This is a genomic window from Salinimicrobium marinum (assembly GCF_014651535.1).
In the GTDB taxonomy this organism is placed as follows: domain Bacteria; phylum Bacteroidota; class Bacteroidia; order Flavobacteriales; family Flavobacteriaceae; genus Salinimicrobium; species Salinimicrobium marinum.
Genome location: NZ_BMXB01000002.1, coordinates 1 through 57,671, shown reverse-complemented (window position 1 = coordinate 57,671; position 57,671 = coordinate 1). Strand labels below are relative to the sequence as shown.

Annotated in this window: 41 protein-coding genes (1 of these 41 running past the window's edge); 15 read left to right on the top strand and 26 right to left on the bottom strand. The window is 39.7% G+C overall.

Annotated features, from left to right (window positions below):
* The 4 genes in view from IE056_RS04270 to IE056_RS04255 are tightly spaced (at most 60 nt apart) and all read left to right on the top strand, a layout consistent with a single transcriptional unit that may run on beyond the window.
* Positions 1–2,458, top strand: the 3' portion of a protein-coding gene (locus tag IE056_RS04270; RefSeq protein ID WP_189603452.1) for a SusC/RagA family TonB-linked outer membrane protein. 470 nt of this gene lie to the left of the window's left edge; only the last 2,458 of its 2,928 coding nucleotides appear in the window; its start codon lies off the left edge, out of view; its stop codon occupies positions 2,456–2,458.
* Between the two features lie 27 nt (positions 2,459–2,485).
* Positions 2,486–4,075 carry a RagB/SusD family nutrient uptake outer membrane protein gene (locus IE056_RS04265; protein WP_189603451.1) on the top strand — a complete coding sequence of 530 codons (1,590 nt, stop codon included), beginning with the start codon at positions 2,486–2,488 and terminating at the stop codon, positions 4,073–4,075.
* Between the two features lie 17 nt (positions 4,076–4,092).
* Positions 4,093–5,238 (top strand): SusE domain-containing protein, encoded by a 1,146-nt coding sequence (locus IE056_RS04260; RefSeq protein WP_189603450.1) that lies wholly within the window; start codon positions 4,093–4,095, stop codon positions 5,236–5,238.
* Positions 5,239–5,298: 60 nt separating this feature from the next.
* Positions 5,299–6,747, top strand: coding sequence for an alpha-amylase (locus IE056_RS04255; protein ID WP_189603449.1), 1,449 nt, complete (start codon positions 5,299–5,301; stop codon positions 6,745–6,747).
* A gap of 199 nt (positions 6,748–6,946) precedes the next feature.
* Here the strand turns inward: IE056_RS04255 and IE056_RS04250 are convergent, their stop codons facing one another.
* From IE056_RS04250 to IE056_RS04230, 5 genes are all read right to left on the bottom strand, one after another.
* Entirely contained in the window at positions 6,947–9,547 is a 2,601-nt protein-coding gene (locus IE056_RS04250; protein ID WP_189603448.1) for a cellulase family glycosylhydrolase, read from the bottom strand.
* 3 nt (positions 9,548–9,550) lie between these two features.
* On the bottom strand, positions 9,551–11,935 hold the full coding sequence (locus tag IE056_RS04245) for a glycoside hydrolase family 2 TIM barrel-domain containing protein (RefSeq protein WP_189603447.1): 2,385 nt from the start codon (positions 11,933–11,935) through the stop codon (positions 9,551–9,553).
* A gap of 11 nt (positions 11,936–11,946) precedes the next feature.
* The gene (locus tag IE056_RS04240) at positions 11,947–12,840 is read right to left on the bottom strand and encodes a hydroxypyruvate isomerase family protein (RefSeq protein WP_189603446.1); all 894 of its coding nucleotides are present in this window, start codon (positions 12,838–12,840) and stop codon (positions 11,947–11,949) included.
* 17 nt (positions 12,841–12,857) lie between these two features.
* Positions 12,858–14,033, bottom strand: coding sequence for a glycoside hydrolase family 53 protein (locus IE056_RS04235; protein ID WP_189603445.1), 1,176 nt, complete (start codon positions 14,031–14,033; stop codon positions 12,858–12,860).
* Positions 14,034–14,141: 108 nt separating this feature from the next.
* Positions 14,142–14,846 (bottom strand): NUDIX hydrolase, encoded by a 705-nt coding sequence (locus IE056_RS04230; RefSeq protein ID WP_189603444.1) that lies wholly within the window; start codon positions 14,844–14,846, stop codon positions 14,142–14,144.
* A 115-nt stretch (positions 14,847–14,961) separates the two neighbouring features.
* On the opposite strand from IE056_RS04230, the gene galK reads away from it, so the two are divergent.
* From galK to IE056_RS04215, 3 genes are read left to right on the top strand one after another with little or no spacing between them, the layout of a single operon-like run.
* Positions 14,962–16,125: a galactokinase gene (gene galK, locus IE056_RS04225; RefSeq protein WP_229793651.1), complete on the top strand. Its 1,164-nt coding sequence runs from the start codon at positions 14,962–14,964 to the stop codon at positions 16,123–16,125.
* Positions 16,126–16,179: 54 nt separating this feature from the next.
* The gene (locus tag IE056_RS04220; RefSeq protein ID WP_189603443.1) at positions 16,180–17,220 is read left to right on the top strand and encodes a UDP-glucose--hexose-1-phosphate uridylyltransferase; all 1,041 of its coding nucleotides are present in this window, start codon (positions 16,180–16,182) and stop codon (positions 17,218–17,220) included.
* Positions 17,221–17,231: 11 nt separating this feature from the next.
* A complete protein-coding gene (locus tag IE056_RS04215; RefSeq protein WP_189603442.1) occupies positions 17,232–18,257 on the top strand; it encodes a LacI family DNA-binding transcriptional regulator in 1,026 nt (341 codons plus the stop codon).
* Positions 18,258–18,390: 133 nt separating this feature from the next.
* Here IE056_RS04215 and IE056_RS04210 read toward each other — a convergent pair whose 3' ends face one another.
* The 7 genes from IE056_RS04210 to IE056_RS04180 all read right to left on the bottom strand — a co-directional run bounded on the left by IE056_RS04210 (position 18,391) and on the right by IE056_RS04180 (position 29,496).
* On the bottom strand, positions 18,391–20,067 hold the full coding sequence (locus tag IE056_RS04210) for a sodium/sugar symporter (RefSeq protein ID WP_189603441.1): 1,677 nt from the start codon (positions 20,065–20,067) through the stop codon (positions 18,391–18,393).
* Between the two features lie 195 nt (positions 20,068–20,262).
* Positions 20,263–22,092, bottom strand: coding sequence for a DUF885 domain-containing protein (locus IE056_RS04205; RefSeq protein ID WP_189603440.1), 1,830 nt, complete (start codon positions 22,090–22,092; stop codon positions 20,263–20,265).
* A 130-nt stretch (positions 22,093–22,222) separates the two neighbouring features.
* Complete coding sequence (locus tag IE056_RS04200; protein ID WP_189603439.1) at positions 22,223–24,070, bottom strand: CocE/NonD family hydrolase; 1,848 nt, start codon at positions 24,068–24,070, stop codon at positions 22,223–22,225.
* A 72-nt stretch (positions 24,071–24,142) separates the two neighbouring features.
* Positions 24,143–26,158: a protein-disulfide reductase DsbD family protein gene (locus IE056_RS04195; protein ID WP_189603438.1), complete on the bottom strand. Its 2,016-nt coding sequence runs from the start codon at positions 26,156–26,158 to the stop codon at positions 24,143–24,145.
* Positions 26,155–27,468, bottom strand: a complete 1,314-nt coding sequence (gene tilS, locus IE056_RS04190) for a tRNA lysidine(34) synthetase TilS (protein ID WP_189603437.1) — start codon at positions 27,466–27,468, stop codon at positions 26,155–26,157. Before tilS ends, IE056_RS04195 begins: the two co-directional genes overlap by 4 nt.
* 66 nt (positions 27,469–27,534) lie before the next feature.
* A complete protein-coding gene (locus tag IE056_RS04185) occupies positions 27,535–28,956 on the bottom strand; it encodes an anthranilate synthase component I family protein (protein WP_189603436.1) in 1,422 nt (473 codons plus the stop codon).
* The gene (locus tag IE056_RS04180) at positions 28,957–29,496 is read right to left on the bottom strand and encodes an NADPH-dependent FMN reductase (protein ID WP_189603435.1); all 540 of its coding nucleotides are present in this window, start codon (positions 29,494–29,496) and stop codon (positions 28,957–28,959) included. It lies immediately after the preceding gene.
* A 125-nt stretch (positions 29,497–29,621) separates the two neighbouring features.
* Between IE056_RS04180 and IE056_RS04175 the strand changes: the two genes are divergently transcribed.
* From IE056_RS04175 to IE056_RS04160, 4 genes are all read left to right on the top strand, one after another.
* Entirely contained in the window at positions 29,622–30,971 is a 1,350-nt protein-coding gene (locus tag IE056_RS04175) for a DEAD/DEAH box helicase (RefSeq protein ID WP_189603434.1), read from the top strand.
* A gap of 455 nt (positions 30,972–31,426) precedes the next feature.
* Positions 31,427–33,760, top strand: a complete 2,334-nt coding sequence (locus tag IE056_RS04170) for an ATP-binding protein (protein WP_189603433.1) — start codon at positions 31,427–31,429, stop codon at positions 33,758–33,760.
* Between the two features lie 119 nt (positions 33,761–33,879).
* Complete coding sequence (locus IE056_RS04165) at positions 33,880–35,424, top strand: GH3 auxin-responsive promoter family protein (RefSeq protein WP_189603432.1); 1,545 nt, start codon at positions 33,880–33,882, stop codon at positions 35,422–35,424.
* Positions 35,425–35,539: 115 nt separating this feature from the next.
* Complete coding sequence (locus tag IE056_RS04160) at positions 35,540–35,797, top strand: hypothetical protein (protein ID WP_189603431.1); 258 nt, start codon at positions 35,540–35,542, stop codon at positions 35,795–35,797.
* Between the two features lie 2 nt (positions 35,798–35,799).
* Here the strand turns inward: IE056_RS04160 and IE056_RS04155 are convergent, their stop codons facing one another.
* A complete protein-coding gene (locus IE056_RS04155) occupies positions 35,800–36,366 on the bottom strand; it encodes a TlpA family protein disulfide reductase (protein ID WP_189603430.1) in 567 nt (188 codons plus the stop codon).
* A gap of 132 nt (positions 36,367–36,498) precedes the next feature.
* On the opposite strand from IE056_RS04155, the gene IE056_RS04150 reads away from it, so the two are divergent.
* Positions 36,499–38,715, top strand: a complete 2,217-nt coding sequence (locus tag IE056_RS04150) for a M3 family metallopeptidase (RefSeq protein WP_229793650.1) — start codon at positions 36,499–36,501, stop codon at positions 38,713–38,715.
* A 39-nt stretch (positions 38,716–38,754) separates the two neighbouring features.
* Here the strand turns inward: IE056_RS04150 and IE056_RS04145 are convergent, their stop codons facing one another.
* The 4 genes from IE056_RS04145 to IE056_RS04130 all read right to left on the bottom strand — a co-directional run bounded on the left by IE056_RS04145 (position 38,755) and on the right by IE056_RS04130 (position 41,826).
* A complete protein-coding gene (locus IE056_RS04145) occupies positions 38,755–40,194 on the bottom strand; it encodes a phytoene desaturase family protein (protein WP_189603429.1) in 1,440 nt (479 codons plus the stop codon).
* Positions 40,194–41,066, bottom strand: coding sequence for an NAD(P)H-binding protein (locus IE056_RS04140; protein WP_189603428.1), 873 nt, complete (start codon positions 41,064–41,066; stop codon positions 40,194–40,196). Before IE056_RS04140 ends, IE056_RS04145 begins: the two co-directional genes overlap by 1 nt.
* A gap of 153 nt (positions 41,067–41,219) precedes the next feature.
* Entirely contained in the window at positions 41,220–41,438 is a 219-nt protein-coding gene (locus IE056_RS04135; RefSeq protein ID WP_189603427.1) for a hypothetical protein, read from the bottom strand.
* Between the two features lie 244 nt (positions 41,439–41,682).
* Positions 41,683–41,826: a hypothetical protein gene (locus tag IE056_RS04130; protein WP_189603426.1), complete on the bottom strand. Its 144-nt coding sequence runs from the start codon at positions 41,824–41,826 to the stop codon at positions 41,683–41,685.
* Between the two features lie 282 nt (positions 41,827–42,108).
* On the opposite strand from IE056_RS04130, the gene IE056_RS04125 reads away from it, so the two are divergent.
* Together IE056_RS04125 and IE056_RS04120 are read left to right on the top strand one after the other, a co-directional pair.
* The gene (locus tag IE056_RS04125; RefSeq protein WP_189603425.1) at positions 42,109–43,473 is read left to right on the top strand and encodes an MATE family efflux transporter; all 1,365 of its coding nucleotides are present in this window, start codon (positions 42,109–42,111) and stop codon (positions 43,471–43,473) included.
* A 176-nt stretch (positions 43,474–43,649) separates the two neighbouring features.
* Positions 43,650–43,937: a hypothetical protein gene (locus tag IE056_RS04120; protein ID WP_189603424.1), complete on the top strand. Its 288-nt coding sequence runs from the start codon at positions 43,650–43,652 to the stop codon at positions 43,935–43,937.
* A gap of 91 nt (positions 43,938–44,028) precedes the next feature.
* Here the strand turns inward: IE056_RS04120 and IE056_RS04115 are convergent, their stop codons facing one another.
* The 5 genes from IE056_RS04115 to IE056_RS04095 all read right to left on the bottom strand — a co-directional run bounded on the left by IE056_RS04115 (position 44,029) and on the right by IE056_RS04095 (position 51,027).
* On the bottom strand, positions 44,029–45,432 hold the full coding sequence (locus tag IE056_RS04115; protein WP_189603423.1) for a TolC family protein: 1,404 nt from the start codon (positions 45,430–45,432) through the stop codon (positions 44,029–44,031).
* A 2-nt stretch (positions 45,433–45,434) separates the two neighbouring features.
* On the bottom strand, positions 45,435–46,787 hold the full coding sequence (locus IE056_RS04110) for an HlyD family secretion protein (protein WP_189603422.1): 1,353 nt from the start codon (positions 46,785–46,787) through the stop codon (positions 45,435–45,437).
* Between the two features lie 2 nt (positions 46,788–46,789).
* Positions 46,790–48,454: a peptidase domain-containing ABC transporter gene (locus IE056_RS04105; protein WP_189603421.1), complete on the bottom strand. Its 1,665-nt coding sequence runs from the start codon at positions 48,452–48,454 to the stop codon at positions 46,790–46,792.
* The gene (locus IE056_RS04100; protein ID WP_189603420.1) at positions 48,447–49,133 is read right to left on the bottom strand and encodes a TetR/AcrR family transcriptional regulator; all 687 of its coding nucleotides are present in this window, start codon (positions 49,131–49,133) and stop codon (positions 48,447–48,449) included. The genes IE056_RS04105 and IE056_RS04100 overlap by 8 nt, the downstream gene beginning before the upstream one ends.
* Positions 49,134–49,398: 265 nt before the next feature.
* On the bottom strand, positions 49,399–51,027 hold the full coding sequence (locus IE056_RS04095; RefSeq protein WP_189603419.1) for a hypothetical protein: 1,629 nt from the start codon (positions 51,025–51,027) through the stop codon (positions 49,399–49,401).
* A gap of 244 nt (positions 51,028–51,271) precedes the next feature.
* Between IE056_RS04095 and IE056_RS04090 the strand changes: the two genes are divergently transcribed.
* Positions 51,272–51,892, top strand: coding sequence for a pseudouridine synthase (locus IE056_RS04090; protein WP_229793649.1), 621 nt, complete (start codon positions 51,272–51,274; stop codon positions 51,890–51,892).
* Positions 51,893–52,059: 167 nt separating this feature from the next.
* Here IE056_RS04090 and wrbA read toward each other — a convergent pair whose 3' ends face one another.
* The 4 genes from wrbA to IE056_RS04070 all read right to left on the bottom strand — a co-directional run bounded on the left by wrbA (position 52,060) and on the right by IE056_RS04070 (position 57,561).
* Positions 52,060–52,671: an NAD(P)H:quinone oxidoreductase gene (gene wrbA, locus IE056_RS04085; protein WP_189603418.1), complete on the bottom strand. Its 612-nt coding sequence runs from the start codon at positions 52,669–52,671 to the stop codon at positions 52,060–52,062.
* Positions 52,672–52,933: 262 nt separating this feature from the next.
* A complete protein-coding gene (gene capB, locus IE056_RS04080; RefSeq protein ID WP_189603417.1) occupies positions 52,934–54,193 on the bottom strand; it encodes a cysteate-C-fatty acyltransferase in 1,260 nt (419 codons plus the stop codon).
* Positions 54,194–54,365: 172 nt separating this feature from the next.
* Positions 54,366–55,406 carry a cysteate synthase gene (gene capA, locus IE056_RS04075; protein WP_189603416.1) on the bottom strand — a complete coding sequence of 347 codons (1,041 nt, stop codon included), beginning with the start codon at positions 55,404–55,406 and terminating at the stop codon, positions 54,366–54,368.
* A gap of 85 nt (positions 55,407–55,491) precedes the next feature.
* The gene (locus IE056_RS04070; protein ID WP_189603415.1) at positions 55,492–57,561 is read right to left on the bottom strand and encodes a S9 family peptidase; all 2,070 of its coding nucleotides are present in this window, start codon (positions 57,559–57,561) and stop codon (positions 55,492–55,494) included.
* Positions 57,562–57,671: the final 110 nt, after the last annotated feature.

Here is a 57,671-nt window from a genome sequence, read left to right as displayed (position 1 = left end):
GCCAGGAGGTGGTGGAGAAATCAGGATACGGGGCGGCTCGTCCTTATCTGCCAACAACTCTCCTCTTATTGTGGTAGATGGAATCCCTCTCGACCAGGGAGGTGTACAGGGTGTTAGAAACCAGTTGAACGCGATAAACCCGAATGAAATTAAGGATTTCGTGGTGTTGAAAGATGCATCGGCTACGGCAATCTATGGATCAAGAGCTTCTAACGGAGTTATTTTGATCACTACAAAAACCGGAACTAAAAGTACCCCGCTTAGTTTTGAATATGATCTACAGGCTTCTATTAGCCAGGTGACAGATCGTGTAGATGTACTAAATGCAGAACAATTCCGAGACCTTATAGAATCTGAACCTGGCACAGACCCGGCACTATTGGGAGATGCTAGCACAGACTGGCAGGATGAAATCTATCAAACTTCGGTAGGTGCTATTCACAACCTTACCGTTTCCCAGGGTTTTGAAAACTTTACATACCGTGTGAATTACAACAATACTTCACAAACAGGGGTATTGAGAACAGATACGTATGAGAGAAATGCTTTAAACCTTGCTTTAAATCAGGACCTTTTTGATGGAGATCTAAAACTTAGCCTTACGGCAAAAGGTAGTATTGACAGGAATAAATTCGCAAACCAGGATGCTATTGGAGCAGCGGTGAATTTTGATCCTACACAACCTGTTTATGATGAAAATAGCAGGTATGATGGCTTTTATGAGTGGAGTGATGCAAATGGAGTAGCCTTACAACAGGCCACCAGAAACCCGGTGGCTCTTTTAATGCAAAGGGACAACGGTGGAAGAACGCAGCGTATCATTTCTAATTTTAATGTTGACTACAGGATTCCTTTAATTGAGGGACTTAGGTTCAATATGAATGCAGGTATTGATTATGCAGATAATGAAGGTAGAAATTTTAGTCCTATTTCTTCTGCTACTGTGTTACAGAGCATACCTGCCGAAGAAAATTACTGGGGATACAACAGAAATACCCTGCTGGATTTCTTCTTTAATTACAAGCCTTACATAGAATCTTTAAGCACCGCAGTTGATTTGACTGTTGGACATTCCTATCAGGAATTCTACACTACAGATCAGCAGGAATTTACGGATCAGAATGTGGAAGGATTCTGGATCCTGAACAACAGGAACATTGACAGAAACGCACTGGAATCTTATTTTGCCCGTGCAAGCTTCGACATTGATGACAGGTTCCTTTTATCAGGAAGCATCAGGAGAGACGGATCTTCAAGATTTAGTGAAGACAACCGCTGGAGTATCTTTCCCGCTGTTGCTGTAGGTTGGAAATTAAACAATGAGAACTTTTTACGTGATTCAGAAGTAATTTCAGAATTAAAACTACGTGCAGGATATGGTGTGACCGGTAACCAGGAAATTGGAAGTAATTATGGCTATATTGGTCTTTACTCCCCAAGTATCCAGGGTGCAAGATATCAGATAGGAAATAATTTTTACAGAACTCTAAGGCCTGAAGAATATGACCGAAACCTTCGCTGGGAAGAACTGGAATCATACAACGCCGGACTTGATTTTGGATTATTCAACAACCTTGTATCTGGTACTGTAGATGCTTATTACCGTACAACCGACGGATTACTGGCTACTGTTCCCGTTCCTGCAGGGGCTAACCTTTCTGACCAGTTGTTGACCAATGTAGGGGAAACAATGAGTAGAGGACTTGAGGTATCGCTTAATGGAAATATCTTTAACAGAGAGAACTTCAGCTGGAATATGAATTACAACATTTCATTTCAGGAGCTGGAGATCACCAACCTTTCTCTAGGTGAAAATCCAAACTTCTTTATTCCACAGGGAGGAATAAGCGGTGGAGTTGGAAACACTATCCAGTTATGGAGAAAAGGACTTGATCCTACTACATTCTTTGTTTTCCGCCAGGTGTATGACAGCAACAATGAGCCTATAGAAGGAGCTTATGTTGATGTTAATGGTGACAATACGATCACAGAAGAAGACAGGGTACCGTATAAAAAGGCCTCTCCAGATTTCTTTATGGGCTTTACCAATACCCTGAATTATAAAAACCTGGACCTTAGTTTTACTTTTAGAGGAAGTTTTGGTGGCTACATGTACAACAATACGCAATCAAGTACGGGATTCAGGTCTGCCGGAACTGTAACTCCACAACCTTACTACTCTAACTTTAGCAGCAATGTGCTGGAGACAGATTTCCAGAACAACCAGTTCTTTTCAGACTACTATGTACAAAGTGCAGATTTCGTAAGACTGGATAATGTTAATATTGGATACCTGTTCCCGGGAGAAAAGGTTGATTTCAGGACCTCTCTTACTGCTCAAAACCTGTTTACAATAACAGATTATGAAGGCCTTGATCCGGAAATTTCAGGTGGTATAGATAATAATTTCTATCCACGGCCAAGAACTTTTGTCCTTGGGTTAAATATCATATTTTAATAAGATCAACAACTAAATAAAAGAGAAATGTACAATAGAATAAAACCATTCCTTATCATTTTCCTTAGCATGCCACTGTTCTGGTCATGCTCAGATGATCTGGACCTTACACCTGAAGACTACAGGGAAACTCCCGAAGATATCTTTCAGGATCCCGATGCTTATAAAGAGTTTCTTTCCAAATTATACGCAGGCCTGGCCGTAAGTGGACAGGAAGGTCCTGCGGGAGATCCAGACCTTATAGGTCTTGATGAAGGTTTCTCACAATACCTGCGCCTATACTGGATGCTTCAGGAATTACCAACAGAAGAAGCGGTCATTGGATGGAACGATGAAGGTTTGCCAAACCTGCATGCCCAAAACTGGACCTCCGGAAACCCTTTTATTAGGACCATGTACTCCAGGATCATGTACCAGGTAGCTTTGACCAATGAATTCCTACGTCAGTCGGGCGAGGAGAGTATCAGCGGTTTTTCAGAAGCTGAACAAGCAACAATCAGGGAATTCCGGGCCGAGGCTAGATTCCTGAGAGCTTTGAGTTACTATCACGCTCTTGATATGTATGGAAATCCGCCATTCGTATCTGAAGAAGATATTGTTGGAGCATTTCTTCCGGAGCAAATCCAGAGACAGGAACTTTTTAACTGGATCGAAAGTGAATTACTTGCAATTGAAAATGAAATGGTGCCTGCCAGAGGAAATGAATATGGCCGTGCCGACAGAGGAGCTGTATGGATGTTGCTTGCCAAGCTTTACCTGAATGCTGAAGTGTATACAGGAACAGAAAGATATTCTGATGTAGTCACTTATACAAACAATATCATCAACGCCAACTATTCTTTGGTAGATGACTATGAATATCTTTTCCTTGCTGATAACGATGAGAACGGAGCGCAGAATGAGATCATCTTCCCTATTAGATATCACGGAATTAACACTGCCACTTATGGAGGCTTGACCTATGTGATTCATGCTGCCGTTGGAGGAGATATGAATCCGGCGGAATTTGGTGTAAACTCTGGATGGGGAGGCTTAAGAACCACTCCGCAGTTTGTGAACCAGTTTCCAAACGGTGCAGAATCTGAAGATGAACGCGCTATGTTTCATACCGAAGGACAAAGTCTTGAGATCAACAATATTTCCTCTTTTTCAAATGGATATGCTGTCACCAAATACAAGAACGTAGATGTCGACGGTAACCAGGGATCTGATGCTACCGGAGAAATGGTAGATACTGATTTCCCTATGTTCAGACTGGGAGATGTTTACCTGATGTACGCTGAAGCTGTTGTACGTGGCGGTGGTGGGGATATGAGCCAGGCAGTTTCTTACGTAAATGAATTAAGAGAAAGAGCTTATGGAGGTTCCGGGAACAATATTTCTGCAAGTGATCTTACACCAGATTTTATTCTGAGTGAAAGAGCACGTGAATTATTTTGGGAAGCCCACAGAAGAACAGACCTTATAAGGTTCGGACAATTTTCTGACAGGGGAATCTGGGCCTGGAAAGGCGGAGTACCTCAGGGAACTACCACAGGAGCTTACAGAGACCTCTTCCCTATTCCATCTTCTGATATAGGTGTGAACACGAACTTAGAACAAAATCCAGGATACTAATATTAAAAAATTAAACAATGAAAAAAATTTCAAATTTATTATTGGCTTTTGTAGCTGTAATTGGCTTAAACGCTTGTAGTAGTGATGATGATATAGTCTTTGTCGCCCAACCCGACCCAGAAGGAATTAGCTTTGTAAATTCTTTTAACTCCCAATATATTCTTACCCCTGCAACGTCAGATAATACTGCTGAACGTTTTGTATGGAATGAAATAGATGTAGAGGTTCCTACCAATTTAACTTATGAACTTCAGGGATCTGCAGATTCCGGTTTTGAAAGCTTTGATGTTATGGGTGAAACCGGAAGCAACAATCTTGCAGTAAGCGTTGGTCAACTTCTGGAGTTGGCTGAAGATGCAGGAATGGACAATGATCCATCCACAGAGGATATGCCAAATTCAGGACAACTGTATTTCAGGATAGTTGCTTCGGCAGGAGATGCAGGAGAATTAGCTCATACATCGGAAGTTGAAGCTCTTACTATTGTTCTTCCGGAAGGAGAACAGGAAGAAGATCTTCGTGAACTTTACTTTGTAGGAAATGCCACACCAGACGACTGGAACAACAATGGCAATAATTACCCTCTTTACAGAGATGCTCAGAATCCTAATATGTATTACTACACTGGCTATTTCAATGCAGGAGAGTTTAAAATACTGGAAGAACTTGGTGCATGGCAGCCACAATACGGCACTAATGATGGTTCTACCGTAGCTGTAAACTCGGGTGGTGGTGAAGATCCTGGACCTTTCATTGTTGATGCATCAGGATATTATTCTTTCCAGATCAACCTGGAAGAAATGACATTTACTATGGAAGAATATGATGCCAGTGAAGCAACAACTTATGAAACTATTGGTTTCCTTGGTGATTCGACCATAGAAGGATATGAAACCGGTGATGATGGATGGGGAGCTGATGCTGACATGACCCAATCAGATTTTAATGCACATATCTGGTATGCCACTGATGTAAGCCTTACCGACGGAGAGCTTAAATTCCGGGCAGCTGATGCATGGGATGTAAGCTGGGGTATCGATTCTGGTGCACTTTCTGATAAAGCAAACCCTGGAGGACCAAACATTCCGGTTGCTACGGGAGTTTACAATATCTGGTTCAATGACCTTACGGGAAGATATATTCTTATCCCACACGCAGAATAAAAATTCTTAACCTCTTAAAAGGCTGCCGTAAAGCAGCCTTTTTTGATTAAACCTTTACCTATGAAAAAATTTAAATTTTACTATCCGTTCTTAGTTAGTATGCTGTTCCTTGCAGGAGCCTGTTCCACAGATGATGACGGAAATGTTACAGATCCCGATGATGATGGCGGCACGGTAGATCCACCCGTTGCAGCCCAGCCAATTGATCTTGAAGAATACAGCAATGGATCTGGAGTGATGATGCAGGCATTCTACTGGGATGTGGAACCTCGTCATGGCTGGTGGACTCTGCTGGACGAAAAAGTGGCTGCATGGGCAGATGCAGGAATTGACAGAATGTGGCTTCCTGTGGCTACGAAAGGCCAATCCGGAGGGTATTCTATGGGTTACGACGTTTCTGATTATTTTGATTTCGGAGAATACGACCAGCATGAAACCGTGCCTACCCGTTTTGGTGCACGCGAAGAACTGGAAGACCTGATTGCTACTGCACATGAAAACAATATCGAAGTAATAGCAGATATTGTCATTAACCACAACTCAGGTGGAGAGCTGCAATACAACCCTTACAGAGATTACGAAACCTACACGCTGTTTAATGAAGAACATGGAAATGCTTCGGGCATGTTCAACAGGAATTATGAAAACTTTTATCCTAACAGCACAAGTCCTTACGACGACGGCAGTCTTTTTTATGAAGAGACGAACCTGGACCATAACCAGGAATATGTACAAAACTGGCTCTGGAAAAATGAAAATTCGGTTGCTAAATATTATAGGAACGTCATGGGCTTTGACGGTTGGAGATTTGATTATGTACTTGGCTATGAACCATGGGTAGTTAAAGCATGGCTGGATGAAGTTGGCGGTTTTTCTGTGGCCGAACTTTGGGATGGAAATCCTGCTGTGCTGGAAAAATATGTTGAAGATACCGGAAGCGGAGTTTTTGATTTTGCAACTTTTTATAAACTGGAAGAAAGCCTTGACCGCTATGAAGATTTAAATGGCCTAAAAGCAGATATGCTCTGGAAAACTTACCCTGATAAAGCAATTACTTTTACTGCAAACCACGATACTGAAAAGGATGAGAACGAAGACAACCGGATCTCAGCAGAAAACAAGATGAAGGCTTATGCCTATATTCTAACACACCCAGGATATCCCACCATCTTCTATTCAGATTATGAGAATGAAGCTTTTCAGGAAGAGTTAAATCAACTTATTTTGATCCACAATACGATAGCTACCGGAGAAACTCAAATTCTTTTTGTAGATGACGATGAATACATCATGAAAAGAGCAGGTGAAGGAAATAACCCGGGGCTCATCCTTTACCTCAATACATCTGGTGGGATTAAAGCAAGGACAAATATTGCGACCGGCTGGAACTCGACTCCTGTGATGGATTATTCTGGAAATATCACTTACACCTCAACCACAAGTGAAAACGGAGCTGTGGAGTTAAGAGCTCCTGCCAATAGTTATGCGGTATATTCCATCATGGAATAAAGCACTCTGAAGCTAAAAAATAAGAGGCCCTTTAAAAAGCTTTGAAATCGTCATTCTGAATTTATTTCTGAATCTTATATTCTGATTTCCAGAAGTTATTAGAACCTGAAACAAGTTCTGGTTAAGGTGATAATTGCTTTTCAAACGGCCTCTTTTCATTTATACTGAAAAACGATTTTCAGCTTATATTTTTCGCCTCCTACTCCAGTCTAACGTGTATGATTCCAACTCCGTGTTCATTTTCAAGTTCTTCATTGGGAAGGCCTGGACCAATAGAAAACTGCAGGCTTTCTACTTCATTTAAATCAAATGGAGTCGTTAAATTATGTTCAAAGTAGTATGGGAGAAAAGAAGGATACGGCCGCGGCAAAGTAACCGTTTTTACCTCTTTTAACGTAGAAAGATCCAGCTCATGTTCCTGTAGCTGTGGATCAAGTTCGATTATTTTCCCAAAAGAAGCTCCGTTTTTCATCACAAGAGCCACCTGAAGTTTTTCTCTATTATCAGTTAAAGCACGGCCTTTGATTACCAATCGGCTTTTGGCACCTAATTCCTCTATTCTACCTTTGATTTTGTCTCTGAAATAGTACCTAAAGGAATAATCATTAACAGGTGCTGCATCCAAATTTTCAATATCTTCTTCAAACAGCTTCTCCACATTCACCTGAAACTCCGCTTCCCCGGGAAGGTTGGCAGGAACAACATTCAGGCTTGGAAGCCATTGCCGCACCACACTTTCTGAATCTTCATTTGCTTCAAACAAATATAGCGGCCTGTCTTTATCCACAACCCTTGTGGTATAGCTCTCTTCTCCTAAATAATCCCATTCCCCCGGATCTCCCTGCATATCATCAGGGAAGGTATAGCTGGAACCAGAAGTGTACACTATAATGCGATATTTTAAAAAGCCGTTTTTAAGTAGCGTTTCCGGAACATCCATTGCCCACTCATAACCTCTTTGTCTTTCCAGTTGTCCATTTTCATAGACATTCCCATTTTGATACCATACTTCCACTTTTTCTATCTCTTCGTTGGAAACAATTTCTGCGGAAATTTCCATAGCAGTATCTTCAGATATTTCCGGAAGTGCATCGTGCATCAGGTAGGTTTTATCCACGGTAGTTTCGGGAGCAGCAAATTCTTTCAGCTTTTTTTGATCCCATTCATCCTCCGGACCAAGTTTCGTGGAAACTCCTTTTCTCGTGAGCAGATAAGCTCCGGGTTCAATGCTGAATTTGCTACCTTCCGCTTTTCCACTGAATTCATTCCCTTCGTTCAACCCTAAAATACTGAAGTCCATTCCAATATCTGCAAGGTGAATATTCATTTCCCGGGACGTATGGTTAATGACGGCAATGGTTTTCTTCAAACTATTATTTCCGAAGGGATTATCTACCAGAATGGCATCGGGCATTACTTCCAGCCTCCAGACGCCTTTTTCGAGTTTATCCAGGAAATAAGCACCCTTTCCTTCATATTTTACCACTTCAGAATTTCCGAAACCGGCAACCTGCTTCAACTTTTCATCATTTTTAAGACGGGTGGAAGTAGTATTGGTGTAAATGAACTTTTCAACAGAATTCAATTCCGCCAGGTCATTTTCATAATCAATCGAAAAATCACCAAACTCTAAATTGTCAGGATATCTTCCTGTATTTTCATACATGGGAAGCTCATGAAAGATCTCGCCGCTAATCATTAACGCCAGGGCTTTTTGAGGCGTGTAAGCAAGGTTCATGTAATGCGTATCATATTCGGTATTGGCATATGCCATATAAGTAGGGTCGTATGCAAACTGGGTGGCAATCTGGATTCCCGCTTCTCGAAAACTACGCGCCATCGCAGGATACATATATGATTTCATCACATCGGCAGCATCGAACTCGTACACCAGCTTTGCCCCGTTATTCTCCCTGATTACATCATCAAAAGGAATATCATAGTCGTTTACATTTGGAAGCAAATTCCCCTGCAGTTCTTTCCCAAAACCCAGACCTGTTGGATACCATTGAAAAGTACCTCCCTGGATTTCGGCATCAAAATATGCCTGGGCAAGATGGGTGCTATGACTTACATTGTAAAAAATCGGTTTTTTAGTGCCTGTGGAACGCATGGAAGAAATCATTTTGTCCACAAATTCTGTTACTTCTTCGGCACTTCCTCGATGATGAGGTTCGTTGCTAATTTCAAAAGCAATAATATTAGGCTCGTCCTTATACGCCACTCCCGTAAACGGATTCACATGATTAAGAAACTGAGCCAAATAATTCTCCTGTGCCTTTATAGCTTCAGGATTGGTAAGGCTGGAATCTTTTCCGAATTTATGTGAAAATCCAGGTGTTTCAGGATCAGGTTCAGGCCAGCCACTGCCCCAATAGGCAATTGGGGTGATCATGAAATTGATTCCGCGATCCTTTAGCTGCTTCAGTAAATAATCGAACAATTCCAGATGCTCATTATCCAGAAGATTCCCATCCACATCACTTATTTCGGTATCCCAGACGTGGATTCTGTAAAGATCGAAACCCAGTCTCGAAAAATGATACACATCTTTATCAATAGCTTCTTTGAGATTTACCCCTAGTGTCTGAGCAGTCCTGTAACCGTGTGCAAAAGGAGCAGAATAGTTCACTCCAAAGCCCTTGACTTCTTTCTCATTATGCCCCCAGCGCATTACCCCGGTATCATCTACATAAACATCCTGTTTTGTGGTTTTTGAAGACTGTGCCAGAACATCTCCCGACATTAAAAGCGTAAATAAAAAGATTAAAACATTAAGGTTTTTAGAATATAATTTCATTTTTTATGGTTCAATGATTATTTCTGTTTCCCCCAGTTCTTCAGAAGAAGCTGTGATTACAATACGTTCAGTATGTGATTCGGTTCGTAAAAGTACAGTAGCAATTCCGGCTTCAGCATTTACAGCTTCTCCTCCAATCAATTCTGCATTTTCAGCTCCTTCTGTAAGAGAAAATTCAATGAGGTTCTTGGCATTGGGCACCACCGTTCCTTTTTCATCCCGAATGATGGCATATACAAAAACCACATCGGGTGTTTCTTCGGAAAGGGATCTTCCCGAATGGTCCATTGCAAGATCCAATTGAGAGGGCTTGCCCGGCGTACGCACTTTATAAGATGCGACTTCTTCGCCGTTAATATATCCTACCGCACGTAGTTCCCCTGCCTGAAATGACTCCAGGTCAAACTCAAAAGGAGGAAAAGGAAGTTCTTCTGAAATTTGATTTATTTCCGGTTTTTTTCGTTCCACCAGTTCGCCATTTAAATACAGCGCTACCTCTTCTGTATTACTAAAAACCTTCACATTGGTAGTAGATTTCGGCGTCCAGTAATTGGCGATAAATACCATTGGCACTGAAAATTCATCTGTATATGGAGCTTTTTGACTTTTGTAAAAATAGAATGCAAACTTCGGAATCCTAAAGATATCTGCAATTCCCGAAGCTTCCAGATCATTAGCATAGCCTCTGTTATAGTCAAACATAAGCCAGTTTGAATGGCCAATGGTTTGTTCACCCCGTAAATTAGAATTAAATGCCTCCTGATAATTTAAAGCCTGCTGCAACATTCCTATCTCGCCTGCACTTCTTAGCTGTCGGCTCGATCTTTCTTCTTCCTTTAGATCACTGTAGGCAGTTTGATTAAATCCGGCGTTTTGGGCGTAATACTCCCAATCTCCGTATTCCGCAATTAAGATGGGCATGCCTTCTTCATCATAATCGTTCCAATACTGCGGCGGTTTGGCATGTTGCCGTGCAGGAATAAAAAGGTCATAAGAAAAATGATCTATCCAACCCGCACTATAGGTGTCATCATACGGCAGTTCTGCTTTTAAAACCTTGTTTGCCCTTATCATGAATTCTTCGGTCATTTCAGATTCATTTAAAGAATTTTCCCAGAATACTACACTGGGATGGTTTCTATCCCTGCGCACCATATCTTTTATATCCTGAATGGCATTTTCCACAAATTCTCCTTCTTCATAATACTGCCATCCTGGAATTGCATTCATCACGAGCAATCCCAGTTCATCACAAGCCTCCAGGAATGCTGTAGCGTGAGGGTAATGAGATAAACGGACAAAATCAAATCCGGCTTGTTTTATTTTATAAGCATCCCGGTATTGTGCTTCGTCAGAAATTGCATATCCCACGTATGGATACTCCTGGTGACGGTTGGTCCCGTTCACAAAGAATTTTTCTCCGTTGAGGTAAAATGCATCTTCCGTTAATCGAATATCCCTGATTCCTGTTCGAAGCTGCCTGGAATCAATTACCAATCCGTCAGAAATTATTTCCACATTCAAATTGTAGAGATCGGGATTATAGGTAGACCATAAAAACGGATTCTCAATAACCACTTCTTCTGTAACAGAAACATCATCTCCCGCAGCTATGAAAACATCGCGAGAAAAGAACCTGAATTTCTCTCCTGTTCTGTCTGAAAACGTTAATCGCACGCTTACCAGTTGCCTAACATCAGATTCATTTTTGATATGAGTCTGTACAAATCCGGTTGCATATTGTTCATTTGCCTTATCGAAATGCACCAGTATACCGCCCCCATTAACCTCATCTGCATGAACCGCATCGGTTATGTAAACAGGATTCGTTTTAATCAGGTGAACATTCCTGTAGATACCACCGTAAAGATTAAAGTCAAGCATATCCAGTGTTTTTCCGGGAGGAATCGTCGTGTCATCTAAATTGATAACCTCTACCTCAATTATGTTCTCCTGACCTTCTTTAAGAAAAGGTGTAGCATCTACAGTAAAGGGTAAATATCCGCCTTTATGAGTGGTCACCAGAGAATCATTAACAGATACCCGTGCCTCCTGCATGACCCCTTCAAAGTGAAAGAACCATTTTTTGTCTCCAAGTAATTCTACAGGAAAGCTTTTTCTGTATACAGAAGTTCCCTGCCATTGATCATTCACCACCAAAGGCTCGATCCTCACCGTATGAGGAATATTTACAATTTCCCAATTAGACCCTTCCAACGCAGATCCTGTAAGCCTTTGAAATTGCCAGTCGTTGCCAAAGTTTTCTGTAACTCGTGGACTAACAGCGATATCATTCTCGTGGCTGGAAATCTGGTTAATGGAGTTGCAGGAAGTAAAAGCTGCAATTGCAACAAACAGAATGTAAAACAGATTGAATTTAATTTTCATAAAAGGTTTAATTATACATCACAGATCCTGATAGCTTCTTCCAGGGAATTAAATTTATTTTCGGCAGTAGGTACAAACTCCTGTGCTACATATCCATCAAAGCCGGTTTCAACAATGGCTTTCATGATAGCAGGATAAAATAATTCCTGGGTTTCATCAATTTCATTTCTTCCGGGGACGCCTGCTGTATGATAGTGATTAATGTAAGGATGGTATTTTCTTATGGTCGCAATCACATCTCCTTCCATAACCTGCATATGGTAGATATCGTATAAGAGTTTAAAATTATCTCTCCCCGTTTCCTTAGCCAAAGCCACTCCCCATTCAGTATGATCGCACATGTAATCTGGATGATTTACTTTGCTGTTTAGTAATTCCATCACCAGCACCACGTTCCTTTCTTTTGCATAATCCAGCAACGGAATAAGCCCTTCTGCACAGTTCTTTATACCTGTTTCTTCATCCATTCCACGACGGTTTCCGGAGAAACAAATCACATTTTTAATCCCCTGTTTTGAAGCTTTTTCAATAAGTTCTTTATATTTTTTCTGAAGCTCTTTATGATTTTCAGGATCATTAAATCCGTGTTCAATGCTGGCAAAATCATCTGTAGCCATAGAGCATTTCAGACCGTGTTTTTCTACGGTATCCCACTCCGAAGGGCGAAGAAGGTCAATTGCCTTTATACCTATTGCAGCACAATCGGCAGCCAGTTTATCCAATGGCACGTCCGGGAACGTCCAGCGACATACAGAATGATTGATGTTGTTTTTTGGCCTGTCTGATTTTTTTTCTTCTGAAAATTCAGGTACAGAAAACGAACTCAGTACGCTTCCAAAACCAATTGCTCCTGTTCCCAGTGCAATATTTTTTAAGGCCTGTCGCCTGTTGAATGTGTTCTTCATCTTTATATTTTAGTAAACTAATAATTATTACGATCAAAAAAATCAAAAGCCGGCAATGCTTTTGAAGTTTCAGCATCAAAAAAGGTAGCATTGTCCCAATGTGATCCCTGTCCCCAAAGGGTATTGCAGTTGGTAGAAATCCATGCCGGCTCCCAGTATATCAATCCTTCGGCCCCACCTTCATCCAGTTTTTTCACGAGATCTATGAGGTATTGCCGCTGCCCTTCAGGAGAGGCTTCATAATCCGGAATCAAAGCATTTTGCCCAATGTTATTATTTGCACTATCTGCATCTTCCAGGGTGTGCGGGTATGCTGTTTCCACCACCATCACTCTTTTCCCATAAGTTTGTTTCAATTCCTGAACAGCACCGGAAACCTCTTCCAGACCATAATTGGACCATACAGGATAATAGGATATCCCAATCCAGTCATACGCTTTAAGTCCATTTTCTTCGGCTGCTTCAAACCACCACAAGGCATTTTCAGGTTGGGCAATGTGCAGCATGGTTTCAATTTCGATGTTGTGATCACCGGAAAAGTCATCCACTGCTTTTAATCCGGAGTTGATCAACTGAATGTTCCGTTCCCAGTTGATGGGCCAGGTAGCCACTCCAGGAGCCAGGATCTCGCTGTTGATCTCATTCCCTACCTGAACAATTTCAGGCAATAAATCCTCCTCCAGAAGCCTGAAAAGAGTTGAATAGGTATAGTTGTAAAGAGAATCTGCAAGTATTTCTGTATCTTCAATATGGTTCCATGCTTCAGGAATTACCTGATTCTCTGGATCTGCCCAGGTATCGGAATAGTGAAAATCAAGCAGAACCTCCATATTTTGAAGTTTTGCTCTCTCTATTGTCTTCCTAACATCCTCGAAGTCAGAATAATTTGTCCATTGAGGATCATGCCACAGGCGTACCCTTACCAGATTGGCTCCCGCCTCTTTAAATAGAACGAAGGGATCTGCTTCCTCTCCAGCTGCGTTGTTGTAGACCCCACCACAATCTTCCATTTCATTTACATAGGAAAGATCTGCACCAAAATATGTAACCGAAATCTCGGTATCGTCCTCCTCATCATCTGGATCTACAGGAACTTCAGGAGTATCAATAACTTCAGCATCATCTTCCCTGCATCCTGAAACTGAAAATATCAGTAGTGCAAACAAGCACACTATAAAAGAAAGTCGTTTCATATAATGAAAATAATTAAACGTAAAAATTACTATTATTTTTTAGGAAACAAATAATTCCATTAATTATTTTAATAAAACTTTTGCGCTGTTATGTTCATCTGGAGTTTTTCAGGAAATCTCAAAATTGTATCCGGACTTCAATAACTCCTGATACCTTTTATTGTCAAATTTATAAAGAAAAGCACCACGACGGGATGTGGTTTTATCCTTTTCATCTAACTTGATCAGAACGTTCAAAGAGAGTACCTTCTTCCGGAAGTTTCTGGAGTCCAGCTCCTTTTGATAAATAGCCTCGTATAAGCGCTGCAACTGCGGAATTGTAAATTTCTCCGGCAGTAGTTCAAACCCTATAGGTTTATACCTGGCTTTTCGTCTGATTCTGGCCAGCGCGTCCTGTACCATCTGGTTATGGTCGAGTACAAGATCTGGAACTTCACTGATATCATGCCAATGGGCTCCATGTTTTTCTACCAGCTCCTTATCGTAGTCATTGATCCTAATCAAAGCATACTGCCCTATTGAAACACATCGAAATCCCGGATCTCTGTCGGCATTTCCGTAGGTTTTCAGCTCTTCCATAAAAACGTTCTCCAGACCGGTGATCTCTTTCAGCACCCGCTGTGCCGCCTCTTCAACATCCTCGTTGAGCTTAACGAAGCTCCCAATCAGAGACCATTCTCCCAACAATGGTTTTACTCGTCTTTTAAAAATCAATAATTTAAGATTTCCAGAGTCAAAACCAAAAATGATACAATCTGTCGCGACGTACATTCTTTCTTTCGGAACATATAAATCTTCTGTAAAATCTACCATTTGCGGGATATATGATTTGAAGTGTTAAATATAAAGAAACATTATATTTTTGGGAAATTTAAGATTAATGTATAATTTACGTTTATTATATTTGAAGAATTAAAATTTTTATCTTTTGAGAAATAATTCCATATCTCCACAAACCCAAATGCTGAACGATTTTACCAGTGAACTTTCTGTCTCCTCCCCCGGAAGGATCAATCTTATAGGAGAACACACAGATTATAATAATGGCTTTGTATTACCAACGGCAATAGACCGGAAGATTTATTTTGAATTCCGGAAAAATAACTACAGTAATAAATGCCGTATCTACAGTGAAACTTTTAAAACCTATACGGAATTTGATCCGCAGGATCTTTCAAAAAGTGAAGCTTCCTGGAAAAATTATATTTTCGGAGTAGTCGATGAAATTCAGAAGAGAGGAAAAACAATTGACGGATTTGACTGTATCATCAAAAGTGAACTTCCCATTGGAGCAGGAATCAGTTCTTCCGCAGCACTGGAATGCGGACTCGCTACGGGGCTGAATGAACTTTTCTCCCTTGGCCTTGAACCACTGGAACTGGTTAAATTATCTCAAAGTGCTGAAAACAACTTTGTAGGATCCAACTGCGGAATAATGGATCAGTATGCATCTGTAATGAGCAAAAAAGGACATCTGATCCTATTAGATTGCAAGTCGCTGAAAGCCGAATTTATTCCGGCAGATTTTAAAAACTGTAAGATCTTACTGCTGAATACCAATGTAGAACACAATCTTGCTGAAGGAGAATACAATACCCGCCGAAGGGAATGCGAAGAAGCAGTAAAAATTATTCAAAAAAGCTATCCCGAAGTTCACTCTTTACGAGATGTAAACTTTGAGATACTAGAAAAGACCAAGCATGAGCTTCCGGAAAAAAATTACCAGCGCAGTTTTTATGTACTAAAAGAAAATGAAAGGGTCATAAAAGCAACAGAAGCTATAAAATCAGGAAATATAGAGGTATTCGGAAAATTAATGTATCAGTCTCATGAAGGTTTACAACATCATTATGAGGTAAGTTGTGCTGAACTTGATTTCCTGGTGGACCATTCCCGGAATAAGGAATTTATTTATGGCTCCCGAATGATGGGTGGTGGTTTTGGAGGTTGCACCATTAATATCATTGAAGAAAATGAAATTTCCGGCTATGTACAGGAGGTTTCAAAAGCTTACAAAGAAAAGTTCAATATTGAATTAGATGCAATTACCGTCGTTCCCAGCGAAGGCACGATCGTGGAAGAAAAGAAATGAAAGGCCTGAATTTTCTATAAAAAAAGAGTTAAATTTCCAATATAATTTAAAATAATGAGCGAAGATATTAATAGTATTCCGCATAGAAGATATAACATCTTAACCGGCGAATGGATCCTGGTTTCTCCTCACCGAACTAAACGTCCCTGGCAGGGAAAAACTGAAAAAAGCGGTGCAGTTGAAAGGGAAACTTATGATCCTTCCTGTTATCTATGCCCCGGAAATACTCGCTCGAGCGGAGAAAAAAATCCTGAATATAAAGAACCTTTTAGCTTTGTAAATGATTTTTCTGCTCTGTTACCGGATAGTCCAAAAGTTGAAAAACACGACGGACTGCTCATTGCAGAAACCGAAAAAGGTATATGTAAAGTAGTATGTTTTTCTCCCGATCATTCCCTGACCCTCCCACTTATGGAAGTGGAAGAGATCACCAAAGTGGTGCAAATGTGGAAAAAAGAATATAAAGAACTGGGGGAAACAGAAGATATTAATTATGTCCAGATCTTCGAGAATAAAGGAGCAATCATGGGCTGTAGCAATCCGCATCCTCATGGACAGATTTGGTCACAGCTTTCTATCCCTACAGAAATCCAAAAGAAAACAAAACATCTTAAAGATTACTGGGAGAAGAATAAAACCAGCATGCTGTCAAAATATCTGGAACAGGAGCTGGAACTAAAGGAAAGAATCCTTCTTGAGAATGAACATTTTGTGGCCCTTATTCCTTATTGGGCCGTTTGGCCTTATGAAGTAATGATCCTGCCAAAAAAGCATTATCAGCATATCGGCCAGTTAAATGCGGAAGAGGAAAAAGCTTTTGCAGAGATTATCAAGAAACAAACCATCATGTATGACAACCTGTTTGGAACTTCCTTTCCTTATTCTTCAGGAATTCACCAAGCTCCAACAGATGGAAAAGAGTATCCGGAATGGCATTTCCACATGTCTTTTTATCCGCCGTTATTACGTTCTGCCACCGTCAAAAAATTTATGGTAGGATATGAGATGTTTGCAGGTCCACAAAGGGATATTACTGCAGAACAGGCCGCGGATACCTTGCGACAGCTTCCTGAAACGCATTACAGCAAATCATAAATATCACGGTTATGGAACGTAAAACAACCTTAAAAGAGCTCGCAAAGATCCTGAATGTGTCAATTTCAACGGTATCAAAAGCGCTGAATGACAGTTCCGAAATCAACCCTGATACAAAAGCAAGGGTCAAAGAAGTTGCACTGGCCAACAACTATGTTCCCAATGAACTGGCCCAAAGCCTGAAGGGCAAAAAGACGAAGACTTTAGGGGTGATAATTCCTGAAGTCCTTTCCCAGTTTTTTGCCAAAAGCCTCCATGGTATCGAAACGATGGCCAGCAGCCTTGGCTACAAGATCATTATTTGTATTTCCAACGAATCGGTTCAAAAGGAAACCGAAAGCCTTAACATTCTAGTAAATACCAATGTTGACGGCATTATTATGTCGTTAGCGAGAGAAACGCAGGCTACAGAAAGTTATGACCATTTTAAAAAGGTATTTGACTACGGAATTCCAATCGTTTTATTTGACAGGGTTTCAGATACCCTGGTTTGTGATAAAATTACTGTAAATGACAGGGAGATCACTCACAAAGCCGCCATGGAACTCCATAATTCAGGTTGTAAAAATATCATTTACCTCTCCACCATTTATGATACCAGTGTAGATAAGCAAAGACAAATAGGCTATACTTCAGCAATGAAAGAGTTAAGGTCAAAGCCCGAGATTCTTCACATCAAAGACTATACTTACTTTGAAGAAAACCTGCTGAAAGTTCTAAAAAAGTCTAACGTTGATGGAATTGTGGCAGCCGATGAACTTTCGGCAATTTCTGCCATGAAAACGGCGCTGAATCACGGCTACAGGATTCCGGAAGATTTATCGGTCATTGGGTTTACAAACGGAGTGCTGGGCGAAAATTTTATTCCTTCCCTTACCACAGTGGAACAATACGCCGAAGAACAGGGTCGCACTGCAGTAGAGCTAATTATTGGTCGTATTCAGAAAACGATTGCGGCAGAGCCTGTCCACAGGATTATCAAGACTTCCATCCTTCACCGTAATTCTACCCGACAATCTCTTGCCCTTCAGAAGTAATACTCCGAAAGTTTTAAAAGTGGTCCGCGGGAAATTTCAGAAGATATATAAAACCGTTCCTTTGTTAAATAAAAAAGCAGCCATAAAGACTGCTTTTTGATATCATTTGAATCATTCCTAGCGGAACATTCTACTACCAGAATAAGGCATATAGCATTGCAACTATAAGGACAATTGCAACACTTCCAATATTAAATGCCGGTGTGGTTTTAAACAGGTCTTTAGTGATAACAATAGATTTCTCCTGATTTTTACCTTTTCCTTCAATAAGGCTAATCACTACCATAATAAGCATGGTCAACACCCAGGTGATCATCATTTGATGCATGAACGGAATCTCCACAAATAACGGACTATCTACCCAGCCCTGCGGACCGACTTTGAAATACAATGCAATTGGTATGGAAGCTAAAACCCCCCATATAGCAGAGGAATTGGTGGTTTTTCTCCAGAAAAGCCCCAGAATGAATACCGCCAGAATTCCCGGACTCACAATTCCGGTATATTCCTGGATATACTGAAATACCTGACCAAGATTTCTCAACTGCGGAGCAAGTAAAACGGCAATAACCAGTGCTACCGTAGCAGAAATTCGTCCTACTTTCACCAAACCTTTTTCTGAATTTCCTTTTTGAAGGTATGGTTTATAAATATCCATGGTAAAAATAGTCGCGGTAGAGTTTAGCATCGATGCGATAGAAGACACAATAGCGGCTGCCAGAGCTGCCAGAATCAATCCTTTTACACCTGTTGGTATGAATTCTTTGATTAACCACGGGAAAGCGTTGTCATTGATAATCCTGCCTCCTTCGGCAATGAAAGAAGGATCTGTTGCAGCCTGAGTGATATTTCCATCTACATCGGTATTCAGCACAAAAGCGATGATCCCAGGAATTACCACGATCAACGGAATGATCAACTTTAAAAATCCGGCAAGAATGATCCCTTTTTGAGATTCCTGTAGACTTTTTGCAGCTAGTGTCCGCTGAATGATATATTGATTAAACCCCCAGTAATAAAGGTTGGCAACCCACATTCCTCCTATTAGAACCGCCAGCCCAGGTAGATCCCACCAGGCATCTGCTCCGTTGGGCGTCATTAATTCCCCTTTTTCGAGGATCATGGAAAATTTCCCGGGAACTACCTCGTAGATATGAACCAGTCCGGAAATAATTCCTCCATCTTCAGAAACGTAGGTAAGAGCAATAAAAGTGGTTATAAGACCACCTACTATAAGAAGTACCACCTGTACCACATCTGTCCATGCTACTGCCGAAAGTCCGCCGTAAAGCGAATATGCCGCTGCAAACAGCGCCAGCCCTACAATGGAGTACATAAAGAGGGAACCATCCCCACCACCAATAATAGTATCTAAAGCGGTTGCTCCTAAATATAATACTGAGGTTAAGTTTACGAAAATAAATAAGGCAATCCAGAAAACCGCCAAAATGGTTTTTAGATTGGTCCCATACCTCACTTCAATAAACTCCGGAATGGTATACAATCCTTTTTCAATAAAAACCGGGAGGAAATATTTCCCTACGATAATCAGGGTAATAGCCGCCATCCATTCGTAAGAGGCAATTGCCAGCCCAATCGCAAAGCCGGACCCGGACATCCCGATAAACTGTTCTGCCGAAATATTCGCGGCAATCAGGGAAGTACCAATGGCCCACCAGGGCAGTGATTTACTGGCAAGAAAATAATCTTCAGATGTTTCTCCCTTTCCGCGGGAAACCCATAATCCAATTCCGATGATCATTAATGCGTAGGTCGCAAAAATAAAAATGTCCCAAAATCCAAATTCCATAACTAGAAGCTAATTTAATCTATGAATACTAACATCCTGATCTTCAGAAGTAAAGTCAGAACAGCTTTAAAATCGGTATAGCAAGAAATTATCTGATTCAGAACCAGAAAAGATTTCTTAAAACTTTGCTAAATATAAATAAAAAATAATATAAACGTATTCCTTACGCTTATAACTTTCTGCAGAAAAAAATCTTTAATTTTTTTCTTCAGCTATCCAGTCATTCACCTTCTCTTCCAGCAAATTCAAAGGAAGAGCACCGTCAAGTAATATCACATCATGAAATTTCCTGATGTCGAAATCATCTCCCAGCTCTTTCTTTGCTTTCTCCCTTAATTCCAGGATTTTATTCATCCCCACCTTATAAGCCGTAGCCTGTCCAGGCATAACGATATGCCGCTCAACCATTTTTACTGCATCACTTTCGGCATTGGGTGAATTCTTTGTGTAGTATTCAATCGCTTCTTCACGGGTCCATTTCCTGGCATGAATCCCGGTATCAACTACCAGTCTTATGGAACGCCAAAGTTCCATGGCCAGCCTTCCAAAATCTGAATAAGGATCTTCATAAAACCCGATTTCCTTTGGCAATATTTCACTGTAGAGTCCCCAGCCCTCCACATAAGCAGTGTAAAAACTCATTTTTCGAAACATGGGAATATCTTCCAGTTCCTGGCTAATGGCAATTTGCATGTGGTGCCCGGGAATCCCTTCGTGATACGCCAGTGCTTCCATTTGATAGGTAGGCATGGCTTCCATGTCGTACAAATTGGCATAATAAATACCCGGCCTTGTTCCATCTATCGCAGGTGCGGAATAAAAAGCTTTTCCGGCGCTTTTTTCCCTGAAAGGTTCCACTGCTTTGACCTGTATATCGGCTTCAGGTAAAGTCAGGAATAATTCCTCCAACCGGTCTTTCATGGTATTAATTAATCCCGTGGCCTCTGTAAGATATTTTTCTTTTCCTTCCGGAGTATTTTTATAATAGAATTGTTCATCGGTACGCATAAAATGGAAAAAATCCTGCAGGGATCCTTCAAATTCCACTTCTTCCATAATGGCTTCCATTTCTCTGTGGATCCTGGCAACTTCACTTAACCCTAATTCATGGATCTCGTCTGCAGTAAGATCTGTGGTAGTGATCCTTTTTAGAGCATTATTATAAAATGCTTTTCCCTTGGGGAATTTCCATGCTCCGGCTTCATTGGTCGCACGCTGGCGTTGATCTTCAAGGGCGGCAATGATAATTTCATAAGCCGGTTGCACAGAGTTGATCATTACCTCCTGAGCCCTGTTCATAAGCGCATCCTTCTCTTCGGAAGAAATATCAAGGTCTTCTACTTTTTGCTTGAAATCTACCAGCAAAGCACTGGCATCGGTTGATTTCTGAAATGGTTTTCCGGTAATCACATTTCGGGAGGCTTCTATCGTATGATCATAGACAAATTTGGGCGGCATGATCTGGTTAAATTCCCTTAGCTGCATTGCTTCTGCCACATCTTTAAACAGTGCCGGAAGCTTTTCCATTCTCGCTATGTAGGCTTTTGCATCGGAAACCGAATCGATCCTGTGCATATTGATCAAAAATGCTGGAATTTCTGCATGTACGCCAAACATTTGATTTACGGGATAATTATAAAACCGGAAATCATAATCTTCAATTTCATTTTCTAATTTTTGTCGGTAAAGCTTATAACTCAAAGCATCCTGCTCATTCAGCAGGCCTGCATTTACCGAATCTTTTAAAAATGATAATCTTTTTTTAGCTTTTTCAAGCTCTTTTGCATGCCGCAGGTGAGAAAAACTATCCCAGCTGTCATAACTGGTTTTTATTCCCAGTCTTGTCTGCAACATGGGCGAATCTTCCAGGTCCCGTTGAAATTCATGTTCAAAAAAAGATGTCAGCTTTTCAGATTCTGAAGCAGCATCTGCTGAAGATGGCGTATTTTCTTCAGAATTTTTACAACCGATAACACTAAAAGCAAGAAAAATTATATAAAAGGTTAAATGAAAAATCTTTTTCATAGAAGAAATGATGTTAAAAAGAAATGCGGAGACATTTTCAGTAGGTGAAATTAAGAAAAAAACACGCAGCAGCATTTACTTCACTTCTTAAATAAATGAAATACATGTTTTTTTCTATAGATCATCATAATTATTCCAGTACAGTAAATTCTATTTCGGAATCATGAAAGACCTTATGGGTCTGCTTCTGAAAATCTTTCTCTTCTGCTTCAAATATATTATCCACATAAGTCTGCGGATTAAGGTCGATCAATGGGAACCAGGTGCTCTGAACCTGAATTTGTAGTTTATGGCCCTTTTTGAACGTATGATGCACATCCTGAAGTTTAATATTCACAGCTGTTTTTTCATTCGGTACAAATGGTTCCGGTTCAGAAAAGCTATTTCTGAATCTTCCTCTCATCACCTCACTGCGCACCATCATGTGGTAATTGCTCATTTTAAGATGGTCCTGGGTTTCTTCAAAATCTTCGGCATCGGGAGGATATACATCCACAATTTTCACTACCCAGTCTGCCGCAGTTCCGGTAGTTGCAACCTGTAGCTTTGCCAAAACTTCTCCAGACAGGGTAATATCTTCCTTTAAAACTTCCGTTTCATATACCAACACATCAGGTCGACGGGCAGCAAACCGTTGGTCATCGGTCATGTATTTTCTCGGAGTAAAAACCATTTTGACGTCTTCAGAATAAGGAACCGGCTTCTTAGGATCACTTACAAATTCTTCTGCTTCCGTCCCGGCTTCTTCTGCTAGCTCCTGATCATCATTCAGGAAAAAGGATCTTTTTGTAGTTTCTTTGGGAGGCCATGCTTCATAAGACTTCCAGGTTCTAAGACCTGTATCGTACATATAAGCTTCGGGTAAGCCTACAGATTTATCTCCGCTCCCCTTCAGAAATTGATTGAAAAACTTTGTTTCCACATCCTGCTGAAAATGTTCAGAAAGATTATCTCCAAAATACACATTGCCTACAGCCTGCCGCTCATTTTGCCGCGCCCAGTCCCCATGGCTCCAGGGTCCCATAACCAGCATACTGTAATTGTTGCCAGACTTTTCAATGGCTTTATAAGTCTCAAATGGGCCGTATAGATCCTCGGCATCAAATAATCCACCCACTACCATTACCGCTGGTTCCACATTATCCAAATGCTGAATAATTCCTCTTTTTTGCCAGAAATCATCATAATTGGGATGTTCCTTGAGCTGCTGCCAGAAAACATTGTCTTCCCCGTAATACTTATCGAGATTACTCAATGGACCTGCATCCAGAAAAAACTGATATTGATCCTGGGTCCCCAGTTCGGGTAAAGTATACCAGGCTTCGGTGGTTGGCTCCTCTTTTTCATATCCAAATAGTGCCGTGGCTCTCCAGTAACTCAATAAATAAGCTCCATTGTGGTGAAAGTCGTCAAAGAAAAAATCTCCGATGGGTGCCTGTGGTGATACTGCCTTAAGCGCAGGATGTGAGCTTAGCAAAGAATAGGTAGAGTAAAATCCGGGGTAGGAAATTCCCCATACTCCTACTCTTCCGTTATTGTTTTCTACATTATTCACCAGCCATTCGATCGTATCGTATGTATCACTGGCCTCATCTACTTCTTTTCCAGATTTATCCGGATTGAATGGCCGCATATTATCGTAAGTACCTTCACTCATCCATCTCCCGCGTACATCCTGATAAACTATAATATTACCTTCCTTCATCAGGTATTCATTGGGACCAATTTTTGACCGAAACTGGTCTTCGCCGTATGGTCTGGAACTATAGGGCGTGCGGGACATGATCAGGGGATATTCCCTGGAAGTGTCTTTGGGAGAGTAAATAGTTGTGTGAAGCTTTATGCCATCACGCATGGTGATTTCCACTTCCTGCTTGGTATAATGTTCTGAAACATCATAATCTAAGGTTGTTTGTGGAAATACAGATACAGCTGTTAAAAAACAGATGAAGAAAAACGTTTTTCTGAATATTTTCATACCGTGGATTTGTTTAAAAATCCCTAAAGATAGAAATTCCCGCAAAAAGCGCCACTAAAAGATTCCGTTCAGTTACTCCGAGAAATTAGTTAGTCCTGTTTCAAGCCACGCAGCGTATTCTTCTGCATTGGGAGTATATCCTACCGGTTCGCTCAAAAGATTCATTTCACTATCGAGCAACACGTAATAAGGCTGAGAATTATTCCTGAAATTCAGGGTTTGAAAAGTCGCCCATTTATCACCAACGGTTTCAATCTTTTTGATCCCTCCGGAAGGTCTCTGGTAGTTAAACTGATCTTTTTCTGAAAGTTCTTCCCGGTCATCCACATAAAGGGAAATTAGAATGTATTCATCCCTAATGGTTTCAAAAACTTCGGGATCACTCCACACCTGTTCTTCCATTTTTCTACAATTAACACAGGTAAATCCGGTGAAATCGAGTAAGATCGGCTTATTCTGGGCTTCGGCTGCCGCCACTCCTTCATCAAAATCTTTATAAGCTTTTAGCCCCAATGGACCTTCGGTATCTTTTTCATAGACACTATAGTACAATGGTGGTGGAAATCCGCTTAACAATCTCAGGTTCGCATAGCTGGTATTGGTAACCCCCGGGATCAAATAAACCACAAAAGCGAGCGTAATTATTCCGAAGAAAAGTCGCCCTTTATTCAGCCTGGTTTTAGGTCCATCGTGGGGAAAACGGATTATTCCGAATAAATAAAGGATCATGGCAATACCGATTGCAATCCATATTCCAATAAAGATTTCCCTTTTAAGAAGATCCCAATGTTGAACCAGATCTGCATTTGAAAGGAATTTGAAAGCAAGCGCCAGTTCAATAAATCCAAGCACCACTTTTACCGTATTCAACCATCCACCACTTTTGGGAAGGGAATTAAGCCAGTTTGGGAAAAGCGCAAACAGGGCAAACGGAAGCGCCAGTGCGAGTCCAAATCCCCCCATACCGAACGACAGCTGCGTTGCACCCCCGTCGCTCGTCAAAGAGCCTCCCAGCAAAGAGCCAAGAATTGGTCCGGTACAGGAAAACGAGACGATTGCCAAGGTCAACGCCATAAAAAAGATCCCGATCAAACCTCCAAAACTGGAAGCCTTATCATCCATTTTACTGCTCCAGGAATTAGGCAATGTAATTTCATAATACCCAAAAAAGGAAAATGCAAATACGATGAAAATGACAAAAAAGATAAGGTTTAATGTGGCATTGGAAGATATGTTATTGAGGATCTCTGGATTCACAGAGTCCAGCAAATGGAACGGCAAACTAAGTAAAAGATAGATCAAAAAGATAAAAATGCCATACATGATAGCATTAATCAACCCTCTTTTGGCGTTCTTGGCACCCTTGGTAAAAAAAGAGACCGTCAAAGGGATCATCGGGAAAACACAAGGTGTTAGCAAGGCGATCAATCCTCCTACAAAGCCAAGAAAAAAGATATTCCAGTAACCACTTTCCTCCTCTTTTTCTATCTCATAATTGGATGTTCCCTGTAGATTGATATTCAGATTTTTTGTCAACTCAAGGTCTTTACCGGCTACTTCAAGATCTGCAAAACCTTCGGTAACTTCATTGCCCGCCAGGGAAAAAGTAAATCTCTCTGTTTCGGGTGGAAGACATTTTTCATCATCACACACAGAAAAATAAACTTCAGCGGTTATTTCCATTTCAGAATCTACAGGATTCAAGACTTTTATTTTCTGTCGAAAAGTAGCTTCATCTTCAAAATATGTAATATTGGCTTCAAAGACCTGATCGAAATAAGGCTCGGAGTCAGGCTCTTCGGTTTCTCCAATCAGTTCATAAGTATCTGAAGAGGTGTTATAGGTGAACTCTGTAGGAATTGGTGCAATTTCAATATCGGCCTCCTCCTGCGAATATAAGTGCCAGCCCGGCTCTAGAGTGGCTTTAAAAACAAGCTCGTAGATACTGTCGTTTTCTTTTTCCATCGAAGCCTCCCACTCAATAGGATTCTCAATACTGGAATTTCCAAAATTTTCATTATCAAAAATCTGTGCAGAAGCAGTAAAAAAAGAAATGCCAAAAAAGGCAAAAAACAGTAATAATCTCATGGTGTGTAGGTTATTTTTAAAATTTTGGAAGTAGATTGATCCACGGCAAATCGTGCATCTGCCCGGTGGCCAATTACCCAAACAACTTTATCATTTGAGGATAAAATCCGGCTGTTTTCCTTCTGGGGCAAAGATAATTTATTGTCCTTGAAAAATTTGCTCAGCTTCTTCTTACCCTCCATCCCAAACGGATAAAAATAGTCGCCTTTTTGCCACTTTCTTACAATCAATGGAAAATCCAGCTTGTTTTTATCTACAAATATTTCGTTTTGATTTGCTTCGGAAATTGTTTCAACCGTTTCCAGGTGAAAAGTTCCCACCGGAAGCATTAAAACCGCCTCTTCTTCTGAAATTTCAAACTTAAAATTATCTTCTTCTGAAGGAATCGTGGTAAGAAGCAGTTTTTCCCTGTCTTTTACTAATCGATGTGTTTTTGAATAAACAATCTTTCCTGCCTGGGCGTCTAAAAGGTGCAGGACATCATTCCATTCTGTAAACCCAAAAGGTTTGAAAAGCTCGTATAAAATGGCTTTTGTATTGGGGATAGTTTTGAGTAGTTTAATATTAAAGCTGTAGCCATCCTGGTTTTTTTTCGCAATTTTAGGGAAAATGGCAGAAATATAATCTTCTACCAATAAGGCACTTTCCTTCAGGTGTTGCTGCGTCTTCTTAAAACTCTGCAGCAGCTGCGGATTCAATTCTTCCAGCCCTGGAATGATCTCATGGCGAATCCTATTCCGAAGGTATTTTGTGGACAAATTACTACTGTCTTCTCTCCATTTAAGATGATTTTTATGGGCATAATCCTCAATTTCCTTTCTGGAAAAAGGAAGTAAAGGCCGTAAAATTCCGTCATTTGATTCCGGGATTCCGGTTAATCCGTCCAATCCGGTTCCCCTGATGAAGTTGATCATAAAAGTTTCCAGGTCATCATTGGAATGGTGAGCAGTAAGCAAATAATCAAACTTTAAATCTCTCTGTAGCTCCCCGAACCACTGATAGCGCAGATCCCGGGCCGCCATTTGCACCGAGGTTTTAGATTCTTCCGCGTAAGCTTCCGTATCGAAATGTTCTGTAAATACTTCCAGATCAAGCGCATCTGCAAATTCCTGAACAAACAGTTCATCGCCATCACTCTCTTCACCTCTAAGGTGAAAGTTACAATGCGCCAGGGAAATTCTCATGCCAGATTCTTTACACAAATGAGTCAGCACAACGCTGTCCACTCCCCCACTAATGGCAATTAATAATTTTGCTTTGTGAAGTGGCGGAAACTGCTCCCGAAGATGATTTTTAAAAGCCTCTAACATAGCCGGCAAATGTACGAAAAAAGGCTCTTGAAACCATGATCGACCAGGCGCTTTCGGGAGCTGATTTTAGTTCGATTCTTCCAGCTGTTTTTCTAAGACTTCCCGCATTGCCTTTGCTTTCAATAGGCATTCTTCATATTCTTTTTCGGGAATAGATCTGGAGGTAATTGCGCTTCCTACAGAGAAGGAAGCATATTTCGCTTCTTTATTATACAAAATACTTCTTATCACCACATTAAAATCGAAATCACTTTTCGGTGTAAAGTAACCAACTGCACCGCTGTATAAGCCTCTTTTAGATTCTTCAAGTTCCTCAATGATCTTCAAGGCAGAGATCTTTGGTGTACCCGTCATACTTCCCATTGGAAACGTGGATCTTAAAACTTCTACAGCCGGGATTCCTTCCGCGAGCTGCGATGTGACGGTGGAGATCATTTGATGTACCTGCCTGAAGGTATAAATCTTGCAGAGCTCCTCTACTTCCACCGATCCTTTTTTTCCGGTTTTTGAAAGATCATTTCTTACCAGGTCAACGATCATTACATTTTCAGATCGTTCTTTAGGATCGTTCCCAAGGTCTGTTATTAGTTGCTCATCTTCAGCAGCATTTTCTGCTCTTCTTGCTGTTCCTTTTATAGGCTGGGAAATGATCTTGTTGCCTTGCTTCTGAAGATACCTCTCGGGAGATGCGCAAAAAAGGTAGTGTTTTTCCAGTTTTAAAAATGCAGCAAACGGCGGATTCGAAATAGTGTTCAGGCTTTCAAAGGTTTGAAGCGGATCTAATGTTGCATTTTCCACAAAGAATTCCTGACAAAAATTAGCTTCATAAATATCACCCCGCTGAATGTGCCACAGCATTTTATTTACTTTCTCCAGATACGTTTTTCGGGAAAGCCTCGATTTTATCTGGGAATTTATGGATTGAATAATTTGCTTTTTCGATTCTGAGTTCTCAGTTTTTAGTTCTAGATTTTCAACACCTGTATAATTTTGAATTGTATCTTTATTCTCTTCTCTCTTGTCTAAATTCTCTCTGACCTCTAACCTCGCTCCTTTAATTTTTTCAATCACCTTCAAGTCCTCTTCCATCTCATCATCCACCATTCTTAAATACTGTATTTCAACCTCGTGACCCTTCAGTAGAAAGATCTTTTTAGGCTGAAAAAAATACATTTCAGGAAAATGGAGTCCATCGAAATTTTCAGAAGTGAGTTCTTCCGTGCCATTTTTAAGGTCGTAGGATAAATATCCGAAGATCCAGTCGGCGGTCAAGGTCTGGTATTCCAGAAGTTGATCGAAGGCATTGAGATAATCTGTTTTAATGGCTGTAAAAGCTTCCACTGCCAGAATCGCGTCATAGCCGGAATATTTGTCTTTATAGTTATTACTGTCCAGCCATACTATTTCCCCAAATTGCTGCGCCCACTGCAGCAGTTGCTCTTTAAATCGGGAAACATCCTTTACTTCTACCTTCTTTCCTGTTCTCAATTACTCATTAATTTCGTGAGAAAAACTGCTTACCACGTCTTTTATTCCCAATTCCTGGATTTCATTAATAATTAGATTCCTTTCTGAATCCACATTGTCATAAAACTGCGGAAAGCTGAAACTCTGAATAATCTCCCCACCAAATCGAGGAAATTGTTTTTTAACATACTCCAAAGCAGCAGCTCCTCCCCGTTCGCCAGGCGACGCACTCATCAACAGAATTTTCTTACCCGTTAAAAACTTTCTGTCAACCCGGGAGAGCCAGTCGATCACATTTTTGAAAAACCCCGACACGTTGGCATTATATTCATTTACTGAAATCACCAGCGCATCATTCTCCAGGATCTTTTCATATAGAAACTTTACATCCTGCGGAATCCCCTCTTTTTCAAGAACTATGCTGTAAAAAGGGATATTAAGCTCTCTTAGCTGCAGCACTTCCACCTTATGCTCCTGAAGCCGTTGGGTTACATTTAATATTAACTGATGGTTTATAGAAGTCGGGCTGTTGGAGCCAGAAAAGGCTAAGATGTTTTTCATTCGTGGAACATTTTTTTTCAAAAATACGAAACAGATGGGGATAAATGGCACATATCTTCCTTCTGGCCGGCTAATGCATTGTCCTGCCAAAAATTAAAGTTTACCTTTGCAAAAAATATGACAGCGTGACTTTTCAGGAATTAAATTTGAACACCCCTTTATTGAATGCATTGGAAGATTTAGGATTTTCCACCCCCACTCCCATTCAGGAGCAGGCTTTTTCCACCATCATGTCCGGAAGGGATGTTATTGGAATAGCACAAACCGGTACCGGTAAAACGCTGGCATATTCGCTTCCGGTTCTTAGAATGCTACCATATTCTGAGCAACAGAATCCACGCGTCCTTATTATTGTTCCTACCCGGGAACTGGTCGTCCAGGTGGTAGAAGAATTAGAAAAGCTTACCAAGTATATAAATGCCCGTATCCTTGGTGTTTATGGCGGTACCAATATTAATACCCAGAAACAACTGGTAGCCCAGGGACAGGACATTATAGTTGCTACTCCCGGAAGGCTGTATGATCTTACGATCAACAGGGATTTGCAATTAAAATCCATTCAGAAACTAATTATTGACGAAGTAGATGTGATGCTGGACCTGGGATTTAGATTTCAGCTAAACAACATCATGGAACTTTTACCTCAAAACAGGCAAAATATCATGTTCTCTGCGACCATGACCGAGGAAGTAGAGCAGCTAATACAAACAAACTTCCGGCAACCTGAGAAGATTTCGGTAGCAGCCAGCGGTACTCCACTGGAAAACATAGAACAATCAGGCTATGAAGTTCCGAATTTTTACACCAAAATAAATCTGCTGAAATTACTTTTAAAGGACAAAGATCAATTTAATAAAGCGTTGATCTTTGCCGGAAATAAAAAGATGGCAGACAGGGTTTTTGAAAACCTGAACACGGCTTTCCCGGAGGAATGTACCATCATCCACTCCAATAAAACCCAGAATTACAGGTTAAGAAGTATCCGCCAGTTTGAGGATGGTTTTTGCCGCATCCTGGTCGCTACAGATGTGATGGCCCGCGGACTCGATATAGATGAAATAAGCCATGTCATCAATTTCGATACTCCAGATTATCCTGAAAACTACATGCACCGTATAGGAAGAACGGGAAGAGCTGAAAAGCAAGGATATTCTATTCTACTTACTACTCCCAATGAACAGGAAGGCCTCGGAAAGATCGAATCGCTCATGAAGATGGAAATTCCTAAAAAGACTCTTCCCGAAGAAGTAGAGATTTCTAAAGAATTAATTCCTGAAGAACAACCTAAAGGAATGGAGATAAATAATCCTTCAAAATTCACAGATGAAGATGCTCCCGGTCCCGCTTTTCATGAGAAGAAAGAAAAAAACAAAAAGGTAAATCTTGGAGGATCTTATAAAAGAGAGGTCAAAAAGAAATATAAGAAGCCAAAAACAAGGGGTGATAAAAATTACAATAAGAATAAGAGAAAGTAATTTTTGAAGCAACTCCATTGAACTCTCCTCTATTTTAAATCATTTTTACGGGAGAAAATCTTCTTTTTTAAAGGAAGCGTCTACCTCTAACTCAAAATATGTTCAAAATTTTTAAAACTATCTGTTATAAAATCAGATTTTTACTCACAAAGTAATGTTAACTCTAGATTAAAAGTGTTAAAGTCTATAACGCTAAAAACTTCTTTCAAAAATTAGTTTTCGAATTTAAAAATTGATTTCATCAGCATTACAAGGGCGTTAAGCTGACTATAGGTTAACGAACCTTCATCTTTTAAAAATTTTCACCACATAACATATTGATGCTTAGAATAAAAGGGCAAAAAAATAAGTGAAAAATTAACTTTTTTATATTATTTTTAACTTATAGTTCCCCCTTTCAAGAGTTTTCGAGACCATTGTTGCGATTATTCGGACGACACTTTAACTAACCATCTATGAAAAGAAGTACTAGCTTAGTGCGTGAACAGTTCTTAAAAGATGCAGACCGGTCTTTTGGCAGTAGAAACCACCAGGAGGAACTACCTTTACTACTATTTGTCACAGATCCCGATTCTTTGGAGATTACTTTTTCTAATCTCGCAGCCAGAAATTATTTGGGTGTTGGAAAGGAAAATTTGGATTTCAGCAGGTTGATTCATCCTGATGATTATGAGGACTTTCTCCTTCACATACAATCTGTGAAGTGTCATGATGAAGAAGATATAAAAAATATCACTGTACGCATTAAACAAGGCTCCAGGATCATTAAAAAATTTCATTTCAGACATAGGCTATATGCTACAGAAAATGGAAAAAATCATGTAATGGGAGTTGCAAAAGAAATTCCGGTTTCCAGAAAAAAACAAAGAAATTCTATTGGTAATCCTCCTTTGGAAGAGGCACTTCAGAAGAGTTTGAAAAAAAACCGAAGCCTTCAGGAAAATCTTTCTGATGGATTTTGCACTGCAGATGTACTTTTCGACCTTCAGGATAAGCCGATAGATTGCATTATCCTGGAAGCGAACCCGACTTTTCAGGAACAGATCAATGCTTCTCATCTTCAGGAAAGAAGCATGAAGCAGCTTTTACATGGCTATGAAGATAAAATGTATGAAATCTTTGGAAAAGTTGCTATTGACCGTCAATCTATTCAGTTTGAAACATCCGGCCCGGGACAGTTACGATTTCACGTCAATGCTTTTCCATTTGGAGAAGACGAAGGTGGACAAATAGCCATACTTTTTAAAGATAGTACTCATCAAAAGCTTCTGACAGAGAAGTTGAAAAAAGAGTGTTCAGAAACTGTTCCGGAGACATCAGAAGATCAGGAAGATCATCAGCTGCTAAAAACCATTTTTGACAAAACTAGTATAGGAATTGCTGTTTTAAAGCCTGAATATTCTCCCGATGGAGATTTGAAAGATTTCCTTTATATGAAAGCGAATGACTTTATAAAGAATAAAATCGGCAAAAACATCATTGGAAACAGCTTTCTCAAATTAAATCCAAAAGCCACAGAAAACGGCGTATTTAGCATGATGAAGCGCAGCATGCTTAGTGGGATTTTTGAAGAACTTGAAATGAAGGAAACCCTAGGAGGTCAAAAAAGATGGTACAGAATTACTACAAGAAGAGAAAACGGATACATTATAACTTCTATGGAAGATATTTCGCGTAGAAAAATGAAATCTCTGCGCTTAAAGGAAAACGTGCAGTTCAAAAAACAAATTGCGAAAACCTCTCCGGATATCATTATGATCCTTAACCTTCAGGAAGAAAACGTACGTTACATCAACAGGGATATGGCCCCACATTCCGGAAGGAGGAAAAAAGAAATCGACGGAATGCCCTTATCTGGAATTCTTCCTCTTATTCACCCGCATGACCGCGAAAAAGCGCTGGATTTCCATTCCAAAATAACCAAAGCAAAAGACAAAGAGATACTGGATATTGAATTCCGGTTTAAAAGCAAAGAAGATCAATGGGAATGGTTCAATGGCCGGGGAAAGGTTTTTATGAGAAATAAGGAAAGTAAAGTATGTGAATACATACTCTTATTGCGAAACATTGAACAGCAAAAAAGAACTCAAAAAGCGCTTCTTAATGCCGAAAAACTTTCAATAAAAGGAGAAGTTGCTAGAACCTTGGCACACGAACTTAGAAATCCCATGGCCAGTATTGGGATGGCGGCAGATGTTCTTACCCAAAAACTGGCAGAACAGAAAAATGGCGACCTGGAAAACTATATTGGAATAATTAAAAGAAGTAATGGCATCCTTAATAAATTGGTAACAGATTTGCTGAACGCTTCGAATTACTCCCAGTTTCACCCCATTAAATGCTGTTTGGCTGCAACCCTTGAGAAGGCTTTAAAAGCTGCCGACGACAGGATTCATCTTGTAGGAATAAAGGTTAGCAAAAATTACAGCGGAACGTACAACATCCTGGGAGATCCCGAAAAATTAAAAATTGCCTTTTTAAACATCATTATTAATGCCAGCGAAGCCATGAATCCTAATCAGGGCGTTCTACATCTAAAAATAACCAGCAATTCCAAAGATCACATTCTTACAATTACCGATAATGGCTGTGGAATGGAAAAAACCCAAATTGACAAACTCTTTGATGCATTCTATACTCAGAAACCGCAGGGGGTGGGAATTGGGTTAAATTCAGTAAAAAGTATTCTGGAAGAGCATGACGCTAAAGTACTGGTAGATAGCGAACTTAATAAGGGTACGAGTTTTCACCTTACCTTTCACCGTTATGAAAGTTTTCAAAGAACTTAAACATCTTGTGAAATAAAAGAGTTTAATTATTATCTTCGACAACAAAAATTGAAGAGGTTTTCTGGTATGACTTTTTTGGCGAAAGCAGTATTTTTATTTAATAATCCAACTACAGAGCTATGGGCTTAGTGGACTCAATTGGAAATAGCTTCATGAAAATGAGGCTTGAAGGTTTGGATCAAACCATCAATAACCCACATGAAACCCAGCAGGAAGTTTTAAACGATTTGCTGCAAAAAGCCAAGAACACTGTATACGGGCGGGAGTACAGATTTGCCGATATTAAGAATTACCGCCAGTTTCAGGAGCAGGTCCCCGTAATAGATTATGAAGATCTAATGCCTTATATTTCAAGGCTTCTGCAGGGAGAACAGAATATGCTCTGGCCCACAAGGATTAGGTTTCTTGCAAAATCATCGGGAACTACCGGGGTGAAAAGTAAAGTTGTACCTGTTTCTTCTGAAGGTCTTCACCAGTGTCATTACCAGGGAGGCAGAGACATGCTGGCCCTTTATATTCGTAACTATCCCGATGCAAAACTATTCTCCGGAAAAAATTTGTCCATTGGCGGAAGTCAGGAGAGTAAACTAACCGGAAAGGATGAAGGTTTTTACACGGCAAACATCTCTGCAATAGTGATGAAAAATCTTCCTTTCTGGGCACAGTTTGGAAGAACCCCAGGCTTGGAGGTAACCATGATGAACAACTGGGAAGAGAAAATGAAAAAGATTGCGGCCATTACCAGTAAAGAAAAGGTAACCAGTCTTGCAGGATCTCCCATGTGGATGTTGTTATTACTTCAGCATATTATTAAAGAGGAAAAAATAGAATATATTCAGGATATCTGGCCCAATCTGGAAGTGTTTTTTCACGGTGCCGTTTCCTTTTTGCCTTACCGTCCATTGTTTGAAAAACTGGATAGAGATAAAAGTCTGCGGTATCTCGAAATTTATAATGCCACAGAAGGTTTTTTCGGATTGCAGGATCTACCAGATGATCCTTCTTTGTTGCTCATGCTCAACTACGGAATTTTCTATGAATTCATTCCTGAAAAAGATTACCTCAGCGAAAATCCCAGGGTTCTTCCGTTAAGTGAAGTGGAGTTAGGGAAAAAATATTCTATGGTAATTTCCACCAACTCCGGTTTGTGGCGATACAAAATTGGAGATACAGTAAAATTTACCAGTATCGCACCTTACAGGTTTATTATTAGTGGCAGAACCAAACATTGTATCAATATTTTTGGAGAGGATCTATTCACAGAACATGCAGAAAAAGCACTGGATGTGGTTTGCAAGAAAACAGGAGCTATCCTTAAAGATTACACTGCTGCACCTTTTTTCTATGAAACCCGTTCCAAGGGATATCACGAGTGGCTGGTAGAGTTTGTAAAGTCTCCTGAAGATCTCAAGGAGTTTGCAACTATTCTTGACAAAGAACTATCCGAGCTGAATGATGATTATGCACAAAAGCGCAGAAATGACACCGCAATTGGTCCTCCTGTCGTACGGGAAATGCCTTCCGGAACATTTTATGAATGGTTACGAAAGAACGGAAAACTGGGTGGACAGCATAAAATTCCGCGTCTTTCCAATAGCCGCGGACTTGTAGAAGAACTTATAGAGATTGGAAAAAATATTTCTCCGGAAGTCAAAAACAATTAAATCCCGCCAGCATTAAATTTTGTCAAAAAATTTCGGTAAAAGGAACAATGTCAAAATAATCCCAAAGCCTTGACGTGGTACACAGGAATTCGTAAATTCATAGTAAAATCATGATATGAAATACGTCCTGTACCATTCCAGTATCACCAATGACAGTTCTGCACTCGAAAAACTGAGAAAACATGCAGAAAATGGAGAAATTGTTGAAGAATTCTATGACGACCTCTCTTCTTCAGATTCACGTCCTGAACAACAAAAAGCGATCAAAAAATGCAGGGATTCCGGAGCAACTTTACTGATCTTTGATCTATCCACTATTGAAAACATGGAAAAAGAAGCTATTAATGATCTTCAGGTAAAACGCCTGAATTAATTTTAAGGTTGTTCTGCCAGGAGCTCGTCGAGAAGCTTCCGGAAAGAAGAAGAATTCCAGTCGGCTGCTCCGGTTTTTTCAATCACAATTTCACCTTTTCGGGAAAGCACATACGTAGTTGGAAGACTGTTGCTGTCCAACAGTTCGGGTATGGAGGAAGATGGTTGAAGTACGGGAAATGTATATTCCTTTTTTTCCAGGAACTTCTCAAGCTTGTCAGCTTCTTCAGCAGAAACAAAATAAAAGTTTACCCTGTCGCCATAATCGTCATAAAGAGATTGAAAAGACGGCATTTCCGCAATACAGGGAGGACACCAGGTAGCCCATAAGTTAAGAATCACTACTTCCCCTTTTGCCTCTTTGAAATTGACAGGATTTCCGTCAATTTTCTTTAACTGCCAGTTATAATCGAATAGTGTATTTCTGTTTTCTTCAGAAACTTCAGAAGGGCTGAAAGAAATCAACCGGTTTAAACCTACCTGAAGGGGTTTTCTGGTTTGTGGAATGATGAGCAGTAAAATAATCAGTAAAAATACAATATTTGACCAATGGCTTTTCAAAAACTTCATAGAAAATAAAATTTCAGGTATAAAAAAAACCTTCTAAGATACAAATATACTAAGGTTAAAGAGCCTTTTTGGATACTTTCAGTAAAAACAAATCTGCCATTTTTTAGTATCTTGTAAAAAAATTTTTAAAATATGAAAATGACTGTAAATCGATCGGCGACCCTTGCTTTAGGGTTGGTGTCAATTTTTGCTGTTACGGGCTGTGGATCTGGTAACAGAGCAGAAACAACGGAAGATGTTCCGTCTATTGTTGTACAAAACCCACAGATTGAAGAAAATGCTATGAATAACGACTTATTAAAAGAATGGAAAGGCCCTTATGGAGGCATTCCTGCTTTTGACGAAATGCAATTGGAAGATCTTTACCCTGCCATAGAAAAGGGAATGGAAATGCATTTACAAGAGATTGAAAGCATTGCAAACAATCCTGCGGCCCCTACTTTTGAGAACACCATTGTTGCCATGGAAAAATCTGGCGAACCTCTGAACCGGGCTTTTACGTACTACGGAATCTGGAGCAGCAATGTCTCCTCTCCCGAATTCAGAAAGATCCAAGAAGAACTTTCACCAAAGATCTCTGAATATTCTTCAAAAATCTCCCAAAATGAAAAATTATTCCAGCGGATAAAAACTGTGTATGAAAACTCTTTAGAAAATCCTTTAGATGCAGAGCAACAAAGGACGATACAGCTCATCTATGAAGAATTTGCCATGGAAGGTGCAGACCTTAATGAAAAGGATAAAAAAAGATACGCCCAAATCAACAAGGAACTGGCACAGCTTTACACCCAGTTTTCCAACAACGTTTTGGCCGATGAAGAGAATTACGCTGTTTTCCTGAAAGAAGATCAATTAAGTGGATTACCAGAATCCTTTGTAAAAGCCGCTGCAAAAGCTGCAGCCGACAGAGGAAAACCGGGAGAATATGCTATTTCCAACACCCGTTCCTCCATGGATCCTTTTCTAACATTTTCAGATGAAAGGGAATTGAGAAAAGAAGTATGGGAAAATTATTACTCTCGTGGTGACAATAATGATGAATTTGACAACAAAGAAATCATTGAGGATATCCTGAAACTGCGTGATGAGCGGGTAGAATTGCTTGGGTATGATAATTTTGCACAGTGGCGTTTACAAAACAGAATGGCCAAGACTCCACAAAGAGCGATGGAACTAATGGAAGCCGTTTGGCCGGCAGCCTTGAAAAGAGTTGAAGAAGAAGTAGCAGATATGCAAGCCGTAGCCAACGCCGAAGGAAAAGATATTACTATAGCTCCCTGGGATTACCGCTACTACGCAGAAAAAGTAAGAAAAGAAAAGTACGACCTGGATTCTGATCAAGTAAAACAGTATTTACAGCTGGATAAACTTACAAATGCTTTGTTCTATACTGCAGGAGAACTGTTCAATTATAGTTTTGAAGCAGTTCCAGAAGGTAGCGTGCCCGTATTTCATGAGGATGTGAATGTTTGGGAAGTGACCAATAAAAATACAGGAGAACATGTGGGCTTATGGTACTTAGATCCTTACGCACGCAAAGGAAAACGTTCGGGAGCATGGGCAACCATGTACCGCAGCCATTCAAATATCGACGAAGAAAAAACTGTTTTGGCTTCCAATAACTCAAATTTCGTAAAGCCGGCTCCGGGTGAGCCTGCGTTGATCTCCTGGGATGATGCCACCACCTTTTTCCACGAATTTGGACATGCTCTTCACTTCTTCTCTTCTGAAGTAAAATATCCGACCTTAAACAGTGGAGTAAGAGATTATACCGAATTCCAGTCACAGTTGCTGGAGCGTTGGTTGTCTACAGATGAAGTGATTAATCAATTTCTTGTGCATCACGAAACGGGAGAGCCTATTCCAAAAGAATTGGTTGCAAAGATCAAAAAAGCTTCCACTTTCAATCAGGGATTCGCGACCACCGAGTTTCTTGCATCTGCTTTGATGGATATGAAACTGCATACCACAGATCCTAATGATATCGATATGGATACTTTTGAAGAAGAAACTTTAACAGAATTGAATATGCCTGCACAAATTGTGATGCGTCACCGTACGCCACACTTCGGACATGTTTTCTCGGGCGAAGGATATGCCACCGGATATTACGGATACCTCTGGGCCGATGTATTAACCTCAGATGCTTCTGAGGCTTTTGCTGAAGCACCGGGCGGATTCTATGATGAGGAAATGGCAGAGAGGCTGGTTAAGTATCTTTTTGCTCCCCGTAATGCCATGGATCCAGCCGAAGCATACAGGTTGTTTAGAGGTCGTGATGCCAACATTGATGCCTTAATGAGAGACCGTGGTTTTCCGGTTCCATCTGAAGAAAACAATCAGAATTAAATCTGTTTGATACAAAAAAGGTGGCTTGATGGCCACCTTTTATTTTTTCATCAATTCTTTAAAATGATCTTTTAAAGCTGCACCGGCAGCATGGTATCCGCACATGCCATGTACTCCACCCCCCGGGGGGGTCGAAGAAGAACAAATATACACGCGGGGATTGGGTGTGGAATATGGGTTGATCTTGGCAATAGGTCTGGTAAAGAGCTGCGTAATATCCTGTTTTCCGCCATTTATATCTCCTCCTACAAGGTTTGGATCAAACTCCTGCAATTGGTGTGTATTCATGAAGGATTTTGCCAGAATAGTATCTTTAAATCCCGGAGCTGCTTTTTCGATCTGTTTTTCTATGGCTTCCGTGAAATCTTCGGTACTTCCATTGGGAACGTGACAGTATGCCCAGGCCGTATGTTTGCCTTCAGGGGCACGGGAATCATCAAAAGGAGTATGTTGCGCTACCAGCACATATGGTTTGCTGGTCATGTTCTTTTCATGGATTCCTTTTTCAGAAATTTCTATTTCATCTGTGGAGAAGCCAATATGAACCGTACCCGCTTTCCGACATTTTTCACTGGTAAAAGGAATAGGTTCACTAAGCGCCCAATCCAGCTTGAAAACACCTGCTCCATAATTGTAAGCATCCATTCGCTTTCGGTAAAGAGAGCTGAAGTTAAGACCTTTGATATTCAGAAGCTGCTTAGGGGTAAGATCAAATAAATACGCATAGGCGTTAGGGATATCCCGAACATCTTCCACAAAAGTGTTAAGGTGGAGCTCCCCTCCTATAGATTTGTAGTAACCAAGCAACGCTTCTGTGAATTTCCCTGCCCCGCCTTTTGGGAAAGGCCATCCGTATTTATGAGCCGTGGTTGTTAAGACAAGCCCGAATGAAGCAGAAGCAATATTGGTTAAAGGCAGCGTGGAATGCGCTGCAGATCCATAGAAAAAGGTTTTTGTTTTCTCATTTTTGAAATAATGGTTCACCAGCATTTTTGAAGAAGGAATCGCCTTTAATCCAAATTTCATGAAATCCAGAGGGTAATCGGGTATTCCTAAAGGGCCTAAAAGATCCCCACCTATTTTGTCCCAGTTTTTTACAAGGGGTTCAAAAATATTAAGATACGCTTTTTCATCTTCCCCAAACTGAGAAGCTGTTTCGTACAGGTTCTGATAACATGCATAAGCAGTACCATCGCTGAATGGGTGAGCATAGGCAATTTCAGGATAAATCCATTCCAGGCCATGTTCATGCAGGGGTAATTTCCCCAGAAAGGGCGAAGCAACCCCCATAGGTAAAATAGCAGAACCCACGTCATGTTTATACCCGGGAAGGGTAAGTTCCTGAGTCCTGGTAGCTCCACCGGGAGTGGAAGCCTGTTCATAAATCGCGGTTTTTAATCCTTTTTGCTGAAGCCGGATCGCAGCTGAGATCCCATTACTTCCACTTCCTATTATTATAGCATCATATTTTTCTGGCATTAGGGCAAATCATTTAGGTCAAGATCATCGAGATATTGCTGAAAAGTGATGGATCCTGTTTTTTCTCCAATCATATCATTGGAAGTAACAAATTTGAAATACTCAAGTTTGGAGGAAATATTATCGCTCACCATCTCCGGCAGAAACATTCCAAGCTCTGCCAGTTTTTCAGGCACTTTTAAAATCTGACCTCCAATTTTTTCTTTGATCATTTCGGCCATTTCGAGTCTTGTGTGGATTAAAGGACCTCCTACTTCAATGGTTTCAGGTCCCTCATTAAGATATTGCATCACAAAAGTGGCAAGATCTTTTTGATGAATACTATTAGTTTTGGCTTTTCCTTCTCCTATGATGGGAATCACGTTTCTTTTAGCCATAATTGCGAGATCATTAAGTCCCGAAAAGAAACCAACAGGTCTAACGATTGTATAATCCAGTCCTGAAGCTTGTAACGCTTCTTCAAATTTTCGGTGAGCTTTGGCTACTTCAAATTCCCGGGCCTCCTCTGCATCTGCTCCTTTAATAGAAACATAAACGAAACGTTTGACTCCATTTTTTACAGCGTCATCCAGAAGATTATTATTAGCGAAAAAGTCATTTTCCATAAATGAATTTTCATTTCCCGAGAACAAACTGACGCTCTTTCCCATAGCCGAGACTATAGTGGTAACGTTTTGGGTAATATCTTTTATTTCTGAAGATCCTTCACTGGCATCTGCTCGATAAATATCTGAAGTGTACGGAGACACTTTCGAAGCTCCGTCTGAAGAATGAACTAATGCCCGAATAGGTATATTTCTGCTTTTTAAAATTTTTGAAATTTCAAGGCCTAAAGCTCCTGAGGCTCCTGCGACCAAAACCTTCTCTTCCATCTTTCTCTATTTCGATTATCTTTAAATAATCAGTTTCTACAGCATAATTTAAGGAATAAAAAATGAGAAGAAACGGGAACAGAAAGGGATTAACAAAAATTTAGTTTCCTGTGAGGATTTGTGCTAAAGAAACTGCGATAAGTAATAACGGAATCAGGCTCCCAGGCTACCGGAAAATTCACGTTCTATTTCCTTCTTCCGGAATTGTCTTATTCTTTCCTTTGCTTTAGAAAGACTTAAAACTCTTCTTTTACTTTTAAAAGGTTTCTTCTTTTTTAATCCTACAATAAGATTGGAGAGAGATCTTTTTTCCTGAGGCTCCATTTTATCGAGATGAGGCTTTAAAATTGTATAAACTGTTTTCGCATCCATAACATAGGTTTTTCCAGCTGCCCTTCAGAAGCCGGGATTTGAATCCTATTAAAGATAAGAAAAATATTTTTTATGTCCTTGTTTTGGATATTGGGTTACTCTATAAAGTCTCTGAATCGTCAGATCTTATTGCCATAATTCTTCAGAAAAAGCGGCAGCTGGAGAGAAAAAAACGTAAAATCCTTATCTGCTTCTTAATTAGTAGAAACAGCTTCTTAGAACAGCGTTTTAAACCCTCTCTTTACTATCCGGTTATTTCCAGGAATAATAAAACTATAGCCAAAAAAGCTACAGAAACGATAAAAGTTAAAACAATGGCAATAATTACCTTCTGTATGGTACTAAACTCTGCGGTATAAGTGCTCCATATGTTAGTTAAAGCGTTCATAAAATTAAGATTTAAGAAATGGCGAAGATGAACTGTAATTATTGACCTTCATCCTGTATTAATTTACGAAATAAGTCAGGCTTTTAGAAGGAAATTAACAGTAAAAACGATTAAATACAGTTCTAATCGGTAAAGTGTTATCTGTAGATCAACAGGAAAGAAAACACTTACATCCCCGGAAAGATTGAAAACTAGTTTCAGGGATATTCCAAAGAAGCAATTTTAATGAATTATTACAATTTTAGGAAATAATGCTGCCAGACTGCCTTATTTTTGTTTGGTATGAAGAAACGGAATAAATATACCGAAGGAAAGATCTTCAACTCTCTCTTTAGCCTTGCGGTTCCCATTATTTTTGCAAATATCCTTCAAACAGCCTACCAGTTAATTGACACTTTTTGGCTGGGAAGACTGGGAGCGAATGCAGTGGCGGCTGTTAGTATAAGTTTTCCGATCTTATTCCTGGTATTATCCCTGGGCTCCGGACTTACGCTTGCAGGAACCGTCATGGTATCCCAGTATAAGGGAGCTAATCATCAAAAAATGGTAAACTTCAGTTCTTCTCAAACTATTTCACTAATATTCTTTATATCTATTCTGCTAGCTACAATAAGTTATTTTGCAGCCCGGCCACTCATGGATATTATTGGTGCAGGACCGGAAATCAAAGAAGATTCCATTGCTTATTTCAAAGTTTCTTCCCTTGGATTTGTATTTCTGTTCATATTTTTCGCTTTTCAGTCCCTTATGCGGGGAATCGGTAATGTGATGTTACCGGTGTATATTGTTCTCTTTACTGTTTTTCTAAACCTTGTGCTGGATCCTTTGTTTATCTATGGCTACGGACCTATACCCGGATTTGGCGTAGCCGGTGCGGCAGTAGCGAGTGTGATCACCCAGGGATTATCTGCTGTTATAGGAATCCTGGTATTATTGCGTGGGAAAAGCGGGATCAAGATCAATTTTTCATCTATGTATCCCGATATGAAAACGTTAAAAAAAATCTTCAACCTTGGCTTTCCTGCAAGTGTAGAACAATCTACCAGGGCGCTCGGGATGACTATGATGGTTATACTCGTTACAGGCTTTGGGAGTGAAGTGGTGGCAGCCTATGGAATCGGTGCAAGAATATTAAGTTTTATCATCATTCCTGCCCTTGGACTGGCCATTGCAACCACTTCCCTGGTTGGACAAAATATAGGGGCGATTAAAATTAAGCGGGCTGAGAAAGTAGCAAATCTCAGTAATAAAATTGCTTTTTTCGGACTTACCGGACTAGGTATCCTCATGTTCCTTTTTGCTGAACCTTTAACCGCATTTTTCATTCCCGATGATCCGGATGTGATTAAGGATGCCTCCCTGTTCATTAAGATCATGGCTCCAAGTTTCGGACTTCTTGCAGTACAGCAGGTCTTGAACGGGGTTTTCAACGGTGCCGGATTCACAAAGGCTTCTATGCTCATTTCGATATTAAGCTTATGGATAGTGAGATTCCCGCTCGCCTATATCCTCTCTCACAAAACCTCCCTGGGCTACGAAGGAATCTGGTGGTCTTTCCCCATTTCAAATTTAATTGCCGCCATTGCGGCTTTTGCTTATTTCAAAATGGGATATTGGAAATTACGTCTTTTTAAAGGGAGACATTAGAAACATTTCTTCGGAAGCTTTTATTCATCTTAATTTACCATATTAATCTCCAGATAAAGGCTTTAATAAATCTGATTTACAAAGCATTAACAATAAATTTATTTTGTTGTTAAACCTCTTTTCTCTTTCCCTGAAAAGATGGAAATTCAGGTGAATTAAATTAAAAACAAAACAATATGGCTACTAAATCAGATTCTAAAACTACTACAGATCATAATAAAATCAAACAATGGGTGGAAGACCGAAAAGGAAAACCATCTGTAGTAGAAAGTACCACTGGCAGCAGTAAAGGCGGAGGATTACTTCGTATCAACTTTCCCGGTTATGCAGAAGACAACCTGAAGGATATTTCCTGGGAGGAATTCTTCAGGATCTTTGATGAAAATAGCCTGGAGTTTTTATATCAGGAAGAGACAAAAGACGGAGGAGAAAGCCGATTTTTTAAGTTCGTAAGTAAAGATTAATTTCCAATTAAAGATTTAAAAATGTCCGGAAGAAAGAAATGCAGTTGTAAAAGATAATGTTGGAATGTTCTTCCGGGCAATTCTATGTCCACTAATCCACTTCCGGAATTGCACCCAGGCTTCGGAAGAATCCGGCTTTGGCATACAAAAATTTAGTAAGCACTTCATTCTGTTTTAACCTCGCTTCAATCAATTTACTTTCTCTTGAATTTATAAGGAAAAGGGAGCTTTCCCCAAAACTGAATTTCCTGAGTTCAGCAGCCAGCAGGGTTCTGTAATTCTCCACTATTTCTTCTATAAGCACTATCTGGTTTTTATAAGATTCGAGCTCATTCAATACTGCTTCAATCTTATTTTCTATTTGGCGCTCGTTAAGTTCAAGATCAAAATTAAGATCCTGGACCTTAAGTTCTGCAAGTTGTAATTCTCCCCGTTGTTTCCGAAGAAATAAAGGAAAACTTAAGCTTAGTCCGGCCTTGTAATTAGAAGTATGGATGGTGTTATAGGCATCAGGTTCGGGCGTGATAAAATTATAGTCAATATTAATTTCAGGTAAAAGATTATTCGCTTTCAATCTACGATCTAATTCCAGTGCCCTTAATTTTGCTCTTAAAGACCTGATTTTAGGATGATTTTCAAAAGAAAAATCTGACATCAGCTCCTCCCTCACTCCCAGTATGGGATTCACTTCACCAACGATACTTTTTTCAGGAACAATTTCGGGCTGTAACTCGACGGGAACATTATTTTCCATCCACAGAAAATTAGAGAGGTCCAAACGTTCTTTCATTAGCCTTACTCCTGCCTGCTCCAGTTGAAGGGTTCTGTCCTGTAAAGAGATTTTGGCCTCCACAGTATCTATTGCAGGAACTTCTCCAATTTGTGCATTCTGTTTTACCCCGATAAACCTTTCTGCTGCATTTTCAAGAAATCCTTCATAAATCTCAAATTCATTATAAGCCTGCATCCAGTCGAAGTAAGCTACTGCAGCATCAAAAAGTACCTTATTTAGCACCAGGTCCCGTTCTGCCAGGGTCTGCTCTCTAAAGGCTCTTGCCGATCTTATAGCAGTCATGCGTTCATCTGCAAAAAGACCCTGCCCCAAATTAAGGGAAACTCCTGCACTAAAAAGTCCCTCTTCAGGAACCGTTCGTTCAGGATTAAGATAATATCCTTCATTCTGCTCAAAACCGGCTTTAATTTCGAGGCCATACCAGGTGGGAATTTTAAATGTCGAATTTAAAATGTCGTAATATTCTGTTCCTTTGAATTCCTTTCGGGAGTAATCAACCTCAATTTTAGGATCAAAACCTCCACGAGCTTTTAGAAGATTCGCCTCCCCTTCGCTAATTTGAAGTTCTGCCTGCCTTGCCACGGGATGATACTTTTTTACAAAAGCCATATATTCTTCAAATGTCAGCACTTCAGGAGATGTTTCCTGGGCCTGCAGCAAAGAAACAGACATTATAAAGAACAAAAACAATTTCATTTTCATGATCACTTCTTTTCTGCAGTTTTTGTACTCTGTTCAGGCTGGTAAAAATCGGGTGGAAATCCATTCAAGGTTCGCCAGATCTCATACCAGATAGGCACAACATTTAAGAGAGCAATGGTGGTAGCACCCGAACCTACTCTAATCCCTCTCGGCCAGTCGGGCTCTTCGGGATCTGGTGCCAGTAAAACCCTGTATTTTCCGTTGTCACTAATAAAGTTGTCTATAGCCACGATCTCTGCCCCATACGTTCCGTAGGACATATTTTCCCATCCGCTAAAAACGATTGCCGGCCAGCCATCAAATTGTACTCTCATCTCTTCTCCCACATGCAGTAAAGGCACATCTATAGGATTTACATACGTCTCCACCGCAAGCTGAAAGTCTGAAGGCATGATCCCCACCAAACGTTCCCCTTCTTTAAAAGTTTCACCAATTCCAGCCCGCAGTGCTTTGGTGATGTACCCGCTTTGAGGCGCCAATACGTAATTCATACTGCCGCGAATGACATAATTGCTATAATCATTTTCCAGTTTGCTTACCTGTGCCTGTGCATCAAATTGATTAGAACGGGCTGTTTCAAGATCGCTTTCTGCTTTTGAAACTTTCTCAGCATATTCTGCCCCCAACCTGTTAATTTCAAGCCTCGCATTGATTACTTCATTTTGACTCGCCAGGTATTTATTTTCCTGTGAAATTAATTTTGCCTGGGTTTCCTGTAGCTTAAGTCTTTTTTCTTCCACATCGGGCAATGCTTTTAAACCTTCCTGTTGAAGCTGAAAAGTTCGCTCATATTGTGCCTGAGCAATGGTTAAATTTGTTCTTGCCGCTTCAAGATCTATACTGTCACTTTCCACTTTTAAAAGTGCCTGCTGCAATTTATTTTGTGCCTGCTCAGACTTTAAAGCCTGCTCATTTCCAATAGCAGAAATTTGAGTTCTCAAAGCAGTCACCTTACTCCCATAAGAATTTACGGCATTTGATTTTGCTTGTATCTGGTCTCCTGTTCGTTCCACCAACTGCGGATCAAAGTATTCACTTTTCACTTCTGAAATATGCAGAATAGTGTCCCCCTGCTGAACAAAATCGCCTTCTTCCACATACCATCTTTCAATCCTTCCGGGAATTGCAGACTGGATTGTTTGTGGGCGGTGTCCCGGTTGCAGTGTGGTCACATTTCCGCTACCATTAACATTTTGGGTCCATGGCAGGAATAAAACTATGACCAAAAAAACAGCAAATCCTATAAGAAACCTGTTAAACAACCTATAGTGCCGCTTATTAAAAATTTTAGCCCCCGATTTGAATTTGGTCAGATCAACATCTTGATTGACCGGATTTTTTGAAATATTAAGCATATTTATTTTATATCTTGAATTTCACCATTTTCTAGGAAAATGGTATTGTCACATGCTGTTTGCCACAATTCATTCCTGCTGGCTACCAGAAGGGACCAGCTGTGAGAACTATCGGTGAAAAATTTAAAGAGCCGATTTGCTTCTTCTTTTTCAAAATTTTCAAGAGGTTCCTTAAGAATCAACAAATCTGGTTTTTTTACGATGGCCCGGGCAAGAATGATTCGCTTTCCAATAAGAGAGGAAATATATTTTCCTTCAGGATAAATGGTTGTACTAAGTCCCTGAGGTTGCTCCTTCACGAATTGCGATAGCCCCATTACATCGAGTGCCCATTTTACATCTCTCTCCGTAATAGATTCATCCCCGAAAGTGATGTTATCCAAAAGTGTTCCTTCAAAAGGAAATTCTTCGGGTAAAAAGACGCCCAGTCGCCCTCGATAGTCATTTAATCGTAAATTTTTAAGAGATGAGCCATTTGCATATATGCTGCCTTTTGTAGCTCCCAGTATTCCCGCCACGACTTTTAACAAGGTAGTCCTTCCACTTCCGTTAGAGCCTTTGAGGAGCAGCCTCTTTCCAGCAGGAATAGTAAAAGATATATCCTTTAATATAGTTTTATCTCCGTTTGTTGCAGTATAACTAACTTCTACCAGTTCAACTTCAAGAGGATCTAATAATAGCGAAGTATTCCCTTCAGTCCTTTCCAGTTTTTTATCTACCACCTGCCCAAGTTTTTCCAAAGAGGTTAGTAAATCATACACCGTATCCAGTCCTTTAATCAGTTTTTCAACAGATCCCATGATCAAAAGAATAATAATTTCCGCAGCTACAAATTGTCCGATATTCATTTCCTGATTTAAAACAAGCATTCCTCCTATTGCCAATAATCCACCGGTTACAAGAACCTTAAAAACAATAAGTTTGATGTACTGAATCTTTAAAATCCCAAAATGTCCCTCTCTAGCGGTAAGGTATTTATCTGTAAGGTAATCGTTCTTTTTCATCCCCAGGCTGGTCCTGCCCGATACTTTAAAACTCACTATTGCACGAGCCATTTCCTGAAGCCAATGTGCTACTTTATATTTTTGTTTGGATTCATCCAGGCTGGTTTCCAATCCGCGGTGTGCAGTAAATTTGAAGACAAGCCATAAGAGAATAACCAGAATAAACCCATAAATAATAAAAAACGGATGATACAGTGACAGGAGAATCAATCCAAAAATTATCTGCAATAATGCAGCCGGAAAATCCAATACCATTTTAGCAACACCTTTTTGGATCGTTAAGATGTCAAAAAAACGATTTGCCAGTTCGGGAGGGTAAGAAGAGTTAAGCTCTTCCATTTTTATTTTTGGAAACCTGTAAGTAAGTTCAAAAGAGCCTCTTGTGAAGATCTTCTGCTGAAGATTTTCCACGATTCTAATCTGCATCAAATCCAGAACGCCAACAAATCCCACGGCCATTGTTACCAATACTACCAAAACTACCCATGAGGTACTTACACGTCCTCCCTGAATAAGATTCACAATAGCCTGAATACCTAATGGCACTGACATATTAAGTAGTCCGGCGAAAATTGCATAATAAAAGGTTTGAAGTATATCTTTTCTGTCAAGTTTTAAGAGCCTGTACAGACGGTTTAGAGGTGAGGCAGTACCTTTAGGCATTAGCTTTAATATTTAAAGTTGAAAACACGAGGTGTATGAAATAATTAGATGGAAGTATTTTTTCATTGCATTCTGTTAAGGATGAAAAATGATCTATCAGGAAATGTTGGTGCAGTGAACCTTCAATGACGGTGCTTGCAAGTGAGGATGGATATGGATATCTATTATCTACGGCAAGAATCATTTCTTTAATTCGGAAGACAAGCCTGTTATAAAAGGTAAAAAATCCTTCTTCATTTTCCCTGTCCACTTCTTTGGAAAGAAAGGATTTTGAGTACTCGTTGATCACCACTTTATTCAGTATCACTTCATCGATATGAGAGACAAATGAATCTTTTTCTACGCAGCGGGTTATTACTTCAATGGCTGCTTCCAGTTTTTTCCGGGGATCTTCAACATTGGCTGTGGCAAAAACCAACTGATATTCTTTCCACCCCCAATACCAGGAAGTCAAATATAGTAGCAATTTATGTTTGCTTTCAAAGTAACGGTAGATCGAACTTTCATTAGATCCTATCTCAGCTCCTAATTTTTTAAAAGTAAAATTTTCAAATCCCATTTCATTGATCAACAAGATACTTTGTTCCAAAATTTTTTTTCCCAATACAGATGATTCGGGATCCTTGAGGTACAAACTTGGGTTCACATTTATCTTAAGGCTGGACAATAAATCTTTCATTGTAAATTATTTCCGGCAAATATAATAGTAATACTATTAATTAAGAAACCTATACTTTTAATTTAACATTTTTCGTTTTTTTTTCCTGTTTGAAACAAAAGGTTAATCTTCTTATTTCTCATAGTTAAAAACTCGCTAAACAATTTTTTATAATAATTTACGACTCCATTTCTTTTCTGCCAAACTCTGAACCTACTTAATCGGTTTTAATAAAAAAGAAGCCGCAAATTGCGGCTTCTAAAATTTAGATTTTAAACAATATTTTCTAAAGATCATATCCCAAATCTTCCAAGGCATTAACTATTAGATCTCTGTAATATTCAGCTGAAGCTCCAGGATTCACCTCATATACATAACCAAATTCAATTCTTGAAGATAAACCATAGTTTCCTGAATAGTTACCTGTACCATTTTGAACATAAGTTATAAGATCATGGAATTGGGTAGCGCCAGGGTATCCAGGTGTGGCCACTTGGAAAATAACACCTCTATAATAATTTGCAGGGAAAGAATTTACTCTGCTAATTAAAGTTGTTATGTCACTTTCAAAAGTAGATGTTCTGGGATAATTTTCATCCCAGGATGGTCCAGAATGTGTATATACATTTACAGCTTCATCCTGGAAAACCAGAGATATAACATTTCCATCTGGAGTATCTCCTTCAATATTAAGGAAATCAAATGTACGCTCTGTTCCTCTCGAAATTACTTCAACTTTTTCATCATAAGCATCTTCATCATTATCATATAATGGCAGTAAAGCATCCTTTAAAAGTGTATTTCTCATTTCCTGTAATGGCGCCAAGGTGGAATTCATGGAACCTGAAGAATCAAAGTAAATATAAATTTGTGTATCGGCAGTAATTTCAGGTCCTTCTCCTCCTCCTGGTTCTCCAAAAAGTGGAGTACTATCAGCACCGGCACATCCTTCTCTAAAATGGTAATAATTTGTGTTAGATTCTCCATCAAATAATCCGGTTACATCTGCATCTGTAAACTGACCTTCGCGGATTAATGTGCTTGATCCGTTCTCAATGAGATATAATTCTCCATAGTAAACATCTTCCCCACCGGAATCTGGAAGGAATACACAAAGTGGTTCTGCATAATCATCACCATCATTATTTACACCTATAGTATTAACATAAGGATCATTCTCATCAAATAAAGCAGTTCCCCATGGATTAGCAGCATCTCCGCTATACATCCATACGTCAAATCTATAATTGGCAGGTGCGTGACGTCCGTTTTCATCACAAACATTTCCGAACAGACATAATTCTATTGCTTCAGTTCCTTCAATATCGAAGAATAAATACCCGTAAAGGTTTACGAACCTGTCATCATAACACACTACATCAATAGGCACATACTTTTTCACTCCGGCACCCAAGCTAATATCTAATGGTAAAGCAGCATCTACCAATCCAGAGTAATCTCCCGGAGTTCCTGTATCTATAGGTGCAGCCCAAATCACCGTTCCGGTTCCATCGAGTACCTGAAAATATTCAAGCACATAATCTCCCGGTTCCAATTCCAGTTCAGATGATTCATCCGTAAAATACTCATCCTCTCCATCACTGTCATAGTCATAAGGAGTTGGATTTACATTAATACTTTCGGGAACTCCTACATCTCCAACCACATTCACTCCATTGAGTGACAAAATAACTTCAACGGTAGCAGGCGCATTTTCCGAACATTCGGGAAGTTCCATTGCTTGTTTTAAAGCAGCCTTACCAGACATAAGATCGTTCACGACTGCTCCAAAAGATAAGGTGGCAGTTTTGGAATTTTCTTCAACTAAAATAGAAGAGTCATCCTCCTTGCTACAGGAGCTAAACAGCAACATCAAGCTGATTACACAAGCCGACAGGTAATTTAAATTTTTCATAATAAATAAATTTGATTAGTTAATATATAAAGTGCCTTTAAGGCATAATTACTTTATTATTAGACTTATAGAGGGAAAAATTTAAAGTCTTTCGACGGGGATAGAACAAATGTAAGTGTTAACCTAATCAAAAAAAATGGGGGGTTTCCCTTAATTTTTATTCTGAAATAAATATTCATTGTTTTGGAGTGGATTTGATGTGACAATATTTAAATTCGCCCCCCTCCGGAAAAACAATTCCCGTATGCATCTGAATGAAAAAAATATTGTGGAAATGCACCAAATAAATGACCATCGGCATTTTAAGATCTATAAACCATATGGAGTTTTAAGTCAGTTTATCAATAATCAGAAAACCCGAAGGAATAAGCGTATGCTTGGAGAATTGTTTGATTTTCCACCAGAAACGATGGCCATTGGCAGACTTGATCAGGATTCAGAAGGATTATTGTTACTTACCACAAACGGTAAAACCAGTGAAGAAGTAAGGAGCAAAGAAGTAGAGAAAGAATATTATGTTCAGGTAGAAGGAAATATTGATAAACAGTCAATTGAAAGACTACAACTGGGAGTTGAGATTGGTATCCATGGAAAAAAATATCAAACCCTACCCTGCAACGTTTTTAAGCTAGAACAGGAACCGGATTTTCCTGAAAGAGGGAAAAAGATCAGGGATGAAAGACACGGACCAACTAGCTGGATTTCCATCACCATCACAGAAGGGAAATTTCGACAGGTACGAAAAATGACCGCTGCTGTTGGATTTCCTACTCTACGCCTGGTGAGAATAAGAATTGGGAAAGAATTATTGAACAACATGAAACCGGGACATGTAGAGCCTGTAAAAGGTTTTCACCTCACATAATAGGGATGCATAAAACAGGGCTATCAAAAGGAAATAAAAATTGTCATTCTGAATTTATTTTGGAATCAAATTGTTCGATATCCATAGTTCATTAGAACCTAAACCAAGTTCAGGTTGACCTACATTGCTTTTTAGACAGCCCTATATTCATTTATCTCGAAAAAATATTATTCTGAAAGTCCTTTTTTAACCCATCCGCCAATTTGCAGAGTACGTTTTACCTGATGCGCGACGGCATTTTTAGTGGTATCCTTAAGGTCTTCTCCGGCAGTAACACTCACTCCGTAAGGATTACCTCCACCTTCAAAGATTGCTTTATCTGTATAACCCGGAGCTGCTATAATTGCCCCCCAGTGATGCATCGTCTTGTACAGACTCATAAGGGTGGTTTCCTGACCTCCATGCGGATTACTGGCACTTGTCATAGCACTTACTACTTTATTCGCAAGTTTTCCACTAAACCATAACCCACCTGTGGTATCAATAAACTGCTGAAGCTGAGATGGAAGATTTCCGTACCTCGTTGGCGTGCTAAAGATAATAGCATCTGCCCATTCCAGGTCATCCAGAGAAACTTCAGGTACATTTTTGGTCGCCTCCACGTGCTTCTTCCAGTCTTTGTTTTCAGCAATTGCCTGTTCCGGCGCAAGTTCTTTTACTTTTAGGACCTTTACCTCTCCTACTCCATTATTTTTTGCAGCCTCTGCCGCCCATTGAGCTAATTGATAATTTGTTCCTGTGGCGCTATAATAAATTACAGCAAGCTTTAAATCTTTCATAGTTATATTTTTTGATTCTTTTTATTTACACAATTCCATTAAAATAAAACATTTGACTTCATTTTATTCTAATGTTATTATAAAACTTGAAGAAAATATTATTATATCTGGAATTGACCTGATAAATATATAATTTTTAAAACCTAAAAAATAAGAGGAAAATCTTCTTTTTTGAAAATTGAAAATCAGAAGGAAAATGAAATTTTTAGAAACAAAAAATCCCCTGTTAAAAGGGGATTCTAAATATATAATGGGGAAAAATTTATTCTCCCATAGCAGCTGCAACCGCTGCAGATAATCTCTTATAGGTCCCGTTTTCAAGGCGTTCCCTGATTGCTGAAAATGCAACCAGCGTATCTTCTACATCCTGAAGGGTATGTGTCGCTGTTGGAATCATTCGCAGTAATATAAGTCCCTTTGGAATCACCGGATACACCACAATTGAACAGAAAATTCCGTGGTTCTCCCTTAAATCTTTTACCAGTGCCATTGCTTCCGGAATACTTCCCTGAAGGTACACAGGAGTCACACAACTCTGGGTAGTTCCAATATCAAAGCCTCTTTCTTTAAGTCCGTTTTGAAGAGCATTTACATTTTCCCAAAGTTTCTCTTTAAGTTCGGGCATTGTTTTCAACATTTCCAAACGTTTTAAAGCACCCACCACCAGTTGCATTTGCAGTGATTTGGCGAACATTTGTGAACGCAGGTTGTATTTCAGATAATCGATGATCTGTTGATCGGCTGCGATAAAAGCTCCTGTACTGGCGAGCGATTTAGCAAAAGTGGCAAAATATACATCGATCCCGTCCTGAACTCCCTGCTCTTCCCCTGCTCCTGCTCCCGTTGCTCCAAGGGTACCAAACCCATGCGCATCATCAACAAAAAGTCTGAAATTGTACTTTTCTTTTAGAGCTACTATTTCTTTTAGTTTTCCCTGCTCTCCACGCATTCCGAAAACTCCTTCAGAAATCACCAGAATTCCACCACCGGTTTGTTCAGTGATCTTTTCTGCTCGCTGCAGGTTCTTTTCAATGCTTTCAAGATCGTTGTGCTTATAGGTAAACCTCTGGCCTAAATGTAGCCTTACCCCATCAATAATACAGGCATGTGCATCTACATCATAAACGATCACATCTTTTTTTGAAACCAGGGCATCTATGGTAGAAAACATTCCCTGATAACCGAAGTTAAGTAAATAAGCAGCCTCTTTATTTACAAAGGAAGCAAGCTCCCGCTGTAATTTTTCATGTAAATCTGTATGGCCGCTCATCATTCTTGCCCCCATGGGATAAGCAGAACCATACTCGGCCGCTGCTTCAGCATCTACTTTTCTCACTTCAGGATGATTTGCTAACCCAAGGTAATCATTGATACTCCAGGTAATCACATCCTTTCCGCGAAACTTCATTCTATTAGCAATAGGACCTTCGAGCTTCGGAAATACAAAGTATCCCTCTGCCTGTTCTGCCCACTTTCCTAAAGGACCTTTATCCCGGTATATTTTATCAAATAAATCTGCCATTTTACATTTTTAAAGTCCGGCAAAAGTAAGAAATTTAATGTAACTGAATAAATTCTTTTTTCTGCACAACACATGGATCAGATTCTTCCGGAGTGAAAAAATCTAATATAAATTACTCTTATAAAAAAGTTTATCCTGTTTCTTTAGATATTGAAATATGTGAGAAAGGTAATTATTTTATAAATTCGATCCTGTGAGTACTGGCTTCGTTTTTACTGTCGAAAAACCCTTGCTCACTCATCCAGTCATCACTGTAAACCTTGCTCATATATCGGGAACCATGATCTGGAAAAATTATGACTACTTTACTGTTTTCATCAAATTCGCCTTCTTCGGCTAATTGTTTTACTCCCTGAAATGCAGCTCCACTGGTATATCCAACGAAAAGACCTTCGGTCTTAGCAATGTGTCTTGCCATATGCGCGCTTTCTTCGTCGGTTACTTTAACAAATTTATCTATGATATCAAAATCTGTAGCCGTAGGAATAAGGTTCTTTCCTAAACCTTCAATTCTGTATGGATAGATCTCTTCAGCATCAAATTCTTTCGTCTCATGATATTTCTTCAAAACAGATCCATACGCATCTATTCCTATCACCCGAACATCAGGATTTTGATCTTTAAGAAACCTTGCAGTTCCAGAGATAGTACCACCCGTTCCGCTACAGGCAATAAAATGAGTGATTTTGCCTTCGGTTTGTTTCCATATTTCAGGTCCGGTAGTTTTATAATGTGCTTCAATATTCAGTTCATTGAAGTACTGATTAATATACACTGAACCTTTAATTTCCTCGTGCATTTGCTTCGCCACCTGGTAATATGATCTGGGATCATCTGCAGAAACATTGGCTGGACAAACATACACCTTGGCCCCCATGGACCTTAACATATCTATTTTATCCCTTGAAGATTTGGAGCTAACAGCCAGGATACATTCATATCCTTTAATAACACTTACCATTGCGATACTAAAACCTGTATTACCAGATGTAGTTTCAATAATAGTGCTTCCGGGCTTTAGAATGCCCTTTCGTTCAGCTTCTTCTATAATATGTAATGCAATGCGATCTTTTGTCGAATGTCCGGGATTGAAAGCTTCTACTTTTGCGAGGAATTCACCTTTTAAATTGTTGGCGATCCTGTTCAACCGGATTAGCGGGGTATTACCTATGAGTTGTAATACGTCATCGAAAACCTGTAAATCTTCTCTCATAAATTGAAGTTATTTACAATTATAAGCTTCTGCTGCTGCACAAACTTAACTGCAAATTATGACAAATTTAAAGTAAATATTTTAATTAATCAGCAATCTCTTCTAAATCCAGTAAAAAAGCATACTCTTCAGCTACTTCCTTTAATGCTTCAAATCTTCCTGAAGCACCACCATGACCGGCATCCATATTTATATGGAATAAGAGTTTATTATTATCCGTCTTTAGACCCCGCAGTTTGGCTACCCACTTTGCGGGTTCCCAATACTGCACCTGTGAATCGTGAAGACCTGTTGTAATCAACATGTTTGGATAATCCTGAGCTACCACATTATCATATGGAGAATATGATTTGATATATTCATAATACTCCTTTTCGTTAGGATTTCCCCATTCATCATACTCTCCTGTGGTAAGCGGGATGGTTTCATCCAGCATGGTTGTAACCACATCTACAAACGGAACCGATGCTATAATACCTTTATATAATTGTGGCGCCATATTAGCGATTGCTCCCATAAGAAGACCTCCGGCAGACCCTCCACTGGCATATAAATGCGAGGGTGAAGTATAATTATGATCTATTAAATGTCTGGAGCAATCAATAAAATCGGTAAATGTATTTTTCTTTTTCAGGAGTTTTCCGTTTTCATACCACTGTCTTCCCAGGTATTCCCCACCGCGTACATGAGCGAGCACAAAAATAAATCCGCGGTCCAGCAAACTCAACCTAACCGTCGAAAAATAAGGATCTATCGTTGATCCATAGGAGCCATAGGCATATTGAAGCACAGGATTGGTTCCGTCTCTTCTAAGGTCCTTTCTGTGAACCATGGACATTGGAATTTTAGTACCGTCTTCGGCTGTGGCCCAAATCCTTTCAGAAACATAATTATTCTTATTAAAATCTTCGCCTAAAACTTCCTGCTCTTTTTTTACCACCTTTTCTTTGGTATCCATGTTGAAATCAACAATAGATGTAGGAGTGGTCATGGAATTATATGTATACCGAAGAATCTCGGTATCAAAATCAGGATTTGTGCCGGTAAAGGCAGTATAGGTTTCGTTATCAAACGGAATAAAATAAGAATTCGAACCATCCCACGCCATGACCTTTATCTGGTTCAGGCCATTGCTGCGTTCACTCACCACCAAATATTTTCTGAAGATATCAATATCTTCCAACAGCACATCTTTCCTGTGTGGGATGACATCTGTCCAGTTTTCTGCATCTGGTGTTACCACCGGAGTCTTCATCAACTTAAAATTAGTCGCATCATCTTTGTTGGTAAGGATATAAAAGGAATTCTCGTAATGTGAAATGGTATATTCGAGTCCGCGTATACGTGGCTGAACTATCCTGAACTCTCCGTTTGGTTTATCAGCTTCCAGAAACCTGTACTCACAGGTTAGGGTACTGCTGGATCCAATGATTATATATTTTCGGGATTTAGATTTATAAACATACGTATTAAAAGTCTCATCTTCCTCGTGATACACTACCTCATCTTCTTCCACCGGAGTCGCCAGTGTATGCTTAAAAATAGTATCAGATCTCAATGTTTTCTCATCCTTTCTCGTGTAGAACAATGTTTTGTTGTCATTGGCCCAGGTAGAACCACCGGTGGTAGTTTCAATTTTCTCCGGAAGAAGCTCTCCTGTCTCCAAATTTTTAATACGAATGGTGTATTTTCTTCGGCTTACATTATCTACAGCAAAAGCTGCCAGTTTGTTATCTGGACTCACATTAATACCCCCCAGGCTGTAATAATCGAAACCTTCGGCCATTTCATTCACATCAAAAAGCACCTCTTCAGGAGCATTTAGAGTATCTTTCTTTCGGGAATAGACAGGATAATCTTTCCCTTTTTCGTAACGGGTAATATACCAGTAACCATTCAGCTTATAAGGAACAGATTCATCATCTTCTTTAATCCGGCTCTTCATTTCTTCAAAAAGTCTTTCCTGAAAGTCTTTTGTATGAGCCGTCATCTCTTCATTATACTCATTCTCACTTTTTAAATAATCAATAACCTCAGGATTTTCACGATCATTTAACCAAAAATAAGGATCTATTCTTACATCATTATGGATCTCTAACTTCGCTTCAATTTTCCTTGCTTCAGGAGCCTTTATCTCTTTTTCCAAAAATTTCATTCTATCTGTAATGCTCCCTAAAAATTAGACCATCGGTTAAGTTTAAAATTTAGTAACTTTAATCGATGAATATGAAGAAATCCAGAAGAAAATTTACAGCAGCTTTTAAG

Excerpts from the sequence above, each read along its gene's own strand:
- IE056_RS04265 (WP_189603451.1), top strand. The coding sequence starts at position 2,486 with ATGTACAATAGAATAAAACCATTCCTTATCATTTTCCTTAGCATGCCA.
- IE056_RS04260 (WP_189603450.1), top strand. The coding sequence starts at position 4,093 with ATGAAAAAAATTTCAAATTTATTATTGGCTTTTGTAGCTGTAATTGGC.
- IE056_RS04255 (WP_189603449.1), top strand. The coding sequence starts at position 5,299 with ATGAAAAAATTTAAATTTTACTATCCGTTCTTAGTTAGTATGCTGTTC.
- IE056_RS04250 (WP_189603448.1), bottom strand. The coding sequence starts at position 9,547 with ATGAAATTATATTCTAAAAACCTTAATGTTTTAATCTTTTTATTTACG.
- IE056_RS04245 (WP_189603447.1), bottom strand. The coding sequence starts at position 11,935 with ATGAAAATTAAATTCAATCTGTTTTACATTCTGTTTGTTGCAATTGCA.
- IE056_RS04240 (WP_189603446.1), bottom strand. The coding sequence starts at position 12,840 with ATGAAGAACACATTCAACAGGCGACAGGCCTTAAAAAATATTGCACTG.
- IE056_RS04235 (WP_189603445.1), bottom strand. The coding sequence starts at position 14,033 with ATGAAACGACTTTCTTTTATAGTGTGCTTGTTTGCACTACTGATATTT.
- IE056_RS04230 (WP_189603444.1), bottom strand. The coding sequence starts at position 14,846 with ATGGTAGATTTTACAGAAGATTTATATGTTCCGAAAGAAAGAATGTAC.
- IE056_RS04220 (WP_189603443.1), top strand. The coding sequence starts at position 16,180 with ATGAGCGAAGATATTAATAGTATTCCGCATAGAAGATATAACATCTTA.
- IE056_RS04215 (WP_189603442.1), top strand. The coding sequence starts at position 17,232 with ATGGAACGTAAAACAACCTTAAAAGAGCTCGCAAAGATCCTGAATGTG.
- IE056_RS04210 (WP_189603441.1), bottom strand. The coding sequence starts at position 20,067 with ATGGAATTTGGATTTTGGGACATTTTTATTTTTGCGACCTACGCATTA.
- IE056_RS04205 (WP_189603440.1), bottom strand. The coding sequence starts at position 22,092 with ATGAAAAAGATTTTTCATTTAACCTTTTATATAATTTTTCTTGCTTTT.
- IE056_RS04200 (WP_189603439.1), bottom strand. The coding sequence starts at position 24,070 with ATGAAAATATTCAGAAAAACGTTTTTCTTCATCTGTTTTTTAACAGCT.
- IE056_RS04195 (WP_189603438.1), bottom strand. The coding sequence starts at position 26,158 with ATGAGATTATTACTGTTTTTTGCCTTTTTTGGCATTTCTTTTTTTACT.
- tilS (WP_189603437.1), bottom strand. The coding sequence starts at position 27,468 with ATGTTAGAGGCTTTTAAAAATCATCTTCGGGAGCAGTTTCCGCCACTT.
- IE056_RS04180 (WP_189603435.1), bottom strand. The coding sequence starts at position 29,496 with ATGAAAAACATCTTAGCCTTTTCTGGCTCCAACAGCCCGACTTCTATA.
- IE056_RS04170 (WP_189603433.1), top strand. The coding sequence starts at position 31,427 with ATGAAAAGAAGTACTAGCTTAGTGCGTGAACAGTTCTTAAAAGATGCA.
- IE056_RS04165 (WP_189603432.1), top strand. The coding sequence starts at position 33,880 with ATGGGCTTAGTGGACTCAATTGGAAATAGCTTCATGAAAATGAGGCTT.
- IE056_RS04160 (WP_189603431.1), top strand. The coding sequence starts at position 35,540 with ATGAAATACGTCCTGTACCATTCCAGTATCACCAATGACAGTTCTGCA.
- IE056_RS04155 (WP_189603430.1), bottom strand. The coding sequence starts at position 36,366 with ATGAAGTTTTTGAAAAGCCATTGGTCAAATATTGTATTTTTACTGATT.
- IE056_RS04150 (WP_229793650.1), top strand. The coding sequence starts at position 36,499 with ATGAAAATGACTGTAAATCGATCGGCGACCCTTGCTTTAGGGTTGGTG.
- IE056_RS04145 (WP_189603429.1), bottom strand. The coding sequence starts at position 40,194 with ATGCCAGAAAAATATGATGCTATAATAATAGGAAGTGGAAGTAATGGG.
- IE056_RS04140 (WP_189603428.1), bottom strand. The coding sequence starts at position 41,066 with ATGGAAGAGAAGGTTTTGGTCGCAGGAGCCTCAGGAGCTTTAGGCCTT.
- IE056_RS04135 (WP_189603427.1), bottom strand. The coding sequence starts at position 41,438 with ATGGATGCGAAAACAGTTTATACAATTTTAAAGCCTCATCTCGATAAA.
- IE056_RS04130 (WP_189603426.1), bottom strand. The coding sequence starts at position 41,826 with ATGAACGCTTTAACTAACATATGGAGCACTTATACCGCAGAGTTTAGT.
- IE056_RS04125 (WP_189603425.1), top strand. The coding sequence starts at position 42,109 with ATGAAGAAACGGAATAAATATACCGAAGGAAAGATCTTCAACTCTCTC.
- IE056_RS04120 (WP_189603424.1), top strand. The coding sequence starts at position 43,650 with ATGGCTACTAAATCAGATTCTAAAACTACTACAGATCATAATAAAATC.
- IE056_RS04115 (WP_189603423.1), bottom strand. The coding sequence starts at position 45,432 with ATGAAAATGAAATTGTTTTTGTTCTTTATAATGTCTGTTTCTTTGCTG.
- IE056_RS04110 (WP_189603422.1), bottom strand. The coding sequence starts at position 46,787 with ATGCTTAATATTTCAAAAAATCCGGTCAATCAAGATGTTGATCTGACC.
- IE056_RS04105 (WP_189603421.1), bottom strand. The coding sequence starts at position 48,454 with ATGCCTAAAGGTACTGCCTCACCTCTAAACCGTCTGTACAGGCTCTTA.
- IE056_RS04100 (WP_189603420.1), bottom strand. The coding sequence starts at position 49,133 with ATGAAAGATTTATTGTCCAGCCTTAAGATAAATGTGAACCCAAGTTTG.
- IE056_RS04095 (WP_189603419.1), bottom strand. The coding sequence starts at position 51,027 with ATGAAAAATTTAAATTACCTGTCGGCTTGTGTAATCAGCTTGATGTTG.
- IE056_RS04090 (WP_229793649.1), top strand. The coding sequence starts at position 51,272 with ATGCATCTGAATGAAAAAAATATTGTGGAAATGCACCAAATAAATGAC.
- wrbA (WP_189603418.1), bottom strand. The coding sequence starts at position 52,671 with ATGAAAGATTTAAAGCTTGCTGTAATTTATTATAGCGCCACAGGAACA.
- capB (WP_189603417.1), bottom strand. The coding sequence starts at position 54,193 with ATGGCAGATTTATTTGATAAAATATACCGGGATAAAGGTCCTTTAGGA.
- capA (WP_189603416.1), bottom strand. The coding sequence starts at position 55,406 with ATGAGAGAAGATTTACAGGTTTTCGATGACGTATTACAACTCATAGGT.
- IE056_RS04070 (WP_189603415.1), bottom strand. The coding sequence starts at position 57,561 with ATGAAATTTTTGGAAAAAGAGATAAAGGCTCCTGAAGCAAGGAAAATT.